The 56,360-nt window shown below is 67.8% G+C and carries 51 protein-coding genes, 5 tRNA genes and 3 rRNA genes (1 of these 59 running past the window's edge); 38 read left to right on the top strand and 21 right to left on the bottom strand.

Annotation, left to right across the window (positions count from 1 at the left end):
- Together ACSHWB_RS00295 and ACSHWB_RS00290 are read left to right on the top strand one after the other, a co-directional pair.
- On the top strand, positions 1–1,941 hold the 3' portion of the coding sequence (locus ACSHWB_RS00295; RefSeq protein ID WP_439660064.1) for a hypothetical protein. The gene continues 48 nt to the left of window position 1, outside the view; only the last 1,941 of its 1,989 coding nucleotides appear in the window; its start codon lies beyond the left edge, outside the window; the stop codon is at positions 1,939–1,941.
- A 32-nt stretch (positions 1,942–1,973) separates the two neighbouring features.
- Positions 1,974–2,222, top strand: a complete 249-nt coding sequence (locus ACSHWB_RS00290; protein WP_439660063.1) for a three-helix bundle dimerization domain-containing protein — start codon at positions 1,974–1,976, stop codon at positions 2,220–2,222.
- Here the strand turns inward: ACSHWB_RS00290 and ACSHWB_RS00285 are convergent.
- From ACSHWB_RS00285 to ACSHWB_RS00270, 4 genes are all read right to left on the bottom strand, one after another.
- Positions 2,206–2,568, bottom strand: coding sequence for a hypothetical protein (locus tag ACSHWB_RS00285; RefSeq protein WP_439660062.1), 363 nt, complete (start codon positions 2,566–2,568; stop codon positions 2,206–2,208). The two genes, ACSHWB_RS00290 and ACSHWB_RS00285, sit on opposite strands and share 17 nt — an antisense overlap.
- Entirely contained in the window at positions 2,532–3,182 is a 651-nt protein-coding gene (locus ACSHWB_RS00280; RefSeq protein WP_439664490.1) for an HD family phosphohydrolase, read from the bottom strand. Before ACSHWB_RS00280 ends, ACSHWB_RS00285 begins: the two co-directional genes overlap by 37 nt.
- 61 nt (positions 3,183–3,243) lie before the next feature.
- A complete protein-coding gene (locus ACSHWB_RS00275; protein ID WP_439664489.1) occupies positions 3,244–3,840 on the bottom strand; it encodes a hypothetical protein in 597 nt (198 codons plus the stop codon).
- Between the two features lie 57 nt (positions 3,841–3,897).
- On the bottom strand, positions 3,898–4,836 hold the full coding sequence (locus tag ACSHWB_RS00270) for a hypothetical protein (RefSeq protein WP_439664488.1): 939 nt from the start codon (positions 4,834–4,836) through the stop codon (positions 3,898–3,900).
- A gap of 396 nt (positions 4,837–5,232) precedes the next feature.
- On the opposite strand from ACSHWB_RS00270, the gene ACSHWB_RS00265 reads away from it, so the two are divergent.
- Positions 5,233–5,766: an FKBP-type peptidyl-prolyl cis-trans isomerase gene (locus tag ACSHWB_RS00265; protein WP_439660061.1), complete on the top strand. Its 534-nt coding sequence runs from the start codon at positions 5,233–5,235 to the stop codon at positions 5,764–5,766.
- 55 nt (positions 5,767–5,821) lie between these two features.
- On the opposite strand, the gene ACSHWB_RS00260 is transcribed toward ACSHWB_RS00265, so the two are convergent.
- Positions 5,822–6,763 carry a quinone oxidoreductase family protein gene (locus tag ACSHWB_RS00260; RefSeq protein WP_439660060.1) on the bottom strand — a complete coding sequence of 314 codons (942 nt, stop codon included), beginning with the start codon at positions 6,761–6,763 and terminating at the stop codon, positions 5,822–5,824.
- A 175-nt stretch (positions 6,764–6,938) separates the two neighbouring features.
- On the opposite strand from ACSHWB_RS00260, the gene ACSHWB_RS00255 reads away from it, so the two are divergent.
- On the top strand, positions 6,939–7,727 hold the full coding sequence (locus ACSHWB_RS00255; protein ID WP_439660059.1) for a glycoside hydrolase family protein: 789 nt from the start codon (positions 6,939–6,941) through the stop codon (positions 7,725–7,727).
- On the opposite strand, the gene ACSHWB_RS00250 is transcribed toward ACSHWB_RS00255, so the two are convergent.
- Entirely contained in the window at positions 7,724–9,310 is a 1,587-nt protein-coding gene (locus ACSHWB_RS00250) for a DUF885 domain-containing protein (protein ID WP_439660058.1), read from the bottom strand. The two genes, ACSHWB_RS00255 and ACSHWB_RS00250, sit on opposite strands and share 4 nt — an antisense overlap.
- A 36-nt stretch (positions 9,311–9,346) precedes the next feature.
- Here ACSHWB_RS00250 and ACSHWB_RS00245 point away from each other — a divergent pair, with 36 nt between their 5' ends.
- Genes ACSHWB_RS00245 through ACSHWB_RS00235 form a run of 3 tightly spaced genes read left to right on the top strand, consistent with a single transcriptional unit; the run spans position 9,347 to position 11,315 of the window.
- The gene (locus ACSHWB_RS00245) at positions 9,347–9,637 is read left to right on the top strand and encodes a hypothetical protein (RefSeq protein ID WP_439660057.1); all 291 of its coding nucleotides are present in this window, start codon (positions 9,347–9,349) and stop codon (positions 9,635–9,637) included.
- 34 nt (positions 9,638–9,671) lie between these two features.
- Complete coding sequence (locus ACSHWB_RS00240) at positions 9,672–10,520, top strand: hypothetical protein (RefSeq protein WP_439664487.1); 849 nt, start codon at positions 9,672–9,674, stop codon at positions 10,518–10,520.
- 9 nt (positions 10,521–10,529) lie between these two features.
- Positions 10,530–11,315 carry an alpha/beta fold hydrolase gene (locus tag ACSHWB_RS00235; protein WP_439660056.1) on the top strand — a complete coding sequence of 262 codons (786 nt, stop codon included), beginning with the start codon at positions 10,530–10,532 and terminating at the stop codon, positions 11,313–11,315.
- Here the strand turns inward: ACSHWB_RS00235 and ACSHWB_RS00230 are convergent.
- Both ACSHWB_RS00230 and ACSHWB_RS00225 read right to left on the bottom strand, forming a co-directional pair.
- Positions 11,301–12,878: a solute symporter family protein gene (locus ACSHWB_RS00230; protein ID WP_439660055.1), complete on the bottom strand. Its 1,578-nt coding sequence runs from the start codon at positions 12,876–12,878 to the stop codon at positions 11,301–11,303. The two genes, ACSHWB_RS00235 and ACSHWB_RS00230, sit on opposite strands and share 15 nt — an antisense overlap.
- Positions 12,875–13,285, bottom strand: a complete 411-nt coding sequence (locus ACSHWB_RS00225) for a DUF485 domain-containing protein (RefSeq protein ID WP_439660054.1) — start codon at positions 13,283–13,285, stop codon at positions 12,875–12,877. Before ACSHWB_RS00225 ends, ACSHWB_RS00230 begins: the two co-directional genes overlap by 4 nt.
- 333 nt (positions 13,286–13,618) lie before the next feature.
- Between ACSHWB_RS00225 and ACSHWB_RS00220 the strand changes: the two genes are divergently transcribed.
- The 7 genes from ACSHWB_RS00220 (at position 13,619) to ACSHWB_RS00190 (ending at position 20,314) form a co-directional block, all read left to right on the top strand.
- Positions 13,619–16,240 carry a nitrate- and nitrite sensing domain-containing protein gene (locus ACSHWB_RS00220; RefSeq protein ID WP_439660053.1) on the top strand — a complete coding sequence of 874 codons (2,622 nt, stop codon included), beginning with the start codon at positions 13,619–13,621 and terminating at the stop codon, positions 16,238–16,240.
- Positions 16,237–16,656 carry a roadblock/LC7 domain-containing protein gene (locus tag ACSHWB_RS00215; RefSeq protein WP_319971141.1) on the top strand — a complete coding sequence of 140 codons (420 nt, stop codon included), beginning with the start codon at positions 16,237–16,239 and terminating at the stop codon, positions 16,654–16,656. The genes ACSHWB_RS00220 and ACSHWB_RS00215 overlap by 4 nt, the downstream gene beginning before the upstream one ends.
- Positions 16,657–16,659: 3 nt before the next feature.
- Positions 16,660–17,205 carry a DUF742 domain-containing protein gene (locus ACSHWB_RS00210; RefSeq protein WP_439660052.1) on the top strand — a complete coding sequence of 182 codons (546 nt, stop codon included), beginning with the start codon at positions 16,660–16,662 and terminating at the stop codon, positions 17,203–17,205.
- A 79-nt stretch (positions 17,206–17,284) separates the two neighbouring features.
- Positions 17,285–17,803 carry an ATP-binding protein gene (locus ACSHWB_RS00205; protein WP_439660051.1) on the top strand — a complete coding sequence of 173 codons (519 nt, stop codon included), beginning with the start codon at positions 17,285–17,287 and terminating at the stop codon, positions 17,801–17,803.
- 185 nt (positions 17,804–17,988) lie between these two features.
- Positions 17,989–18,555, top strand: a complete 567-nt coding sequence (locus ACSHWB_RS00200; RefSeq protein WP_439660050.1) for a Uma2 family endonuclease — start codon at positions 17,989–17,991, stop codon at positions 18,553–18,555.
- A gap of 181 nt (positions 18,556–18,736) precedes the next feature.
- Positions 18,737–19,201, top strand: coding sequence for a GbsR/MarR family transcriptional regulator (locus tag ACSHWB_RS00195; protein ID WP_439660049.1), 465 nt, complete (start codon positions 18,737–18,739; stop codon positions 19,199–19,201).
- A 9-nt stretch (positions 19,202–19,210) separates the two neighbouring features.
- Entirely contained in the window at positions 19,211–20,314 is a 1,104-nt protein-coding gene (locus ACSHWB_RS00190; protein ID WP_439660048.1) for an ankyrin repeat domain-containing protein, read from the top strand.
- Here ACSHWB_RS00190 and ACSHWB_RS00185 read toward each other — a convergent pair.
- From ACSHWB_RS00185 to ACSHWB_RS00175, 3 genes are read right to left on the bottom strand one after another with little or no spacing between them, the layout of a single operon-like run.
- Positions 20,293–21,210 (bottom strand): COX15/CtaA family protein, encoded by a 918-nt coding sequence (locus ACSHWB_RS00185; RefSeq protein ID WP_439660047.1) that lies wholly within the window; start codon positions 21,208–21,210, stop codon positions 20,293–20,295. The two genes, ACSHWB_RS00190 and ACSHWB_RS00185, sit on opposite strands and share 22 nt — an antisense overlap.
- Positions 21,211–21,230: 20 nt before the next feature.
- Positions 21,231–21,989 carry an ABC transporter permease gene (locus ACSHWB_RS00180; protein WP_439660046.1) on the bottom strand — a complete coding sequence of 253 codons (759 nt, stop codon included), beginning with the start codon at positions 21,987–21,989 and terminating at the stop codon, positions 21,231–21,233.
- A complete protein-coding gene (locus ACSHWB_RS00175; protein ID WP_439664486.1) occupies positions 21,986–22,891 on the bottom strand; it encodes an ABC transporter ATP-binding protein in 906 nt (301 codons plus the stop codon). The genes ACSHWB_RS00180 and ACSHWB_RS00175 overlap by 4 nt, the downstream gene beginning before the upstream one ends.
- Positions 22,892–23,092: 201 nt before the next feature.
- Between ACSHWB_RS00175 and ACSHWB_RS00170 the strand changes: the two genes are divergently transcribed.
- Positions 23,093–23,668 carry a DUF998 domain-containing protein gene (locus ACSHWB_RS00170; RefSeq protein ID WP_439660045.1) on the top strand — a complete coding sequence of 192 codons (576 nt, stop codon included), beginning with the start codon at positions 23,093–23,095 and terminating at the stop codon, positions 23,666–23,668.
- Complete coding sequence (locus ACSHWB_RS00165; protein WP_439660044.1) at positions 23,665–25,650, top strand: glycosyltransferase; 1,986 nt, start codon at positions 23,665–23,667, stop codon at positions 25,648–25,650. Before ACSHWB_RS00170 ends, ACSHWB_RS00165 begins: the two co-directional genes overlap by 4 nt.
- Positions 25,651–25,709: 59 nt before the next feature.
- On the opposite strand, the gene ACSHWB_RS00160 is transcribed toward ACSHWB_RS00165, so the two are convergent.
- The 4 genes from ACSHWB_RS00160 to mptB all read right to left on the bottom strand — a co-directional run bounded on the left by ACSHWB_RS00160 (position 25,710) and on the right by mptB (position 32,447).
- Positions 25,710–26,552, bottom strand: a complete 843-nt coding sequence (locus tag ACSHWB_RS00160; protein ID WP_439660043.1) for an oxidoreductase — start codon at positions 26,550–26,552, stop codon at positions 25,710–25,712.
- 91 nt (positions 26,553–26,643) lie between these two features.
- Positions 26,644–27,171 carry a TetR/AcrR family transcriptional regulator gene (locus ACSHWB_RS00155; RefSeq protein ID WP_439660042.1) on the bottom strand — a complete coding sequence of 176 codons (528 nt, stop codon included), beginning with the start codon at positions 27,169–27,171 and terminating at the stop codon, positions 26,644–26,646.
- The gene (locus ACSHWB_RS00150) at positions 27,168–30,824 is read right to left on the bottom strand and encodes a patatin-like protein (protein WP_439660041.1); all 3,657 of its coding nucleotides are present in this window, start codon (positions 30,822–30,824) and stop codon (positions 27,168–27,170) included. Before ACSHWB_RS00150 ends, ACSHWB_RS00155 begins: the two co-directional genes overlap by 4 nt.
- A 75-nt stretch (positions 30,825–30,899) precedes the next feature.
- Positions 30,900–32,447, bottom strand: a complete 1,548-nt coding sequence (gene mptB, locus ACSHWB_RS00145) for a polyprenol phosphomannose-dependent alpha 1,6 mannosyltransferase MptB (RefSeq protein ID WP_439660040.1) — start codon at positions 32,445–32,447, stop codon at positions 30,900–30,902.
- A gap of 94 nt (positions 32,448–32,541) precedes the next feature.
- Between mptB and ACSHWB_RS00140 the strand changes: the two genes are divergently transcribed.
- From ACSHWB_RS00140 to ACSHWB_RS00105, 8 genes are read left to right on the top strand one after another with little or no spacing between them, the layout of a single operon-like run.
- Positions 32,542–33,243 (top strand): helix-turn-helix transcriptional regulator, encoded by a 702-nt coding sequence (locus tag ACSHWB_RS00140; RefSeq protein WP_439660039.1) that lies wholly within the window; start codon positions 32,542–32,544, stop codon positions 33,241–33,243.
- Positions 33,240–34,694, top strand: a complete 1,455-nt coding sequence (gene sufB / locus ACSHWB_RS00135; RefSeq protein ID WP_439660038.1) for a Fe-S cluster assembly protein SufB — start codon at positions 33,240–33,242, stop codon at positions 34,692–34,694. The genes ACSHWB_RS00140 and sufB overlap by 4 nt, the downstream gene beginning before the upstream one ends.
- Before the next feature lies 1 nt (position 34,695).
- Positions 34,696–35,853, top strand: coding sequence for a Fe-S cluster assembly protein SufD (gene sufD / locus ACSHWB_RS00130; protein WP_439660037.1), 1,158 nt, complete (start codon positions 34,696–34,698; stop codon positions 35,851–35,853).
- Positions 35,850–36,164: a non-heme iron oxygenase ferredoxin subunit gene (locus ACSHWB_RS00125; RefSeq protein ID WP_093601368.1), complete on the top strand. Its 315-nt coding sequence runs from the start codon at positions 35,850–35,852 to the stop codon at positions 36,162–36,164. Before sufD ends, ACSHWB_RS00125 begins: the two co-directional genes overlap by 4 nt.
- 33 nt (positions 36,165–36,197) lie before the next feature.
- Positions 36,198–36,971 (top strand): Fe-S cluster assembly ATPase SufC, encoded by a 774-nt coding sequence (sufC, locus tag ACSHWB_RS00120; protein WP_439660036.1) that lies wholly within the window; start codon positions 36,198–36,200, stop codon positions 36,969–36,971.
- A 26-nt stretch (positions 36,972–36,997) separates the two neighbouring features.
- On the top strand, positions 36,998–38,275 hold the full coding sequence (locus ACSHWB_RS00115; RefSeq protein ID WP_439660035.1) for a cysteine desulfurase: 1,278 nt from the start codon (positions 36,998–37,000) through the stop codon (positions 38,273–38,275).
- Complete coding sequence (sufU, locus tag ACSHWB_RS00110) at positions 38,275–38,715, top strand: Fe-S cluster assembly sulfur transfer protein SufU (RefSeq protein ID WP_439660034.1); 441 nt, start codon at positions 38,275–38,277, stop codon at positions 38,713–38,715. Before ACSHWB_RS00115 ends, sufU begins: the two co-directional genes overlap by 1 nt.
- A complete protein-coding gene (locus ACSHWB_RS00105; protein ID WP_189156015.1) occupies positions 38,712–39,098 on the top strand; it encodes a metal-sulfur cluster assembly factor in 387 nt (128 codons plus the stop codon). Before sufU ends, ACSHWB_RS00105 begins: the two co-directional genes overlap by 4 nt.
- A 52-nt stretch (positions 39,099–39,150) precedes the next feature.
- On the opposite strand, the gene ACSHWB_RS00100 is transcribed toward ACSHWB_RS00105, so the two are convergent.
- Positions 39,151–39,681 carry an NUDIX domain-containing protein gene (locus ACSHWB_RS00100; RefSeq protein WP_439660033.1) on the bottom strand — a complete coding sequence of 177 codons (531 nt, stop codon included), beginning with the start codon at positions 39,679–39,681 and terminating at the stop codon, positions 39,151–39,153.
- A 334-nt stretch (positions 39,682–40,015) separates the two neighbouring features.
- Between ACSHWB_RS00100 and ACSHWB_RS00095 the strand changes: the two genes are divergently transcribed.
- The 7 genes from ACSHWB_RS00095 (at position 40,016) to ACSHWB_RS00065 (ending at position 41,837) form a co-directional block, all read left to right on the top strand.
- Positions 40,016–40,084: transfer RNA gene (locus ACSHWB_RS00095), tRNA-Trp, on the top strand.
- A 15-nt stretch (positions 40,085–40,099) separates the two neighbouring features.
- A tRNA-Gly gene (locus ACSHWB_RS00090) sits at positions 40,100–40,172 on the top strand.
- Between the two features lie 9 nt (positions 40,173–40,181).
- Positions 40,182–40,255, top strand: a tRNA-Leu gene (locus ACSHWB_RS00085).
- A gap of 1 nt (position 40,256) precedes the next feature.
- Positions 40,257–40,329, top strand: a tRNA-Leu gene (locus ACSHWB_RS00080).
- 88 nt (positions 40,330–40,417) lie between these two features.
- Positions 40,418–40,495 (top strand) — tRNA-Ile (locus ACSHWB_RS00075).
- A 67-nt stretch (positions 40,496–40,562) separates the two neighbouring features.
- Complete coding sequence (locus ACSHWB_RS00070; protein ID WP_439664485.1) at positions 40,563–41,387, top strand: DUF72 domain-containing protein; 825 nt, start codon at positions 40,563–40,565, stop codon at positions 41,385–41,387.
- 3 nt (positions 41,388–41,390) lie between these two features.
- The gene (locus tag ACSHWB_RS00065) at positions 41,391–41,837 is read left to right on the top strand and encodes an NUDIX domain-containing protein (RefSeq protein ID WP_439660032.1); all 447 of its coding nucleotides are present in this window, start codon (positions 41,391–41,393) and stop codon (positions 41,835–41,837) included.
- On the opposite strand, the gene ACSHWB_RS00060 is transcribed toward ACSHWB_RS00065, so the two are convergent.
- Positions 41,828–42,238, bottom strand: coding sequence for a CBS domain-containing protein (locus tag ACSHWB_RS00060; RefSeq protein WP_439660031.1), 411 nt, complete (start codon positions 42,236–42,238; stop codon positions 41,828–41,830). The two genes, ACSHWB_RS00065 and ACSHWB_RS00060, sit on opposite strands and share 10 nt — an antisense overlap.
- A gap of 188 nt (positions 42,239–42,426) precedes the next feature.
- Here ACSHWB_RS00060 and ACSHWB_RS00055 point away from each other — a divergent pair, with 188 nt between their 5' ends.
- Genes ACSHWB_RS00055 through ACSHWB_RS00045 form a run of 3 tightly spaced genes read left to right on the top strand, consistent with a single transcriptional unit; the run spans position 42,427 to position 45,523 of the window.
- Positions 42,427–43,632, top strand: a complete 1,206-nt coding sequence (locus tag ACSHWB_RS00055) for a hypothetical protein (protein ID WP_439660030.1) — start codon at positions 42,427–42,429, stop codon at positions 43,630–43,632.
- Positions 43,629–44,705 (top strand): cytochrome P450, encoded by a 1,077-nt coding sequence (locus tag ACSHWB_RS00050; RefSeq protein ID WP_439660029.1) that lies wholly within the window; start codon positions 43,629–43,631, stop codon positions 44,703–44,705. Before ACSHWB_RS00055 ends, ACSHWB_RS00050 begins: the two co-directional genes overlap by 4 nt.
- Complete coding sequence (locus ACSHWB_RS00045; protein WP_439660028.1) at positions 44,693–45,523, top strand: UbiA prenyltransferase family protein; 831 nt, start codon at positions 44,693–44,695, stop codon at positions 45,521–45,523. The genes ACSHWB_RS00050 and ACSHWB_RS00045 overlap by 13 nt, the downstream gene beginning before the upstream one ends.
- Here ACSHWB_RS00045 and ACSHWB_RS00040 read toward each other — a convergent pair.
- From ACSHWB_RS00040 to ACSHWB_RS00025, 4 genes are all read right to left on the bottom strand, one after another.
- Positions 45,520–46,320: an SAM-dependent methyltransferase gene (locus tag ACSHWB_RS00040; protein WP_439660027.1), complete on the bottom strand. Its 801-nt coding sequence runs from the start codon at positions 46,318–46,320 to the stop codon at positions 45,520–45,522. The two genes, ACSHWB_RS00045 and ACSHWB_RS00040, sit on opposite strands and share 4 nt — an antisense overlap.
- Positions 46,321–46,392: 72 nt before the next feature.
- Positions 46,393–47,457 carry a carboxylate-amine ligase gene (locus ACSHWB_RS00035; RefSeq protein ID WP_439660026.1) on the bottom strand — a complete coding sequence of 355 codons (1,065 nt, stop codon included), beginning with the start codon at positions 47,455–47,457 and terminating at the stop codon, positions 46,393–46,395.
- Positions 47,458–47,611: 154 nt separating this feature from the next.
- Positions 47,612–49,288, bottom strand: coding sequence for a GGDEF domain-containing protein (locus ACSHWB_RS00030; RefSeq protein ID WP_439660025.1), 1,677 nt, complete (start codon positions 49,286–49,288; stop codon positions 47,612–47,614).
- A 123-nt stretch (positions 49,289–49,411) separates the two neighbouring features.
- Entirely contained in the window at positions 49,412–50,362 is a 951-nt protein-coding gene (locus tag ACSHWB_RS00025) for a lycopene cyclase family protein (RefSeq protein ID WP_439660024.1), read from the bottom strand.
- A gap of 19 nt (positions 50,363–50,381) precedes the next feature.
- Here ACSHWB_RS00025 and ACSHWB_RS00020 point away from each other — a divergent pair, with 19 nt between their 5' ends.
- From ACSHWB_RS00020 to rrf, 4 genes are all read left to right on the top strand, one after another.
- Entirely contained in the window at positions 50,382–50,840 is a 459-nt protein-coding gene (locus tag ACSHWB_RS00020) for a nitroreductase family deazaflavin-dependent oxidoreductase (protein WP_439660023.1), read from the top strand.
- Between the two features lie 351 nt (positions 50,841–51,191).
- Positions 51,192–52,708, top strand: a 16S ribosomal RNA gene (locus tag ACSHWB_RS00015).
- A 338-nt stretch (positions 52,709–53,046) separates the two neighbouring features.
- Positions 53,047–56,130 (top strand): 23S ribosomal RNA (locus tag ACSHWB_RS00010).
- A 113-nt stretch (positions 56,131–56,243) separates the two neighbouring features.
- Positions 56,244–56,360, top strand: a 5S ribosomal RNA gene (rrf, locus tag ACSHWB_RS00005).
- The 16S, 23S and 5S rRNA genes sit together here, the layout of an rRNA operon.

Here is a 56,360-nt window from a genome sequence, read left to right as displayed (position 1 = left end):
GACTTCGTCGCGGCCGTGACGCCCGCGTCCTCGCTGGTCGTGATCACCGATCCGGGCGGCTGGGCGCAGGTCAGCCAGGGGCTCGCAGTCGGGGCCGCCGGCTCGGCCGTGGTCACGACCGAGGTGCGGGTGCTGCGGTTCGCGGTGCTCGACCTGCGGCACTTCCCGTCGGCCTCCGCGCTGCCGTCGCTCTCGGACGTGCCCGGCGACGTGGTGGCGCTGCACGACACGCGGTCCTGGGACTCGGCGCCGGTGGTCGCGTCGCTGCGCGGGCTGGGCAGGCCGGTCGTGCTGTTCACCGCCGTGCACACGTGGGTGTCCGGTGTGGACGCTTCCTCGGTGCTGATGGGCTGGAGCGCACCGCACGTCGTGCTCGCCCAGCCGCGCGGACCCGGTGAGGCACGGGTCGAGGACGTCCTCTGGCAGTTCCGGGAGCTGGAACGGCGAGGGGCGATGACCTACACCGCCCTGCCCGCGCCGCCGGTGGTCCCCGACCGCGCGGTCACCGTGCTGGTCGCGCACCCCGGTGCGACCGAGGGCATCGCGGGGGCGTTGCGGCCCGGCGCGAACTACGAGGTGTGGGCGCGCGTCGGTGCGCACGGCACGGTGCTGCCGGCGGACCTGGAGCTGCGGGCCGTGCTGAGCATGCCGGGCCGGCCGGTGCAGGCCGAGTCGTTCGTGCTGCCCGCCGACGGGCCCAGCTCGTGGGTGAGCTTCGAGGTCACCACGCCGTACGCCGCCGTGCCGTGGACCGGCGAGCTGGTCGTCTACCACGGTGTCGTGCCGGTGCTCGTCCAGCAGGTCGTGCTGTCGGTCGGCGCGGGCGAGCCCCGGTCGGTGCCGCGCCTGAAGCTCTCCCGGACGTTCGGCGATCTCGCGCCCACGTCGTCGCGGGCGGCGTCGATCCTGGTGCTCGGCGACCGGGCGCTGGTCGCGGCGGGCGGGGTGCCGTCGTGGGTCAGCCTGGCGGGCTGCTCGGTGACGCTGCCGCGGCTGTCCGCGCTCGATCCCTGGTACGGCAAGGACTTCCCGGCCTACTGCGCGGATCTCGCGTTCCTCGCCCGGCAGGGTTGGGCGATGTACGCGCGGCTGTTCGGCGAGCTCGGGCCGGCCGACGCCGTCCGGCGGGCGGCACGGGTGACGGGTCGTCCGGCCGGTCTGATGGTGGCGGCCGCCTCGGGGGCGGGGTCCGTGCCGTGGCCGATGATCTACGACCTGCCGTTCACGGACGGGCCGCACCGGTTGTGCGCGTCGGTCGGGCAGTTCGGGCCGTTCGGTGCAGGGGGAGAGGTGCCCGCGCACTGCCCTGTCGCCGATCACAGCGGGAACGTGTTGTGCCCCTTCGGTTTCTGGGGTCTGTCGAGCGTGCTGGAGCACCCGGCCGGTCCGCTGGTGACGCGCATCTCGCCGCGCCCGTGGCCGTTCGAGGTGTCGATGGCGGTCGACGCGGGGATGGACCGGGGGCTGACCGAGCGGCACGTCACGGAACTGATGTCGCAGATCTCGCCGGAGTCCGTGACATCGGCCTATGTCACGCCGTCCGAACTGGGGCGGGTGCTGGCCGATGAGTCGATGGACGTCGTGCACCTGCACTTCCGCGAGGGGTTCCTCGACGCCGAGGAGATCGCTCGGTGGGACCGCGAGGGAGTGTGGCCGCGTCCGCATTGGCCCGTGCGCAAGCCGTTGGTCGTGGGGACATCACCGATGGCCGAGCTGGTGCACTCGTTCGTCGAGCACGGCGCGTCGGGCGTGATCAGCCCCGAGGTGGCCGTGCCGCAGGACATGGCGGGCTGGGCGACGGGCATGGTGCTCGCGCGGCTGGCCGCCGGGCTCAGTGCCGGGGACGCGCTGCGGCAGATGCGCTGGGAGATGCTCAGCCGTGGCAACGTGATGGGGCTCGCCTACGCGTTGCACGGAAGTGCGGATCTCCGGGTTCGCTGAACCGCGGACGGCGGCTGGTCGTTTACCTCGGCATGCTGAACTCGCAAGCCCAGATCCGTCAGGCCGTCGCGGAACTGACCGAGGCCTTCGGTGACCGGGTGCCGGACGAGGTGATCCGCGAGGTCGCTGCCGCCACGCACGAGGAACTGTGTCGCACCGCGACCGTGGGCACTCATCTCGCCGTGCTCACCGCACGCCGCGCGGCCCGCGAACTCGCGTTCACCGCCATCGGGGTCACGATGCCTCAGCAGCAGACCGCGGGCCTCACGCCTGCTCGTTGACCCGCAGGTAAACGGTCTCGGCGCGGCTCACGGCCGTGCGCGCAAGCCTCGACAACTCGCTGAGGTGCGCGAACGCGGCGTGGAAGTCCATGTCGACGAGAGGCGCCCACGACAGCGCGACGTCGTGCATGCGTGCCGGATCGGCTTTGACGAGCTGCGCCACGAGCGCAGCAGGGAGTGCGACAACGTTGTCATCGGGCAGAGGTGCCCACACCTCGTTGAACACCTCATGCCACACGACGACGGCTTCGCGCGGGTCGTAGTCGCCGGCAGCGACCGACTCCGTGCCGTTTTCGACGAAGAACGTGCTCAGGACGCCACCTTGGTCAGCAGGTCCTCGACGCACGGGTCGTCGAGGGACTCAACGATGCACTTCCACAGCTGGAGGTTCGTCTCGGCCCACCTGGTGTAGGTCGCGGCGGCCTCCGAGTCGTAAAAGTAGTAGCCCTCGTCGGCTTTGCCCACCTGCTCGCCCACGATCTTGTGCGCGAGCTCGCGCAACGTGATGCCGTTCTCCTGGAGGTACTTGTGCGCCAGGACGACCGGCGTGACCGGCAGCGCCTTGAACAGGGTGTCCGCGTCGGACAGCGCCTGCGCCTCCAGGGAGATGTCGCGGGAGCGGGTGCGCATCTCGGCCTCGACGACGATCCGCTCGATCCACTCGATGTCGCCCAGCGAGACACCGGCGATGAAGAGGATCTTCCGGCGCAGCGCCGCGCCGTCCGTGGGCAGCGAGTTGCGGCGGACCATGTAGTTCAGGTCGTGCACCAGTGCGGCGACCTCCACCACGTCCCGTGCGGCGCCGTTGCGTTCGGCGAAGTGCACGGACTTGTCCCGTACGAAGCTCACGTGGTGCCAGCCGTGGAACTGCAGCTTCGCGGCCAGGTCCTCGCACAGCCGCTTCACGCGCTGCTCCACGTCCGCTATGACCGACCTCGGGATCATCGTGCGCGTACGCATCATCAGCCCTCCTGACAAGGTGGGCTGATGGTAGGCGTGCCGCAGCGGCGTCGGCGGGGCTTTACAGGTGGTTCGTCAGATCCTCCAGCCGGTCCTCCACGGGCACGTGCCGGTGGCTGACCCCGGTGTCCGGGTCGTAGCTCAAGCTCCACGGGTTCACCGCACGCGACTTGACCAGGAACGTCATGGTCCCGTCCGCCGCCCGTGGGATGCGGTGGAACTCGTGCGCGAGCATCGTGCCGGTGGTGCCCTCGGGACATTGCGTGCGATTGGTGAGTTCTGTGCCGACGACCGTGCGGCCGCCGACGCCGAGCCGGGCGTCAAAACGTTCGTGCAGGTAGGCGCCGCTCAGGATCGTCGTGCAGAAGTGGTAGCGGTGGTTGTGCACGGAGTCGGCGTATCCGGCCCGCCAGTCGTTCAGCGGCTTGTACTCGTGCAACCAGAACGTGAACGGTTCGTCCGCTTCGTCCCTCAGACACCAGGCGAAATGCGTTGTCGTCTCGCGCGAATGCGCGATCACCCAGGTCGCCTCCTGGGGAGTGAGCCCGTCGATGTGGGCGCGAAGCTCTTTGCGCAGCTCGGGGCGGGCCGCCCAGTCGGTGAACCACATGCCGACATCGGCCCAGTGGTCGACCAAGGGGAATTCGGCACGCTTCATCCGGGCGGCGAGCTCCTCGAGCGCGGACAACCCGGTGAACTCGGCTAGCAAGATCGATCAGCTCCTCAACTGAGCAGATGCGGAGAATTCGCGACGGAATGCGTGGAACTTGCCTTCGAGTTCCGTGAAGCCGTCTTTGGCGAGTGTGTCGCCGGTGATCTTCTCGAACAGCGCCAGGAAGTCGTCGCGAGTAGTCGCTGGCGTGATGGCGAAGTGGTAGCCGGCCTTGGAATTGCAGATGCGCAGGAACTCCGCGCGTTCCATCGCGTAAAGGAACGAACTCTCAGTGAACCTGAGCGTGCGCGGATACTGCCTGAGCACTCCCGCTGTGTTGCTGTAGAGCGTGAGCCACGCCGAGTCGTCGAACAGCTCGAGCCGGTCGAGTGGCGGATCCGAAACGATGGTGACGTCGATCCGGGAACAGCGGCTGCGCGCGGCGAAGAGCCCGACGAGACCTATGCCGATCTGTTCCTTGAGCCGTTGCTGGATCTCGTCGTAGTCGCCGTCCGCGCCCTCGTTGCGCAGCAGGTACCGCGCGCGCCCGCTGATCGCGTTGTCGTCGCGCGGATCGGCCAGCACGGCCCTGAGCTCGCACTCCGTCTGGCTGAGCAGCACTCTTCCCGCCGCGTACCGGCCCGCGAACCCGCGGAAGCAGTATAGCCGCGTCCGTTCCAGGTCCTGCATCATGAGCTGGTTGAACACAGGGTCCGGCGTGGCCGTCGGCTCGAACACGTGGCTGGGGAAGAACTCCCGATCGAGTGCCCGGTACTCCTGGGTGAGCTCTATCAGGGCCTTGCGGCTCTCCTCGATGACCGGCGCGAGAAGCGCCTTCTGCGCCGCTTTCGACGTGATCAACGTCTGGGTGAAGCTCACCACCGCGGAAATGAGAGTGCCCGTACCCAGTGCCGTCAGCAGGTTTCTCGGTGCCCCGGAATCCATTTGACTGGAAATGGCCAGCGACGCACCCGACGTCACGACGAGTATGAGGAGGAGCAACCCGGTCCGAGTCCAGAACAACTCCTGGATCAGGTTGCTGCGGATGCCTCCGGCCTCCGCGGACACGTGTTCCACCTCCTGGGTCACCAGATCGGCCGCTACCCGAACGGACGAATGCGCTCGGTGTCCGATCAAGTGCGAGGAGTTACTGTACGCGTCGGTCAAAAGATAAGGAAGCTGCTATTCGTGCGACATTCCGGACCGGAATAAGCGCCTTTGAGCCCAGTGGCCGGACCGCATCCGTGCGCCTCGGTGACGCCCCGTCGCCGCGGACCCCGATCGGGTCGGATGAGGGTGACCGGCCCACCCACATGTACCCATGCCGGGTGGCATGGGCCAGGCGGCCGCGCGGGCTGCTACACGCCGCTCACACCTGTCCGAATACTCTCACCCACCATGCGTAACGTCCTGCTCATCGCTTCCGTGGCGCTCGCGGCGGCCACCGGCCTCGCCGGCTGCGCCGGTTCGGCCCAGCCCTCCGCCGGCGGATCGTCGTCGGCGGCGACGCCCACGAACCCCTGCAAGGTCGACGACTTCAAGGTTACCGGCGCCTTCGGTGCGGCCCCGGCGGTCGAGATCCCGAGCTGCAAGCCCACCGAGGAGCTCCTCATCAAGGACCTGGTGCCCGGCACCGGCGCCGAGGTGAAGGCGGGCTCGACGGCCACCGTCAACTACCAGCTCACGACGTTCTCCGACAAGAAGGTGCTCGACAGCTCCTTCAAGCGCGGCGAGCCGTTCGCCGTCGAGAACGTCGGCCAGGCGCAGGTCATCGACGGCTGGAACGAGGGCATCATCGGCCTCAAGGAGAACGGCCGCCGCCTGCTGATCGTGCCGCCCGCCAAGGGGTACGGCCCCGGCGGCCAGGGCATCAAGGCGAACGAGACGCTCGTGTTCGTCATCGACGGCGTGAAGGTCACCCCCGCCGCCTGATCCCGAACGCGAAAACGGCCCCTCGGCAAGCATCGAGGGGCCGTTTTCTTTGCTCTTACGGCAGGAGCAGCAGCTTGCCCGTCGTCCTGCGCGACTGCAGGTCGGTGTGCGCCTGCGCCGCCTCCTCCAGTTTGTACCGCCCGCCGATCCGGATGTTCAGCGTGCCGGACGCGATCGCCCCGAACAGGTCGGCGGCCCGCCAGTCGAGCTCCGCGCGGTCCAGCAGGTAGGCACCGGTCGACGGCCGCGTCAGGTACACGGACCCGGCCGCGTTGAGCCGCTGCGGGTCCACCGGGGGCACCGGTCCCGACGACGCCCCGAACAGCGCCAGCATCCCGCGCGGCTTCAGCGAGGCGAGCGACTGGTCGAACGTGTCGGCGCCGACCCCGTCGTACACGACGTCGACCTTCTCGATCTGCGAGGCGAAGTCCCCGTACCGCAGCACCTGCTCGGCACCGGCCTCCCGTGCCAGCGCCTCCTTCTCGTCGGTCGACACCGTGGCGATGACGGTGGCGCCCTTCGACTTCACCCACTGCGTCAGCAGCAACCCGACACCACCGGCCGCCGCGTGCACCAGCACCCGGTCGCCTTCCTTCACGACGTACGTCGAGTGGATCAGGTAGTGCGCGGTGATGCCCTGCAGCAGGCTCGCCGCGGCCAGCTCGACGTCCAGCCCGTCCGGCACCCGCACGGCCGAGGCGGCGGGCACGACGACCTCGGAGGCGTAGCTGCCCAGCACGCCCATCCACGCGACCTTGTCGCCGGCGGCGAAGTCGGGGGAGTTGCTGGTGACGACCTCGCCGGCGCCCTCGAGGCCCAGGGTGGTGGGCAGCGGCAGCGGGTACTGGCCGCTGCGCTGGTACGTGTCGATGTAGTTGACGCCCGCCGCGGCCACCTTCACCAGCAGCTCGCCGTCACCGGGCACGGGCGAGGGCACGTCCGTGTGCTCCAGCACCTCCGGTCCACCGGCCGAACGCACCACCACTGCCTTGGGCATCTGTCCTCCTTGATCGACTCAACCCGCTCAACCCCGGTCGCGACCACGATGTTCCCGGTTCCACCGAATGGGAACCACCGCGGTCCCAGCATGGCGGCATCCGATTCGTCCCGCTGGCGCTACGTTCGGTACTACCACGGTGACAGTCGGCACTCGGCCCTGATATGACCGGTCCATGCGAAAAACATCCCTGCTGCTGATCGCATTGCTGCTACTGGTGGGAGCGCTTCCATCCCACGCCGCCTCCGCCAAGAAGGGCGTGAACGCGGCCGACGACCCAGGACCGGCCGGCGCCGCCATGACCGCGCTGGACGCCCGCTGGTACTACACCTGGGCCTCTGACCGGCGCGGGATCCAGAGCAACGCCGAGTTCGTCCCGATGATCTGGGGCGCGGCCAGCGTCACCGACGCCGAGCTGAACAAGGCGAAGGCCAACGGCAAGCAGTTGCTGGGGTTCAACGAACCCGACATGGCGGGCCAGGCGAACATGACCGTCGAACGCGCGCTGGACCTGTGGCCACGCCTGCAAAGCACCGGACTGCGGCTCGGCGCCCCCGGTGTCGCCTTCGGCGGTGACGTCGCCGGCGGCTGGCTCGACAGGTTCATGGCCGGGGCGAAGGCGCGCAACCTCCGCGTCGACTTCATCCCGATCCACTGGTACGGCCAGGACTTCTCCTCCGCGGCCACAGGACACCTGGAGTCGTACCTGCGCAACGTCTACAACCGTTACCAGAAGCCGATCTGGCTGACCGAGTACGCGCTGATCGACTGGCGTTCCGGCCGCGCGGTCTACCCGAGCCAGCAACAGCAGACCGCGTTCATCACCGCGTCGACCAGGATGCTCAACGGACTGTCCTTCGTGGAGCGGTACGCGTGGTTCACGTTGTCCACCAAGACCAGTCCGACCGGACTGTCCACCGGCACCGCGCTCACCGCGGCCGGCAACGCCTACAAACCGGCCTAGTCCTCACCCAGGGCCACCCGGCGCGCGAGCCCCAGCGGCAGCGCGCCGGACCCCGCGATCCGGTCGTGGAAGTCGCGCAGCGAACCCAGTCCCGCCGTCAGGTACTCGTCGCGGATCAGGTCGATCTCCAGCGCCCCGGTCAGATAGGACGGCGCCTGCGTCGGCCACGCGCAGTACCGCTTCACCTCGCCCGCCGCGGTGCCCGGCGTCAAAGCCGTGCGCGCCACCATGAACGCCTCGGCCTCGGCCGGCGTCATGTCGCCGCAGTGCAGTGCCGTGTCGACGATCATCCGCGCCGCGCGGAACAGGCGTGCCTCGACGTGGCTCATCAGCGCGCCCTGGGTGGTGTAGTAGCCGACCGAGCGCAGCAGCTTCTCCGAGTACAGCGCCCAGCCCTCGGAGAAGTACGACGTCCGGAACACCTTCCGCAGCGGGTGCGCGGGGCCCTGCGCCGCCAGCCACGCCGAGTGCCAGTGGTGGCCGGGGTAGGCCTCGTGCACCGAGATCGTCGGCAGCTGCGAGCGCGAGTTGGTGCGCAGGCGTTGCGCGACCTGCTCGTCGGACGCCCCGTCGGGCGTGAACGGCACGAAGAAGAACCCGGTCCGCTTCGAGGTGAGCGACGGCGGCCCGAGGTAGCTCGCGACCGACATGAGCGCCCGCTGGAACGGCGGCGACTCGACCACCTGGCAGTCCTCGCCCTCGGGCATCGTCACCAGCGAGTGCTCGATCAACGCGGCGCGCGCCCGTGAGGTCTCCGCCTCGTACTCGGCGCGCATCGCCTCCATGGTCGGCGGGTGGTCGTCCTGCAGCGAGCTCATCACCGCGCGCCAGTCCGGCGACCCCGCCAGCTCGACCAGCTCCGCCTCCAGCTCCGCGTAGGCGTCCTGCCCGCGCTGGTGCAGCTCCGGCGCCCCGTAACCCAGCAGTTCCTTGTCCTGCAACACGGTCGAGTAGAGCTTCTCGCCCATCCGCCAGTCGCCCGCGGCCCGCACGGCGAGGTCCTCCAGGAACGCGGCGTGCCGGTCGAACGCGTCGGCGGCGGGACCGGCGGCCTCGGCCAGCGTCGCGCGCAGCCCCGGTGACGACACCTGCTGCGGCAGCTGGTCCAGCAGGAACGCGCGGCCCGTCCGCACCTGGCCGAGCGTGCGCAGCACGACCAGCGACGACGTCAGCGACGCGTCGAGGTTCGCCTCGGCGGCGGCGAGCACCGACGGCACCTCGCGCAGCTTGGCGACGGTCGACGTGACGAGGTCGGCCTCGGGCAGCAACCCGTGCAGGAACGGGCCCAGCAGCCCGAAGAAGATGATCCCGGTGTACTCGTGCGGGTCGCGCCGCCAGCCCGGCCACGCCTCCATCGCCGAGGCCCCGCGCAGCACCGACACGGCGAGATCGCGGTCCACCGACGTGGGCAACGCCTCCAGCCGTGCCAGCCAGGTCTCCCTCTCCCTGGCCCGCTGCTCGAACGCCGCGGCGGAGAAGTCCCCGAAGGTGGAGTAGTGCTCCAGCGAGCCGACACCGGCGGCATGGGCCGGGTGGTGGTCGAAGTACCACGAGAGGAATGACGTGAGCGTGTCGGTGGTCACCCGACCGAAGCTACTCGCTGGTTTTAGAGTGTGAGGGTGTCTGATCAAACCACGCAGAAGCGCATCGCCGAGTTCGTGAAGGCCCACGGCAAGCCGGACACGGCGGTCAGGGCGGTAGTCGAGCCGATCGGCCGGGCCGGCGCGCGGATCGTGCTGGTCGGCGCCGATGGCGCCATGGGCGACGTGATGACCGCGGACGTCGAGTCCGCCGTCAAGGCCGTCGAGGCAGCCACCGGCGTCGAGCAGGCCGAATGGGACCGCGAGACCACCGGCGCCACCAAGATCGGTTCCGCCCACCGCCGCAAGATGGCCAAGATGCAGTCATGACGGCTGTGCTCACCTCGTGCGATCGGCCGCGGTCATGAAGGTCGTGCTCGCTTCGTGCGACCGCCTGCCGTTCGGCGACGGCGACGAGGAGTCGCTGGTCGCCGCCCTCCGGCGCGACGGCGTCGACGTCGAGTGGCAGCCGTGGGGCGGTGCCGTCGAGGCCGACCTCGTGGTCCTGCGCACGACCTGGGACTACCCCGACCACCTGGCCGAGTTCCTGACCTGGTGCGAGAGCGTGCCGGGGCTCGCGAACCCGCTGCCGGTGGTGCGCTGGAACATCGACAAGTCGTACATGGCCGAGCTCGCCGCCCACGGCGTCCCCGTCGTGCCGACCACCGTGGTGCAGCCGGGGGAGGACCCCGCATTTCCGGATGGCGAGTTCGTGGTGAAGCCGGCGGTCGGCGCGGGTTCGCGCGGTGCCGGCCGGTTCACCGACCACGCCGCGGCCCGCGCACACCTCACCGCACTGGGCGTCAAGGCGCTGGTGCAGCCCTACCAGTCCACTGTGGACGAGAATGGCGAGACCGCGCTGGTGTTCTTCGCGGGCGAGTACTCCCACTCGTTCCACAAAGGACCGATGCTGGCGCAGGGCCTGGCAGAGGCGGAGTCCGGCCTCTACGTCGAGGAGCGGCTGGGCAGCATCGAGCCGTCGCCCGGTCAGGTCGCGCTCGCCGAGCAGGTGCTCGACGTGGCCGCGGAGCTGCTCTCGTTGCGGCGCAGCGACTTCCTCTACGCCCGCGTGGACGTCGTCGAGGGCGCCGACGGCGAACCGCTGCTGCTCGAACTGGAGCTGACCGAGCCGTCGCTGGGCTTCAAGCTCACGACCGACGAGGCCGCGTCCCGGTTCAGCAAGGTCATCCAGGAAGCGGCGTCCCGCGGCTAGGGTCGGATCATGACCACCGCGAACGTCAACGGCATCAACATCGGCTACGACGACGAAGGCACCGGCGACGACGTGCTGGTGCTGGTGCACGGCCATCCCTTCGACCGCACGATGTGGCGGCCGCAGGTCGAGCACTTCAGCGCCAGGGGCCACCGGGTGATCGCCGCCGACCTGCGCGGCTACGGCGAGACCACGGTCGTGCCGGGCATCACGCCCTTGGACGTCTTCGCGGCCGACATCGCGGGCCTGCTCGACCACCTCGGGATCGAGCGGTTCGTGCTCGGCGGCCTGTCGATGGGCGGGCAGATCGTCATGGAGTGCGCGCGGACGTTCCCCGAACGCCTGCGCGGACTGATCCTCGCCGACACCTTCGCGCAGGCGGAGACCGAGGAAGGTCGCCGCCACCGCAACGACATGGCCGACCGGCTGCTGCGCGAGGGCATGGGCGGCTACGCCACCGAGGTCCAGTGGAAGATGGTGGCGCCGCACAACCCCGAGGCCGGCGAGTTCGTCGCGGGCCTCATGCACAACGCCCCGCCGGAAGGTGCCGCGGCGGCGCTGAGGGGACGCGCCGAACGGCCCGACTACAGCGAGACCCTCACCACGATCACCGTGCCCACGCTGGTGATCGTGGGCAGCGACGACGAGTACACGCCGGTGAAGGACGCCGAGTACATGAGCGAGCGCGTGCCAGGTTCGACGCTGGTCGTGGTCGACGGTGCCGCCCACATGCCGAACCTGGAACGCCCCGAGGTGTTCAACCGCGCGGTGGAGGAACTGCTAGCGCAGACCTGAGCCGATCCCGGTCAGTCCGCGCACCTCCATCTCCGCCTGCTTGGCCGGGTCCGCCTTCTCGCCACCGAGGACCGTGCCGAGGAACCCGGCCAGGAACGACAGCGGGATCGACACGATGCCGGGGTTCGACAGCGGGAAGAACGCGAAGTCGGCGTCCGGAAAGACCGACGACTTCGAGCCGGAGATCGCGGGGGAGAACACGATCAGCAGCACGCACGACGTGAGACCGCCGTAGATGCTCCACAACGTGCCGCGGGTGTTGAACCTCTTCCAGAACAACGAGTACAGCAGCGTCGGCAGGTTCGCGGAGGCAGCCAGCGCGAACGCCAGCGCGACCAAGAAGGCAACGTTCTGGCCGTTCGCCGCGATGCCGCCGACGATCGCCAGCACGCCGACGCAGACCGCGGTGATGCGCGCGACCTTCACCTCGTCGCGCGGGTCGGCTTCGCCGTGCTTGATGACGTTCGCGTAGACGTCGTGCGCGAACGAGGCCGACGCCGTCAGCGTCAGGCCCGCGACCACGGCGAGGATCGTGGCGAACGCCACGGCGCACACGATGCCGAGCAGCACGGTTCCACCGACCTGGAACGCCAGCAGCGGCGCCGCGGAATTTTCGCCGCCGGGTGCGCCGGTGATCTTGTCCGTGCCCACCAGGGCCATCGCGCCGAAGCCGATGACCAGCGTGCACGAGTAGAAGATCGCCATCATCCACGTCGCCCACACCACGGACTTACGCGCCTCGCGGGCGTTCGGCACCGTGTAGAAGCGCATCAGCACGTGGGGGAGAGATGCGGTTCCCAGAACCAGGGCAAGCGCGAGAGAGATGAAGTCGATCTTGGACAGGTCCGTGGCGCCGTACTTCACGCCCGGCGACAGCACGGCCTCGCCCAGCGGCGAGCGCTGCGTCGCGCGGTCGAGCATCGAGGAGAAGTCGAAGCCGAACTTGCCGATCAGGAAGATGGTCAGCAGCGACACGGACAGAATCAGCAGCACGGCCTTGATGATCTGCACCCACGTGGTGCCCTTCATGCCGCCCACCAGCACGTACAGCACCATCACGATGCCGACGACCGCGATGATGATGGCCTGGCCGATCTTGCTGTGCACGTCCAGGAGCAGCGCCATCAGGCCGCCGGCGCCCGCCATCTGCGCGATCATGTAGAAGATCGAGATGACCAGGGTCGCGTTCGCCGCGGCCGCGCGCACGGGGCGCTGGCGCATGCGGAACGCCATCACGTCGCCCATGGTGAAACGGCCGGTGTTGCGCAGCCGTTCGGAGATGAGCATCAGGCCGATCAGCCAGGCGACCACCCACCCGATCGAGTACATGAAACCGTCGTAGCCGTTCACGGCGATCGCACCGGAGATGCCCAGGAACGACGCCGCGGACAGGAAGTCACCGGAGAGCGCGATGCCGTTCTGGGTGCCCGTGAAACTGCTGCCCGCCGCGTAGTAGTCCGACGCGCTGACGTTCCGCGAAGACGCCCGGTAGACGATGTAGAGCGTCAGCAGCACGAAGATGCCGAAGACGGACAGGTTGATCGCGGTGTTCGCCCCGGTCACGCGAGCTCCTCGTCGGTTTCCACGAGCGCGCGCACCTTGTCGACCTGAGGGTCGAGCTTCCGCTTGGAGTAACGCGCGTACGCCATTGTGATGATGATGGTGGTGACGATCTGGAGGAATCCCATCGTCAAGCCGACGTTCACTGTTCCGAACAGCGGAGTGCTCATGAAGTCGGCGGCGTAAGCAGAAAGCAATACGAACGTGACGTACCAAGCGAGGAACACCAGTGTTGCCGGGAGAATAAATCGCTTGACCCGGCGCTTCAGGTCGAGGAAATCCTCACTCGTTTGGATGGCATCGAAATCAGGCTCACCGTCACCATCGATAAGCAATGAGTGAGCAGGCTCTTCAAAGGTCGCGAAACCGGGGGTGGCCGGGCGTGACACGGAGGGCAGCGCCTTCGTCATCAACCGCTCGCATTCGTTACGGGGAGTGCCCGGCGAGGCTCCGCGCACAGAGCGCGTCCGATCCGGGGGTGGGGGGCGCAAGCGTAACCACGCGGGGCGTTGAGTCAATCCCTGGAACGCGCATGACCACCCCAAAAGGTCGGTAGTCACGGTGGGTGATCGATCGTGCACGCCCCAGGTCGTTGTCGCGTCACGCTCTCTGGCCTACTATCCGCTCACACCCGATACGGCTGACGGAGATATCGAGCTGCGGGGACATCGACTCGCGAGGATTCGCCAGGCCAGGAGGTAGCCGATAGTGGGGCACTTCGAGCGCGCCTTGGGGATCATTTCGTGAATGTCGAGTGGAGAAAGATCAGCGACTGGCGCAACTGGCGCCTGCCCGTCAAGCTCGGCGTCGTGCTCGTGGTGCCGGTGGCCGTGGCCGTCGGCGCGGGCGCACTGCAGATCTCCGGATACGTCGACCGGTCCGACAACTACGTGCAGATGCAGGGCCTGGTCCGGCTCAGGGCCGATCTCGCGCCATTGATCTCCAGCATCCAGCAGGAACGCACGCTCGCCGCGCAGAGCGCCACCAGCGGTTCCGGTGTCGGCGCCTATCAGAACCAGATCCGCGCCACCGACAACGCCGTCTCGACCGTGCGCCGCCGTCTCGAACGCACCGACGGTGTCAGCGACGTCTCACGCCAGCGCTTCGCCGAGGCCGGCGGTCAGCTGGAGACGTTGAAGAACCTGCGGGAGAAGGTCTCGCAGGGCGGCGACGGCGGCGACCCGTCCGGCGGCACCTACGGCTACTCCGCGATCGTGAAGTCGTTGCTGGACTTCGAACAGGCGCTCGTCGGCCAGTTCACCGACAACGCCATCTCCGGCACCGCGGTGGCGCTGCACAACATGGTCATCGCGCAGGAGCAGGTCTCGCTGCAGCACGCGTTCGTGCTGGCCGGGATCGGCCGCGGCAAGCTCCTCGGCCCCGAGGTCCGCGCGCTGGAGCAGTCCGACATCCGGTTGCAGGACCGCCTGAACGACTTCCAGGCCATCGGCACCACCGAACAGCGCCGCGCCTACGACCAGACCGTGACCGGTGCCGCCGTGGCGAGCCGCAACGCACTCGTCGAACGCGCGCTCACCCAGCCGGAAGGCACCCCGCCGCCCGCGACGCGCCCCGGCCAGCCCAAGCCGCCGCCGGAGTTCGGCATCGCCGTCGACGACTGGAACAAGGCGTCCGGCACCACCTCGCGGCTGATGGAACAGGTCGTCCGCGAACTGCAGGACGAGCTCGCGAACACCTCCGCCGCACTGCAGGACGACACGTCCAACAAGGCGGGCGCCGCCGCGGTCATCCTGCTCGCGATGCTGCTCATCGCCGGCACGCTCGGCTTCGTCATCGGCCGCTACCTGCTGCGCTCGCTGTCCGAGCTGCGGCGCTCCGCCCTCGACGTGGCGCACCACCACCTCCCCGAGGTCGTCGCCGCCATCCGCGCGGACCGCGCGCCGGACACCACGATCGAACCGGTGCCCGTGCACTCCGTGGAGGAGTTCGGCCAGCTGGCGCGCGCGTTCGACGCCGTGCACGAGCAGGCCATCCGGTCCGCGGTCGAGCAGTCGTCGCTGCGGTCGGGCATGAAGAACATCTTCGTCAACCTGTCACGCCGCTCGCAGGGCCTCGTCGAACGCCAGCTCAAGCTCATGGAGGAGCTGGAGCGGCACGAGGAGAACCCCGAGCAGCTCGCGAACCTCTTCAAGCTCGACCACCTCGCGACGCGCATGCGCCGCAACAACGAGAACCTGATGGTGCTGTCGGGCACCGACGTCGCCCGCCGGTTCCACCAGCCCGTGCCGCTCGCGGACGTGCTGCGCGCCGCCGCGTCGGAGATCGAGCACTACCAGCGCGTCGTGGTGAAGTCGACGCCGTCGGTCGAGATCGTCGGCTACGCGGCCAGCGACCTCGTCCGCCTCGTCGCGGAGCTGCTGGACAACGCCACCGCGTTCTCCGCGCCCGCCACCCAGGTCGTGATCGGCTCGCGGCTCGACCAGCAGGGATCCGTGCTGATCGAGGTGGCCGACCAGGGCATCGGCATGGGACCTGCCGAGCTCACCGAAGCCAACGAGCGGCTCTCGACCGGCACCGAGGAGGACGTGCCGGTCTCGCGGCAGATGGGTCTGTTCGTCGTCGGCAGGCTCGCGGGCCGCCACGGCATCACCGTCCGGCTGCGCGGGGCGGGAGAGGGCCGCGAGGGCCTGCGGGCGTTCGTGCTCGTGCCCTCGGAGCTCGTCCGCTCGCACGAGCCGGCCCCGGTGCAGTCCCAGCCGCGGCACGCCGCGCTGCCGCAGCCGAAGCCTGCCCTCCCGAAGCCGCCGCACGTCGTCGTGAAGACGCCGAACCTGGCGCCACCCCCAGCGCCCGCACCGGCCATCGACGGCCCGCGCGAGTCGGCGGAGTGGACGTCGTTCCGCGGCGCCGCGATCGACGAGTCGCTGCCCCAGCGCACGCCCCGTCCCGCGTCGGCCGCGCACAACGGCGTGCCGGCGGAGTCGCCGAGTGAGACGACGTCTTCCTGGTTCAGGGGAAGCGTGGTGTCGGGCGAACCGGTCAACGGTGACCATTCGGCGGCGGTCAACCCCGGGCCCTCGCCCGCGTCGTCACCGTCGGTAGTGGCATCCTGGTTCGGGAAGAAGCCGGGAGGCACGGTCTGGGAGCAGGCGGGCGACCCCGCGACGGACGCCGGCGAGACCGATGCCGGGTTGCCGAAACGGGCGCCGCGTAAGAACCTGCTCCCCGACCTCGCGGAGCGTCCCGAGAACGGCACACGCCCCGCGGCGGGCCCGAAGCGCGATCCGGAACGAGCACGAGGCTTTCTCGCCAGCTACCAGACGGGCCTGCGACAGGCGCCGCTCGGCAGCAACGGGAGTGGAAAAGGCCAGGGGAACGGCCAGTACAACGGGGAGAAGCCATGAGCACGCCGCAGTCGCGCCAGGTCGACCAGTTCGGCTGGTTGATCACGAACTTCACCGATCGCGTGGCCGGTGTCGCCCACGCGATCGTGATCTCGGTGGACGGCCTGCTGCTCACCAAGTCGACCGGTCTGCCACCGGACCGCGCAGAGCAGCTCGCCGCGATCTCCTCCGGCGTCACGGCACTGACGATGAGCGCTTCACGTTGCTTCGAAGGTGGCGGAGTGTTGCGCACCGTGATCGAGATGGACTACGGGATCATGCTCCTCATGTCCATTCGAGACGGGTCTTGTCTGGCGGTTCTCGCCGCGCCCGACAGCGATGTCGGCCAGGTGGCCTACGAGATGACCGTGGTCGTCGAGCAGGTCGGTCAGATCCTCACCCCCGAACTGCGAGCGCAGCTGCACAGCGTGAGGTGATCCATGAGTTCGTCCGCTGAGGGGCACCGACGACGAAAGCGGGCCGAGACGGCCGCCGAGCAGACGTTCGCCGACCTGATGAACGGGTTCTCCCTGGACTCGGGCCGAAAGCGAGCGCGCACGCCGGACCGGCCGCCCGAGCGGGAGGCGACTCCCGTCGCACCGCAGCAGGACATCAGGGCCTTCGAGTCCTCCATTCAGGAGGCTCAGGACTCCTCGATCGTTCGTGCATATGCCTGGACGGGTGGGCGCACTCGGTCCAACATCGAGCTCGAGATCGAGACACTTGTCTCCGCCAATGATCAGAGTCGGCAGTCTGCAGGTATCTTGCAGGCTGAGCACCAACGCGTTGTCGAGCTGTGCCACTCACCGCGATCCGTCGCGGAGGTGGCCGCACTGATGCGTCTCCCGCTGGGAGTCGTGAAGGTGTTGCTCGGCGACATGGCGGAACGAGGTCTGGTGGACGTGCACCAGACCGCTTCCGCAGGCGGTGACACGCCGGACCTCGGGTTGATGGAGAGAGTGCTTAGTGGACTACGTCGGCTCTAGATTTCCCGAATTCGGCCCTCCTGGGCCGCCCGGTCGGGAGCTGACCTCGGCCAAGGTTGTCGTCGCCGGTGGCTTCGGCGTGGGCAAGAGCACCTTCATCAGGTCCATCGTGGAGAACGATCTCCTGACGATGAACGCACTCCCGCCGGAACGCGCCGGTGCCGTGACGGAACTGGTGCGCATCCAGTTCGGCCGCGTGTGGCTCGACCCCGGCCTGGCGCTGCACCTCTTCGTGGCCCCGCAGTGGCAGGACCCGCGCGCGGGCTGGGGCGACGTGGTGCGCGGCGCCGTGGGTGCCGTGGTGCTCTTCGACGTGATGCGTCCCGCGGACTCCGTGGACGCGATGCGGTACTTCGAGGACCACAACATCCCGTACGTGCTGGCGCTGAACAACGTGCACGCGTCCGTCCGGTCGGACGTGAAGGCGATCATCCGCGGCATGGGCATCTCGCCCGACGTGCCGGTCGTGAACTGCGACCCGCGCGTGCGGATGTCCGTGCGCGAGACGCTGATCTCGCTGACCGAGCACGCGAAGCTGGACCGGTGGCGCCGGCGGCCTGGGCCTGACGAGACGACCCCGCTCCCGTCCGTCTGCTGACTTGGGGCTTTTCCAAGCGCTCGCTCTTTCTGGTTGTTCGATCCCAGGCAACTGGCGTTGGAAGGCTTCTGCCTTCTAGCGTCAGTTCTCGTGGGTCTCGTCGTTGCCGTGGCAATGGCGGACGCACGTGCCACACTGAAACTGTGGGTCGACCGGAGTCAGAGAGCCAGTCAAGGGGTGAGGCAATGACCACCGCGCGGCGTCTGGACGGCTACACCCTGGACGACTGGGAGAGTCTTGACCCCCAAGAGGGCCGTCGCATCGAGTTGGTCGACGGGCGGTTCGTCGTGAACGCCGCGCCTGCGATGAGGCACCAGCGGGTAGCTGACCGGCTCCAGACCCTTCTCGACGCGGCTGTCGCGCGCGAGGGCATGGAAGCGTTGACCGCGATCGCGGTCCGCCTGAACAGAACTCTCGGCTACATCCCTGATGTGGTCGTGACGTCGGAATTCATCGACGCGGGCTCGGTCGATGTCCGGGACGTGACGCTGGTCGTCGAGGTGGTCAGTCCGTCCACGAAGAAGAACGACAGGCTGGAGAAGCCCGCGGCGTTCGCGGCTGCAGGCGTGGAACGCTACTGGCGCGTGGAGATGGTCGGTGTCGTCGATCCGACCATCTACTGCTACGAGCTGGACGAGGGCGCCTACTCGTTGGTGGCGACGCTGACTTCCGGTGCGGCAGGAACAGTGGCGATCACCAGCACGGTGTCGGTGACGTTCGACCCGGCTGATCTGACTCGGGGCCGTCGTTGAACTGATCGGCCTCCTGGATCCCTTTCTGAGCTGAAACGAAAGCTGGAAGGCACTCGCCTTCCAGCTTTTTCGCATGCCCCTGACAACCAATCCGACGCCTCCCGGCCGCCAGCGTTGACAAGATCGCTACGATGACTTCAGTGTTGACCGAAAGCAGTGTGTTCGCCTGGGAGGGCCACAGATGAGCGTCGGACGCGAGACCCGCCTGTCCGCCTGGATCGAGCGGTTCGCGGCCCACTTCGCCGAGGAGGGCATCCCGCTGATCGGCGGCCGCATCCTCGGTTACCTGCTGGTGTGCCAGCCGGTCGAGCGCACCGCGGCCGAGCTCTCGCAGGAGCTCGAGGCCAGCAGCGGGTCGATCAGCACGAACCTGAAGTACCTGGTCAACGTCGGCCTGGTGACCAAGCGGACCCGGCGTGGCCGGCAGGCAGCCGAGTACCGGATCAACGAGAAGGCCTGGACGGACTTCATCCAGCGCAAGTTCGACGCGATCGCCAGCGTCCAGGTCCTCACCGACGACGGCATGCGGTTGCTCAGCGGTGATCCGGAGCGGTCGATGCGGCTGCGGACCGTCGACAACCTCTACGGTTGGCTCTCGGAGGAACTCCCGGCATTGTGGGAGCGCAGGCCCGCCTCGCCGAAGTAGCGTGGTGCCATGTGGCACCCGTTTCGCGACGACATCGAGTACTACGAGGAGCGGGCCAGGGGACTGCTGGCCTCCGCGTGGGACGGCGTGCCGGGTGCGCTGGCGGTCTTCGACGACGTGCCGCTGACGGACGAGGGTGCGCACAGCGTGCTCGCGCAGGCCCACGGGTGTCAGGACTGGAAGGCGCTCAAGGCCAACATCCGCAAGCCCCGGCCGTTCGCGCGTGCCTACCAGGCCATCGAGATGCAGAACCCCGGTGAGCTCAAGGCGATCATCACGCGCGACCCGTGGCTCGTGAAGGCCAGCGGTACCAACGGCAACGACCTGCTCGGGCTCGCCACGGCCAAGTGCGACGAACGTCTGGTCGAGGTGCTGCTCAACGACGGCGCGGACATCGACCACCAGAACGTCCACGGCTGGACGGCGTTGCACCAGGCGGCCTACGCGAACCTGCCTGACCTCGCGGAACTGCTGCTCGCCAAGGGTGCCCGCACGGATCTGGACGCACGGGGCGAGGGCGGCACGCCGCTCACGGTCGCGTTGTTCTGGGGGAACAGGGAGACCGCCGAACTCCTGGCACGGCACGGGGTCCACCCGCCGAACCTGCGCACGGCGGCGGGCCTCGGAAACCTCGATCTCGCCACCGAACCCGAGGCGAGAAGAGGCTATTACCGGCCCCACAGCGGTTTCCCGCGCTGGTGGCCGACGAACGACCCGCAGGAGGTCCTCGACGAGGCCTTGTCGTGGGCCGCCCGCAACGACCGCACCGAGATCCTCGGCGACCTGCTCAAGCGCGGTGCCAGGATCGACGCGGACGTCTACCGCGGCACGGCGCTCGCGTGGGCGGCGTGGTGCGGGCTGGAGAACACCACCCGCACGTTGCTCGACCTGGGCGCGAACCCCAACCAGCGCACGGGTTTCGGCGGGCCGATGCACGGCGAGGGCGTCACGGCGCTGCACCTGGCGGCTGAACGCGGCCACCTGAAGGTCATCCGGATCCTGCTCGACGCGGGAGCCGACAGGACCATCACCGACGTGAACTTCGAGGCGACACCGGCGAACTGGGCCGGCCACAACGACCAGGGAGAGGCTCAGGCCTTGCTGAGCGCCTGATCCTCGGAGGCCGGAAGCTCGACCTCGTGCGTGCGTTCGCGTGACGACGTCCACAGCATCGCCGTGGCGACGACGACCGCGCCGGCACCCAGCACGTGCAGCGACACGAGCACCTCGGGCACCCCGGTGAAGTACTGGACCATGCCCAGCGCACCCTGGGCGACGACAACGCCGATCAGAACCCAGTAGGGCTTCGTGCGCACGAAGAAGCCCATCGCGATCAGCATGCCCAGGAACAGGAACAGCAGGTCGGCGTGGATCTGGGCCAGCGTCGGCACCGGCACGTCCAGGCGTGGGGTCTTCGAGTCGCCCGCGTGCGGGCCGGCGGCGGTGACGAACGTGCCCGCGATCAGCAGCGCGTACATGACGACCGCCATGACGATCTGCAGCCCGCGCGCCCCGGCCGGCACGAGCCAACGGGCGGGGCCGTCGCCCTCGCTCAGCGAACGCAGGAGCAGCACGGCGAACCACACCAGCACCATCGAGACCATGAAGTGGACCGACACGCTCCACCACACCAGTCCGAGGCGGACGGTCGCGCCGCCGATAACGGCCTGCGCGAGCACACCGGCGACCTGGGCGGCGGCGAGCCAGACGACGCGCTTGCGGCGCGGCTTGTTCAGCCATGCGGCGACCAGGCACAGGCCGGTGATGATGCCGATGACGCCGAAGAGCGTCCGGTTGCCGAACTCGACCCACTGGTGCAGCGCGGCGACGTCCGGGTGCTCGACCGGGATGATGCTGCCCGGCACGCACTCGGGCCACGTCGGGCAGCCGAGCCCGGAGCCGGTGACGCGCACGATGGACCCGGTGACCGCGATGCCGCCCTGCGCGATGATGGCGGCAATCGCAAGGGCGCGTTGCAAAGGAACGAGGAAAGCGGTCAATCGAGACACGCCGACGATGGTAGGCCGCGTCAGGTGAGGCGAGTCGTCCGGGTAGCCAGAGCGCCCGCGACAACGCCCCAGGCCACGAGCACTGCGACCGGGCCCACACCCGGAGCGGTGCCGTGCACCACAGAAGTTTCCAGCGCCTGGGCCAAAGCGGCGGACGGCAGCAGGTGCACGAACCCGACCGGTACTGACAGGGCCACGCCGCCGACCATCAGCAGCACGAACCAGATGATGTTCGCCAGCGCCAGCACGATCTCGGCCCGCAGCGCACCGCCCAGCAGCACACCCAGCGCGCCGAACGTCAGCGTGCCCAGCACGATCAGCAGCACCACCCACGGCAGCCCGGCCAGCGGGAAGCGCCAGCCCAGGAACAACGCCGTGACCGCGAGCAGCAGGATCTGCAGGGCCACCACGACCAGCGCGCCGCAGATCCGTCCGGCGACGAGCAGCCACCGGGGCAGCGCCGAGGCCGAAAGCCGCTTCAGCACGCCATAACGCCGGTCGAACCCGAGTGCGATCGCCTGTCCGGTGAACGCCGACGAGATGATCGCCAGCGCGAAGATCCGCGCCGTGGCCGAACCGACGCGCGGCTCGGGCATCGGGATCACCGACATCAGGCTGAGAGCCACCAGCAACGCCAGCGGGATGATCACGGTCAGCAGGATCTGCTCGCCGTTGCGCAACGTCAGCGTCGCCTCGGTGCGCGCGTGCACGAAGAGCATGCGCGGCAACGAACCGCGGCCGGGTGCGGGCTTGAACGTGCCGGGAGCGAAGGTGGTCACGAGCGCAGCTCCCTGCCGGTCAGCTCCAGGAAAACGTCTTCGAGGCTGCGCTTGGCCACGGTCAGCTCCTCGGCCAGCACGCCCTGCTGCGCGCACCACGACGTGACGGTGGAGACGACCTGCGGGTCGATCATGCCCTCCACGACGTACGCGCCCTTGGTCGCCTCGCGCACCTTCAGGCCCTCGGGCAGTGCGGCGGACAGCAACGTGAGGTCGAGACCGGGCCGGGCGCGGAAGCGCAGCTGCTGGTCGTCCGGCCGGTTCGCGGTCAGCTCCGCGGGCGTGCCCTGCGCGACCACGCGGCCCTCGTCGATGATCACGACGTCGTCGGCCAGCGCCTCGGCCTCGTCCATGAGGTGTGTCGTGAGCAGCACGCTCACGCCGTCTTCGCGTAGAGCCCGCACGAGGTCCCACACCAGACGGCGGGCCTGCGGGTCCATGCCCGCGGTCGGCTCGTCCAGGAACACGAGCTCAGGGCGTCCGATCAACGCGCACGCGAGGGACAACCGCTGCTGCTGGCCGCCGGACAGTCGCTTGTAGGGGGTGCGGACCGCGCCACCGAGCCCCAGAACCTCGATCAGCCACTTCGGATCGAGCGGATCGGCGGCGCACGCGGCCACGAGGTTCAGCATCTCCTCGGCGCGGATGCCGGGATAACCGCCACCGCCCTGGGGCATCACGCCGATGCGGGGCCGCAGCGCCTCGGAACCGGCGGCGAGCCCGAGCACGCGCACCGAACCGTCGTCGGCCGTGCGGAATCCCTCGCAGATCTCGACGGTCGTCGTCTTGCCCGCGCCGTTGGGCCCGAGCAGGGCGAGAACGGTGCCGGGCTGCTGAACGAGGTCGAGGCCGTCGACGGCGGTCTTCGAGCCGTATCTCTTGACCAGCCCCGACACTTCCACCGCAGGCTGGGGATTCGGGCTCACGAGCACGCAGCCTAGGCGGTCGGGCCGATCCTCACGCAGCTGGGTCATTCGGCCCATTCCTGAAGCGGGGCTGAAAAAGGTGGGGCTAGCCCTACCCCTGCGACTCAGGGACACCTCAGGGTCCCCTCGGGGGAGTTCCCCATTGGTTGATCACCCCGTTCGCCAGAGACTTTTCTCGTGATCGAAGCGGGGGAGAAAAGACGGGGCCTGGTGGTCGGGGGACTGGTGTTCTCACTGGTTCCGATTTTCTACCTGCACGTCGTGTCGGCGGGTCAGCTGAACCCCGTCTCGGACGTGATCAGCGACTACGTGTTCGTGGACAACGGCACGGGCTGGCTCGCGGCGACTTCTCTTAGCCTCGCGGCCGTCTCGGCGTTGCTCGCCGTAAACCTGCGGGGTGTAGGCAGGTCAGCGCAGTGGCTGATCGGCATCTGGTCGGCGGGTCTGACCGTGTCGACGATCTTCCCGACCGATCCGACGGGAGCGCCGACGTCGTTGTCCGGCTACGTCCACCGGTACGCCGGCGCGGTCATGTTCCTGGCTCTGCCCGCGGCGGGAGTGCTCATCGCCCGCAAATTTCCTGCTCTGCTCGGTGTCGCAATAACGGCGAGCGTGTCGAGTGCGGCGTTTTTGGTCAGCCACGTTTCCTTCGCCGGTTTCGAGGCGCGCGGACTTACGGAACGCGTTTTGTTCGCATCCCTTTACGGACTCCTTTTCGCCATCGCGGCACTACAGGTGAGGCGCACCTCATGACCATGATCGCCATCACGCTCGCCGTGTTCGGTGCCGTGTGCTTCGCCCTCGCGGCCCGCCTGCAACACGACGCGATCGCCGAGACCGGCGCCAGGGCGAGCGTCCTGCGGCAGCCTCGGTGGCTCGCCGGGTTCGCGCTGCTCGTCGGCGGTGCCGGGGTGCACGCGGCCGCGCTCGGCATGGCGCCGCTGACCGTCGTGCAGCCGATCGGAGTGCTCGCGATCGGCATGACCGCGTTGATGGACCGCCGTTTCCGCGAGATGCCGGCGATCCTGCTCACGACCGTGGGCGTGGGTGTGTTCGTGTTGCTCGCCTCGGGCAGCGCGACCGCGACCAAGGTCGTGCCGGACGCCGAACTCACGGCCGGACTTGTGACCCTCGGCCTGATCGCAGTGCCGGGCGTGATCGCTGCCGTCACGACGAACGCGCGCGTTCGTGCCGTGGCCTTCGCATCTGCTGGTGGCGTCGCGTACGGATACGTGTCCGTGCTGATGCGCGCTGTCTCGCAGTCAGTGCAGCAAGGCGGTTTCGGGCTCTCGCACCTCGCGTCGGTGCTCGGCATCGCCCTCTCACTCGCCGTCGGAGGCTGGCTGGTTCAGCACGCCTACGCCGGCGGACCTCCTCATCTCGCCGTCGCCTGCCTGACCGTGGTGGACCCGCTGGTCGCGGTCGGCCTCGGCGCCTTCCTGCTCGGCGAGGCAGCGCATTTGTCTCCTTTGACCGGTGTCGCGCTGTTCGCCTGCGCTCTCGCCGCCGTTAGCGGCGTGTTCGCACTTGCTCGTCAACCTCGTGAAAACATCCGAACGGAGCCACTCGTGAACACCTCCAGCGCGCTTCGCGTCGTCATCGCCGCGGACACGTTCCCGCCGGACGTCAACGGTGCCGCGCGCTTCGCGCAGCGTCTGGCGGTCGGTCTCGCCGAGAACGGCCACGACGTCCACGTCATCGCCCCGGACTCGCCCAGGGCCGCGGAGATCCCCGGTGTGACGGTGCACCGGCTGCGCTCGCACCGGCTCCCGTTCTACCCGGACTTCCGCTTCTGCCTGCCGTGGCAGGCCTCCAAGGAGGCCGACGCGCTGGTGAAGTCGCTCAACCCGGACGTCGTGCACGTCCAGGCGCACTTCGTGGTCGGCCGGTTCGTCCTGAACTCCGCCGTCGCCCAGGGCATCCCGACGCTCGCCACGAACCACTTCATGCCGGAGAACCTCTTCAGCCACGCCCACGTGCCCGCGTTCCTGCAGGGCTGGGCCCGCAAGCTCGCCTACCGCGACCTGGCCCGCGTCTTCGACCGCGCCGACGTCGTGACCGCGCCGACCCCGCGCGCCGTGCAGCTGTTGCACGACAGCGGTTTCCCCGAACGCGCGGTGCCCGTCTCGTGCGGCATCGACATCGCCCGCTACCAGCGCGAGGTCACCCACAACGACCGGCCGACCGCGCTGTTCGTGGGACGCCTGGACGAGGAGAAGCGCGTCGACGAGTTCCTGCGCGCCCTGGCCCGTGTGCCCGGCGCGTTCGGCGAGATCGTCGGCGACGGCACCTGCAAGGCCGAGTGGGAGCTGCTGGCCCGCGACCTGGAAATCACCGACCGCGTCCGCTTCCACGGCTTCGTCTCCGAGGACGACCTGCTCGACGCCTACGCCCGCGCCGACCTGTTCGTCATGCCCGGCGTCGCCGAACTGCAGAGCCTCGCGACGATGGAGGCGATGGCCGCGGGCAAGCCGGTGATCGCCGCGAACGCCATGGCGCTGCCGCACCTCGTGCACCACGGCCGCAACGGCTGGCTGTTCGAGCCCGGCGACGTGAACCAGCTGGCCCAGCGCCTGCACACGCTCGTGCACGACGAGCCGATGCGGGCCAGGATGGGCGCGGCCAGCAGCGAGATCATCTCGCACCACGCGCTGGCCACGACGCTGGAGCGGTTCGAGGCGCTGTACGCGCGGGCGATGGGGCAGACGGTTCCGGTCATCGCGCTGGCTGCCTGAGGTTCAGGTGGGGAGGGGCGCTGCCTGACGGGGGAATCGTCGGGCCGCCAGTGCCGGGGTCAGCGGTCGTCCGCGGGGAAGTCCGCGGACGCGCTGACCTCGGCCCACTTCCGCGTCTCCGCACTCCTCCCGGCCTCCGCCGCCAGCACCGTCTCGACCGCGGCAGCACCCAGCACCAGGCGCCGCGGCGGCTCCGGCGAGGCGACGACGTCGAGGATCACCTCGGCCCCGCGGGCGGGATCCCCTGGCTGCACCCCGTCGGTCTCGTCGCGGAACCGGTTGATCGCCCCGACGGTCTCCTCGTAGTCCTCGCCGACCGAGTGGCGGACCATCGAGGAACCCTGCCAGTCGGTCCGGAACGCGCCCGGCTCGACGATCACGACCCGCACTCCGAACGGCGCCACCTCGTTCGCCAGCACCTCGGAGAAGCCCTCCACCGCGAACTTCGCCGTCTGATAGGCGCCCATGCCCGGCGTGCCTCCCGCGCGGCCACCGACGGACGAGAACTGCACGAAGGTGCCGGAACGCTGCCGCCGCAACACGGGCAGCGCCGCACGGGTCACGTTCACCACGCCGAACAGGTTCGCCTCGATCTGGGCCCGGAAGTCGGCCTCGGCCATCTCCTCGATCGGCGCGCTGTTGGCGTACCCGGCGTTGTTGACGACCACGTCGAGCGTGCCGAACGCCTCGACGGCCTGGGAGACGGCACCACGGGCCGCCTCCGGGTCGGTGACGTCCAGCGCGACCGCCCGCACCCGGTCCCCGAACCGTTCCACCAGGTCCGAGAGCTGTTCCGGTCGCCGCGCCGTCGCGACGACACGATCACCCGCAGAGGAAGCCGCCTCGACCAGCCTGCGCCCGAACCCCCGGGACGCCCCGGTGATGAGCCACGTCTTCGACATCGTCCGCTCCTTAAGTGTCACTTTCTGTGACACTTAAGACGCTGAAGGCAGTCCGAAAATGCCCGGAGCAGAAATGGCCTCGGTCACATGGTCAGGCGCCGACGCCGTGCAGGAACGTCTCGATCACGAGCGCGGCGGCCGGACCGGGCTCCAGGGCGGGCATCTCCTGCGCGACCGTGTGCAGCTGGGTCTGCAGCACCCGCAACGCCCAGCCAGGGGGCAGACCGGGCGCGATCACGCCCGTGCGGCCCAGGAAGTCGTCCATCCGCGCGTCCAGCTCCGCGCGGCGCCGCTGGATCTCCTGGTCGGTCACCGCGCGGATGTCGACGGGCCAGTCGCGGCTGAGCCGGATGCCGCCCTCGGCGAACGTCAGCAGCGCGTCGCGCACCGCGAGGTCGCCGGAGAAGCTCACGTCGATCAGCTCGGAGAGCCGGTCCAGCCGTGCGCGGTAGACCGCCAGCAGCAGGTCCTCACGGGAGTCGAAGCGCCGGTAGACGGTCCGCTTGTCGACGCCGGCCGCGATGGCGACGTCGCTGATCCGCGCCAGGGGGTCCGCGGAGAACACCCGCGCGGCCGCCCGCAGCACCGCTTCGACGTTGCGCGTCGCGTCAGCCCTCATCCGCGTGTCCCGAGCTTCTCCCCGATCCGTTGTGCGACGTGCAGTCCGGTCTGGGTCAGGGTGAGCTCCGCGGGGTGTTCGCCCTCGCCCTGGACCATGAACCGGTACAGCGAGGCGTGCCCCTCCAGGCGTTCGCGCAGGGTCGCCGCGACGTCGGAGCCGTCCGGGTAGATGGCAGGGATCGCCTCGTCGACGAGCTGCTCGCGGATCCGGCGGCGCTCGATCCGCGGCACGTACCAGGACGTGATCAGCAGCAACGTCAGGCCGAACGCCAGCGCCGTGCCGATCACCGCCTGCCAGCCCCACCCGCGCGGCCCGATGACCAGCAGCACGTCGGCGAGCACGAGGTAACCGACGCCGTAGACCACGGCCCAGCCCGCGGTCGCCGCGGCGGGAGGCTCCGCGCGTTCCGTGCCCCACACGCCCTCGACCCGGCGCCAGCGCTGCAGCGACTTGCCGCCGGACAGTGCCATGTAGATCCCGAACGCTCCACAGAGGACCGACGCGGGGATCACCAGCCACGGCTTGGTGTGCAGCGCGAACCGCCACACCGACCAGACCATCGCCGAGACCACCAGCACGACCGCCGCCTGCTTCCAGCGGCGTTCGATGATCTGCAAAGGACGGAAGTCGGCCAGCACCGCGAGAGGCGTGCGGATCGGGGCGGGCAGCGAGCCGAGGACGAGCAGCGCCGCGACGACGAACGCGACGCCGGCCACGGTGATCGTGCCGGTGGTGAGCTCCGCGCTGTCGTCCGGCATCCGTTCGACGGCTATGGCCACCAACGGGATCACGGGTGAGAGCAGCACCAGTCCGTGCAGCATCGTGCCGCTTCTCAGTGCCGCGTAACCGAAAGCGGCGAGCAGGCTGGCCGCACCGATCGCGGCGCCCGGACCCGCCGCCCACGGGGGCAGCATGCCGAACAAGGCCATCACGACCAGTGCGCCACCGACCGCGAGACCGAGAAGTCCCAGGAACTGCGCCAGTTTCCCGCCACGGGTCAGGCCGGTGATCGTCCAGTAGGGCAGCAGCGCGGCACCGCGCACCACCCGCGTCACCGGACGCACGGCGGCGAGGCCGGACTGTTCGGAGTCGGCGACCGTGACGGCCACGGCCGCGGCGGTGGCGGCCGTGCGGATCATCTGGTCCGACGCAGCCTCCTGTGTGAGGGGCTCTCGGCCGATGCCCGCGCGGTCGAAGGCGTTCAACGCGCTCATGCCGAGCGTGACCGTGTGGCCCTCGGGATATTCCAGGCGCCGCAACAGGTCCGCGTGCTCCTCGAGGAACAGCTCACCGCGCGACCGCTTGTCCGCGCCGTCACCGCGGTCGGCGATGATCGCGGCCCGCAGCCGGGGGAGCTCCTCGCAGATGATCCGCCAGTGCAGGCCCCACGCGGCCAGCTCGGCGAGCTTCATCGACGACGGCGACAGCTCGTTGTCGGTCTCGTAGATGCCGCAGAGCTCCTTCTTGGCCTCCTCGGCGCACACGGCGACCTGCATCGGCAGCTCCAGCCCGAACATCGCCTCGACGACCTGGTCGACGACGGCCTGGGCGCGTTCCTCCGCCGTGCGCTGGTCACCCTCGGGCCGTCCGAGCGTGTCCATCCGCCGCAACCGCCGCGGGTCGAACAGCACCCGGCACAGCATCGTGGCGCCGTCCAGCCTGCCCCAGATCCAGTCGTTGACCCGCCACGACCGCTTGAGGAACCCGGAGAACCGCGACAGCGAGGCACCGCCGGCCTTGTCGTCGGCGGTGATCGACTGCTGTGCGAACGCATTGCGCGTCTGCAGCGACACCTGCACCAGCTCGACCGCCGTGTCCAGCCCGGTCGAGGCGTCGTCGGACAGGCACGTGCCTGCGACCTCCAGTGCCAGCAGGCGGCTCAGCCACCGTTCGCCGTCGTCGAGCCCGGCCTCCGCCGTGGTGGCCGCCGGGTCGAGCAGGGCGTGCCAGCAGACCAGCCCGCCGAGCTTCAGCCGGTGCTCGTCCAGCGCGCCCAGCACCTGCCGTGCCGCGCCGACGATCCGGCCGATCTCGGCCACCTGCGCCTTGACCTCCAGGCCGAGATGCCCGTCGATCATGTGCTCGTGGTAGCTCGCGAGCCTGCCGGTCCAGTAGGTCTCGCCGAGCGAGTCGGACGGCTTCCAGTCGAACAGCTCGGTGCGCAGCCTGCGCAGCTCCGCGCGGACCTGGTGGAGCTCGCGGCGGACCGTGGCGATGTCCTCGGCCTGCCGTTCGTCCACGACCCACACGAGCCGCTTGAGCAGGTCGAGTGCCGACGCGCCAAGGCGTTCGGCCATCGTGATGCCCCACTCCCAGCCCGTGTCCTCACGGCACACGACGCTCGGCAGCCTCACGCCCGGCACGTACGGCAGCACGCCGTGCAGCTTCTTCCACTTGCGCTGCGCGGTCTCCGCGGCCCGGCGCGCCCGTTCGAACGACCAGTTCGCCGGGTTTCCCTTGGGCAGTGAGAACTGCTGCGCCGTCACCTGGCGCGCGGCCAGCCGGATCTCGATGTCCTCGTAGTGGCCGAAGAGCTTGTCCGCCAGCGAGTACACCTCGCCGACCACGTCCTCGCCGCCCGCGTGCAGGCGTTCCAGCAACGACATCCGGCCGCCCCTGCTGCTCGCGGCGCGCCGGTTGTGCTCCTCGATCTTCTCGACGTAGGTCCTGTTGGCCTGGCTGGACATCGCACCCAGCAGCTTGCCGCCGGACCCGACCGTCGTCAGGCTCCTGTCGATCATGTCGGCCACCGGCTCTGACCCCAGCGGCTCCGCGTGCGGGAAGACCAGCAGCATCACGCGGCGCACCGGCCCGTCCGCGGGCATCCGGTCGATGGCCTCCAGCGCTTCCTTCGTCGGCGTGTTCACGAGAACGCCGCCGTCGACCGCGAACCTGCTGCGGTCGTCGCCGTTGGCCCAGCTCGCGACGTCCCCCATGTCCGGGCGGCCCGGCGTGGCCTGGCCGCCGACCGGGATGAAGCTCGGCTCGAACGCGAACGGGAAGCTGGCACTCGACCTGGCCGCCAGCGCGAGCTGCAGCACCCGGTCGTCGAGGGTGGCGGGGGTGAAGTCGTCGCGGGTGTCCTCGGAGACCCACGCGTAGGGGTCGCGGCGGAACGAGAACGAGCCCTGGTGCACCGACTGGGTCAGCGGCTGGCCCAGGTCGTCGTAGGAGATCTCCGGGACGCCGCCGAGCAGCGTCGTGGTGATCCGCAGGTCGATCGGCCGTTCGTCGCGCTCGGTCGGCTCGAAGTCCACGGTGAGCCTGGCCAGCGCCTCCTGCAGCCGGGGGAGGAAGAACTCGTCACCCTTGAGCAGCGAGCCCGGCTGGCCGCGGAACGGCGTGCGCAGCAGCTGTTCCATCCGCCCCTGCTCCGCCCAGAGGTCCCGCAGCCTCGTCAGGTCGGCCTTCTTGTTGACCTGCGACAAGGCCAGCGCGGCGCCGTTGATGCCGCCCGCCGACGTGCCCGCGATGACATCCGCTCTCGCCGTGCAGCCGACGAGGTCGAGCAGGGGCTGGTAGACCGACCCAGGCCTGGTCAGCCGGTCGAGCTCCAGCACGACGCCGCCCATCCAGACGGCCAGGCTCACACCGCCGTTGAGCACGACGGCGAACCGGACCTCTTCGCGCGACATGGGTTGCTCGGTCATGCGCACCACCCCCTCCGGCGTGGATCTTCCTCTGAAGGGAGGTCGTCCGCCGGAGGATCGGGGTTACCGGTCCGGTCAGACCTGTCCGCCGCCGGCGGGATCGGACCTCAGGAACGGCCCGACCCGCTTGCGCGCGATCAGCACGCAGACCGCGAACGTGATCACCGCGCCCGCGACCGCCTGCGGCACCGTGTAGGCGCGCCCGTCGAACGCGGACCCGGTCGGCGGCAGGATGATCGCGATGATCGCCGACGTCACCATGGCGAACATCCGGAACTTCGGCCCGACCACCGCGGTGGCCAGCGGGATCGCGGCCCACAGCACGTACCAGGGCTGCAGCACCGGCCCGAGCACCAGGATCGCGCCGAGAGCGGCGCCCAGGCCGTTCATCGCCTTGATCCGGCCCTTGAAGCTGTACCAGAGCAGCACGATCGTGATCACCACGTACAGGCCCTGCCCGAGCAGCCTGGTCAGCGAGATCATCGCCTCGGTGTGGTTGCCGAGGCCGAGCAGGATGCCGGTGCCGGCCCCCAGGAAGCCCAGGGCCGTCGGCGGCGACATCCACGACTTCACGGTCGACGCGACGTTCAGCGTCTCGACCCAGCCGAACCCGAACCCGGTGCCGAGGCAGATCGCCACGACCCCGACCCCGGCTATCGCCGCCATGATCCCGGCCACCAGTGCCAGGTGCTTGAACTGCCCGCCGAGCTTGCGCGCCACCATCACGCCGAGGAACCCCAGCGCGGCCATCGCGGGGATCTTCACCATCGCCCCGCACACGATGACCCCGGCGCCCAAGGTGATCCACGACCACTTCAACGGTTCCAGCCCGCGCATCGCGAGCTCCAGGCCGACCAGCATCAGGCCGAGCGCCAGGCCGTCGTTGTGCACGCCGATGACGATGTGGAACAGCACCAGCGGGTTCAGCGCACCCAGCCACAACGCGCCGACCGGCGGCACCCCGAACCGGGCCGCGAGCCGCGGCAGCGCCCACACGATCATCGCCAGGCCGCACAGCACCAGCAGCCGGTGCACGAACACGCCGGACACCACGTGGTCGCCGGTCAGCATCGCGGTCAGCCGGCCGAACGCGAGGAACAGCGGCCCGTACGGCGCCGGCGTCTCCCGCCAGATGTTCGGCACACCGCGGGTCAGCACGTGGTCGACGCCCAGCGCGTTGGCGGGCCCCAGCTCGTACGGGTCCAGCCCGCGCGCCGCGATCTCGCTCTGCGCCAGGTACGAGTACACGTCGCGGGAGAACATCGGCACGCAGAAGACCAGAGGAACGGTCCACATCAGCAGCGTGCGGTCCATCTGACCGCGCGAGATCAGCCGCGGCCGCCCCGGCTTCACGAACCGGCCCAGCGCGAGCCAGGCCGACACGATCATGAAGATGCCGGTCCAGACGACCCCCATCGCGACACTGGGCATCCTCGAGAAGAGCCCGAGGACCGGCACGCCGTAGAGCGGTGAGTAGATGGGCGCGGCCCCGCCGCCCAGGGATCCGACGGTCAGCAGCAACGCGCCGATGGTGCCCCAGCGACGGACGATGTCCAGCTGGCGACGCTCCCGACCGTTCAAGAGGTCGCTCTCCGGAGTGATGGCTCCGCCGTTCGTGGACATGTCAGGAGAGTATCGAGCCACGTTCAGCCGTGAGTCAGGTCACCCTGTGACCGCGATCTTTGCTACCTCCGGCTAAATACGCAACACTGGTGTTGTGAAAAACGCCGAGACCCATCTTGACGCCGTGCCGCAGCACGACGGCAGGACTCGGCGTGCCGTCGCCAGGCTCCTCCTGGAGCAGGGCCCGGTCACCGCGGCGAGCATTGCCGAGGAACTGGGCATCAGCCCCACGGCAGTGCGCCGTCACATCGACGCGATGCTGACGGACGGCGAGGCGACGACCAGGGACGCACCGCGGCAGACCCAACGTGGTCGTGGCCGTCCCGCGAAGTTCTTCCTGCTGACAGACGCCGGACGCGCCCGGTTCGGCCACGCCTACGACGACCTCGCGGTCGCCGCCCTCAGGTTCCTCGCCCAGACGGGTGGGGAAGAGGCAGTGCGCGCCTTCGCGCAAAGTCGTGTCGACGCACTCGTGGACGGTCACCGTTCGACGATCGTGGCCCAGGTCACGCCCGCCGAACGGGCGAAGGCCCTTGCGACCGCGTTGACCAGGGAGGGCTACGCTGCGGCGGCGCGAAATGTGGGTACGGGCGAGCAGTTGTGCCAGCACCACTGCCCGGTCGCCCACGTTGCCGCCGAGTTCCCCCAGCTGTGCGAGACCGAGACGGAGACGTTCGCGAACCTCCTCGGTACCCACGTGCAGCGCCTCGCGACGATCGCCCGCGGCCACGCCGTGTGCACGACGCACATCCCGAACATTTCACGGATCCCAGATGATGGAGGGGAGCCCGCATGACTGCCGCTGCCGAGCAGCGCACGCCCACCACGGTGCAGTCTCCGCTCACGCAGGAAGAGACGATTGCGTCTCTGGGCAACTACGAGTTCGGCTGGGCCGACTCCGACGTTGCCGGCGCGAGCGCCCGCCGAGGAATCAACGAGGACGTCGTCCGCGACATCTCGGCGAAGAAGGACGAGCCCGAGTGGATGCTCGAGTACCGGTTGAAGGCGCTCAAGCTCTTCGACCTCAAGCCGATGCCGAGCTGGGGCGCTGACCTCTCTGGGATCGACTTCGACTCGATCAAGTACTTCGTGCGATCGACCGAGAAGCAGGCCACCAGCTGGGAGGACCTGCCCGAGGACATCAAGAACACCTACGACCGCCTGGGCATCCCGGAGGCCGAGAAGCAGCGCCTCGTCGCGGGTGTCGCCGCCCAGTACGAGTCCGAGGTCGTCTACCACCAGATCCGCGAGGACCTGGAGGAGAAGGGTGTCCTCTTCCTGGACACCGACACGGCCCTGAAGGAGCAGCCGGAGCTCTTCAAGGAGTACTTCGGCTCGGTCATCCCCGCGGGTGACAACAAGTTCTCGGCGCTCAACGCCGCGACGTGGTCCGGCGGCTCGTTCATCTACGTGCCGAAGGGTGTCCACGTGGACATCCCGCTGCAGGCCTACTTCCGGATCAACACCGAGAACATGGGCCAGTTCGAGCGCACGCTGATCATCGTCGACGAGGGTGCCTACGTGCACTACGTCGAGGGCTGCACGGCGCCGATCTACTCCTCGGACTCGCTGCACTCGGCCGTGGTCGAGATCATCGTGAAGAAGGGCGGCCGCTGCCGCTACACGACGATCCAGAACTGGTCGAACAACGTCTACAACCTGGTCACCAAGCGCGCCAAGGCCGAAGAGGGCGCGACCATGGAGTGGGTCGACGGCAACATCGGCTCCAAGGTGACCATGAAGTACCCGGCCGTCTTCCTGATGGGCGAGCACGCCAAGGGCGAGGTCCTCTCGATCGCGTTCGCGGGCGAGGGCCAGCACCAGGACGCCGGCGCCAAGATGGTCCACATGGCACCGCACACCTCTTCGACGATCATCTCGAAGTCGGTGGCGCGGGGCGGTGGCCGCACGTCGTACCGCGGCCTGGTCCAGGTCAACAAGCGGGCGCACCACTCGAAGTCCACGGTGAAGTGCGACGCGCTGCTGGTCGACACCATCAGCCGCTCGGACACCTACCCGTACGTCGACGTCCGCGAGGACGACGTGCAGATGGGTCACGAGGCAACGGTCTCGAAGGTCTCCGAGGACCAGCTGTTCTACCTGATGTCGCGCGGCCTCAACGAGGACGAGGCCATGGCGATGATCGTGCGCGGGTTCGTCGAGCCCATCGCGCGCGAGCTCCCCATGGAGTACGCCCTCGAGCTGAACCGCCTGATCGAACTGCAGATGGAAGGGGCCGTCGGCTGACATGGCCGCCCTGTCTACGAAACCTCACTCCCACGGAGCTGTCGTCCCGGTCTCCTCGCGCGCGGAGCACTTCACGTCCTACGACGTGAACGCGTTCGAGGTCCCGGGCGGCCGTGAGGAGATCTGGCGCTTCACGCCTCTCAAGCGTCTTGCCGGTCTGCACTCCGGCGCTGCGGCAACGGGTTCCGCTGCCGTCGAGGTGAGCGCCGCCGAAGGCGTCACGGTCGAGACCGTCGGTCGCGACGACGAGCGCCTCGGCAAGGCCGGCGTCCCCGGTGACCGCGTCGCGGCGCAGGCGTACTCGTCCTTCGAGAACGCCACGATCGTGACGCTGCCCGGTGACGTGAAGTCCGAGCCGACCACCGTCACGGTGACCGGCGCGGGCGTCGGCGCTGTCGCCTACGGCCACATCCAGGTCAAGGCCTCGCAGTTCGCCGAGGGCACCGTGATCCTGGACTTCCGCGGCTCCGGCGCGTACGCGGACAACGTCGAGTTCCTCGTCGCGGACGGCGCTCACCTCACGGTGATCACCATCCACGACTGGGCCGACGACGCCGTGCACGTCTCGCAGCACCACGTGAAGCTCGGTCGCGACGCGACCATCAAGCACACCGTGGTCACGCTCGGCGGCGACGTCGTGCGCGTGACGCCGGTCGTGCAGTACGCGGGTCGCGGTGGCGACGCGGAGCTGTTCGGTCTGTACTTCGCGGACGCGGGTCAGCACCAGGAGCACCGGCCGTTCATCGACCACGCGCAGGCCAAGTGCCGCAGCAACGTCGTCTACAAGGGCGCGCTGCAGGGCGAGGGCGCGCACGCGGTGTGGATCGGTGACGTGCTCATCCGTGTCGCTGCCGAGGGCACCGAGACGTTCGAGCTGAACCGGAACCTGATCCTGACCGACGGTGCGCGTGCCGACTCGGTGCCGAACCTGGAGATCGAGACCGGCGAGATCGAGGGTGCGGGCCACGCCAGCGCCACCGGCCGGTTCGACGACGAGCAGCTGTTCTACCTGCAGGCGCGCGGCATCCCGGAGGACCAGGCACGACGTCTCGTCGTGCGCGGCTTCTTCCAGGAGCTGATCGCGAAGATCACGGTCCCCGAGGTGCGCGAGCGCCTCGAGGCCGCCATCGAGGCAGAGCTCGAGGCGGTCGGCACGTGATCAAGGTGTGTGCACTGTCCTCACTGGACGACCGCAAGCCGTTCGCCGCCAGCGTCGACGACGTCGATCTGGTGCTGGTGCGCGACGGCGAGCGGGTGCACGCACTCGCGGATCTGTGCTCGCACGCCGCGGTGTCGTTGAGCGAGGGCGAGGTCTCCCGCAAGGGGATCGAGTGCTGGTTGCACGGGTCGTGCTTCGACCTGGAGACCGGCAAGCCCTCCTCGCCGCCCGCCAGCGAACCGGTCGACGTCTACGCCGTCGACATCCGTGACGGCGACGTCTTCGTCGACGTCACCGTCACCACGAACTGACTTCTAGCTACACCACCAGGAGAACGGCAAGTCATGGCCACCCTTGAGATCAAGGACCTGCACGTCTCGGTCGTCAGCGAGGACGCTCCCAAGGAGATCCTCAAGGGCGTCGACCTGACGATCAAGGCCGGCGAGACGCACGCCATCATGGGCCCCAACGGCTCCGGCAAGTCCACGCTGTCCTACGCGATCGCCGGGCACCCGAAGTACACGATCACCTCGGGCACCGTCACGCTCGACGGTGAGGACGTCCTCGAGATGTCCGTCGACGAGCGCGCCCGCGCGGGCCTCTTCCTCGCCATGCAGTACCCGGTCGAGGTCCCCGGCGTCTCGATGTCGAACTTCCTGCGCACCGCCGCCACCGCCGTCCGCGGCGAGGCCCCTGCCCTTCGCCACTGGGTGAAGGAGGTCAAGGGCGCGATGGCGGACCTCGACATCGACCCGGCGTTCGCCGAGCGTTCGGTGAACGAGGGCTTCTCCGGTGGTGAGAAGAAGCGCCACGAGATCCTGCAGCTGGGCCTGCTCCAGCCGAAGATCGCGATCCTCGACGAGACCGACTCCGGTCTGGACGTCGACGCCCTGCGCGTCGTGTCCGAGGGCGTCAACCGCTACAAGGCCTCCGGTGAGGTCGGCGTCATGCTGATCACGCACTACACCCGGATCCTCAAGTACATCCAGCCGGACTTCGTGCACGTCTTCGCGAACGGCCGGATCGTCGAGTCCGGTGGCCGCGAGCTGGCCGACGTGCTCGAGTCCGAGGGTTACGTGAAGTACACCGGAAAGACGGAAGCTGCCGCAATTTCCTAACGTTGCAGGTGTTGAGAGGAGGCGCTGTGACCACCACCGCAGCACCACTGGACGTAGCCGCCCTCAGGGCGGACTTCCCGATCCTGTCTCGCACCGTTCGTGACGGGAAGCGCCTGGTCTACCTGGACTCCGGCGCCACCTCGCAACGCCCGACGCAGGTTCTGGACGCTGAGAAAGCGTTTTTGCAGCAGCACAACGCCGCTGTGCACCGCGGTGCACACCAGCTGGCAGAGGAAGCGACCGACGCGTACGAGGGTGCGCGTCAGCGCATCGCGGACTTCGTCGGCGCCGACTTCGGCGAGCTGGTGTTCACCAAGAACGCCACCGAGGGCTTCAACCTCGTGGCGTACGCGATGGGCAACGCCGCGACCTCGGGTCCCGAGGCCGCGCGCTTCGTCGTGGGTCCCGGCGACGAGATCGTCGTGACCGAGATGGAGCACCACGCGAACCTCGTTCCGTGGCAGCAGCTCGCGTCCCGCACCGGCGCGACGCTGAAGTGGTTCAAGCTGACCCCGGACGGCCGTCTCGACCTGTCCGATGTGGACAGCGTGATCACCCCGCGCACCAAGGTCGTGGCGTTCACGCACCAGTCGAACGTGACCGGCGTGATCAACCCGGTCTCGGTGCTCGTCGCGGCCGCGCAGAAGGTCGGCGCGCTGACGGTGCTGGACGCGTGCCAGTCCGTTCCGCACAGCCCGGTGAACTTCCGGAAGCTGGGCGTGGACTTCGCGTCGTTCTCGGGCCACAAGATGCTCGGCCCGTCCGGCATCGGTGTCCTCTACGGACGTCGCGAGCTGCTGGAGGCGTTGCCCCCCTTCATCACCGGCGGCTCGATGATCGAGCTGGTGAAGATGGAGGGCTCGACGTTCGCCCCGCCGCCGCAGCGCTTCGAGGCCGGTTCGCCGATGACGTCCCAGGCCGTCGGCCTGGGTGCCGCGGTGGACTACCTGAGCGTCGTCGGCATGGAGCGGATCAACGCCCACGAGCACGCGCTGACCGTGGCCGCGCTCGAGGGGCTCTCGGGCGTCAAGGGCGTCCGCCTGATCGGCCCGCAGGACGCGGTCGACCGTGGCGGCGCCGTGCCGTTCGAGATCGAGGGCGTCCACCCGCACGACGCCGGCCAGGTGCTCGACAGCCTGGGCATCGCCGTCCGCGTGGGCCACCACTGCGCGTGGCCGCTGCACCGCTGCCTGAACGCCCAGTCGTCGGTGCGCGCGACGTTCTACCTGTACAACACGATGGACGAGGTCGACGCACTGGTCGACGGGGTCCGCGAGGCGCAGAAGTTCTTCGGGGTGGCCTGATGCAGCTCCAGCAGATGTACCAGGAGATCATCCTGGACCACTACAAGAACCCGCACGGCCGAGGCCTGCGCGACCCGTACGACGCGGAGTCGTTCCAGGTCAACCCGACCTGCGGCGACGAGGTGACGCTCAGGGTCCACCTCGTCGACGACGTGGTGAAGGACGTCTCCTACGACGGCCAGGGCTGCTCGATCAGCCAGGCCTCGACGTCGGTGCTGACCGACCTCGTCGTGGGCAAGCCGGTGGGCGAGGCGTTCAAGAAGATGGACGCGTTCGTCGAGCTGATGCAGAGCCGCGGCCAGATCGAGCCCGACGAGGACGTCCTGGAAGACGGCATCGCCTTCGCCGGAGTCTCGAAGTACCCGGCGCGCGTGAAGTGCGCGCTGCTGGGCTGGATGGCCTTCAAAGACGCAGTAGCACGAAGCCAGGGAGCAGCATGAGCACCGAAGAAGTCGTCCGGGGAGCCGAAGGCATGCCGGTCTTCGAGCCCAAAGCTGACGTCGCCGCGCTCGACGACCTCGAAGAGGCGATGCGCGACGTCGTGGACCCGGAGCTCGGCATCAACGTCGTCGACCTCGGGCTCGTCTACGACATCCACGTCGACGAGAAGAACGTCGCCACCATCGACATGACGCTCACGTCCGCGGCCTGCCCGCTGACCGACGTCATCGAGGACCAGACCCGCGCCGCCCTCACCGGTGGCACGGGCGGCGGCCTCGTGTCGGACTTCCGCATCAACTGGGTGTGGATGCCGCCGTGGGGCCCGGAGAAGATCACCGACGACGGCCGCGAGCAGCTGCGCGCGCTCGGCTTCACCGTCTGATCCCAGTTCGCTCGAACGGCGCGCGTCCTGCGGGGTGCGCGCCGTTCGTCGTTCAGAGCAGGTCGAGGAACGCCGCCGCCAGCGGGCCGTTCATGGACGTCCTGCGTGCCTCGGCGACGCTCACGAGCGAGGAACGCAGCTCGTGTCCGTCGGTGTCGGTCCAGTCGGACCCGCCGGCGCGTTCGGTCGCGGTGCCCTGGAAGACGACCTGGAGGAAGTCCGGATAGGGGTAGAGGTAGTCAGGACGCCTCGGGGCGAGGTGTTCGAAGTGCAGCCACCCCAGCGGACGCAGGCTTTCGCGGTCGAGCAGCCACCCGGTCTCCTCGTGCACCTCGCGCGTCGCGGTGTCCTCGTGCGTCTCGCCGGGTTCCCGTTGGCCACCGGGCAGGACGTGGCCGCCGTCGACGTTCTCGCAGAAGACGACCAGTTCGCCGACCCGCACCACGCACCGGATCGACGTGACCAGCTCGTCGGGCAGGTCGGCCGGACCGGCATGGGCGCCGGCCAGCAACGGCATCGCGCCGTCCAGCCAGACCACCTCGTCGGTGGCGGCAGGTGTGTGCACGGCCAACAACCTCGCCATGTCCGGATGACGCACCCCGAATCCAGGCCTGGTACCCCTCATGAACACCATCGAAACAGAAACCCAGCATCTGGAACACCGCGAGAAGTTCGAATAAATGCGTTGCGGGCGCTCTCGGCGTTCGCTTAGCTTGGTCCCATCACGAACGACAGAGATCAACCGGAGGAAGACATGCTTGCCAACGCACAGCTCGCGGGATGGCGAATTCTCGCCCTCATCGCCGGCGGTCTGCTGGCGGTGGCGTGGGGCTCCACGCCATGACCTGATCCCCAGGTCATGACCTCGGAGCCGCCCACGGGAAACCTGGGCGGTTTTCTTTTTGTCCTGCCCCGATACCGATGAGCTTGGGAAGCGGAACGGATTCCAAACCCGTTGCCCGAGGGTTCGACTCCTTCCATCGGTGCTGCTCGAAAACAATGCGGTCGTGGTGAACTCGGCGGACACGTCGGTCTTCCAAACCGAAGAAGAGGGTTCGATGCCCTCCGACCGCTCGTTCCACTGCGGATCTGGTCCAACTGGCAGAGGCACATGGTTGAGGGCCATGACAGTCGGGGTTCGACTCCCCGGATCCGCACGCCCCGGTAGCCCAACGGAAGAGGCAACGCGCTCAGAACGCGTCCAGTGCAGGTTCGAATCCTGCCCGCGGCACCGCACAACCGAATAGGGGGGACGCGCCGGCGCGCAGGTGATCCTTGCAAGATCGCCCTGGAGGGTTCGACACCCTCGTCTTCCACTCCGTCCCGTAGCTCAGTCCGGTGAGAGCGTCCGTCTGATACGCGGTAGGTCCCAGGTTCAAATCCTGGCGGGACGACCACACGATAAATTGGACCCACGACCGACGGGAGTGGGTAGGGGTGGCACGTCTTCACGTCGGCTGCGCGATGTGGAACCACAAAGCGTGGCCAGGACGGTTCCTGCCACAACCCTTGCCACCTAAGGAACGTCTGCGGGCATACGCGGGCTGGTGCAACGCGGTCGAGGGCAACACCACCTTCTACGCGACCCCTGCCAGGACCACCGTGGAAACGTGGGCGCAGCAGACCGATCCCGGTTTCCGGTTCGTGGTGAAACTGCCGAAGGTCGTCACGCACGAGCGCAGGTTCGCCGGGGTCGAGGTGGAGATGCGGGCGTTCCTGGACGCGATCGAACCCCTCGGCGAACGGGCCGTGCTGTGGACGCAGCTGCCCGCGTCGTTCGGCCCGCAGGACGTCGAGGCGCTCGGCCGGTTCCTGCGCAGGCTGCCCGCCACGCTCCGGCGCACGGTGGAGGTGCGTCACCTCGACTTCTTCACCGACGCTCGTTCAGCCGAAATGCTCGAAGCAACGCTCGACGACGCGCGCGCCGAGTGGATGACGTTCGACACCGAGGTCCTCTTCCAGAGCCCGCCGACCAGCGAAGGCGAGGCGGAGGCGTGGGCCAAGAAGCCGAGGATGCCGCGGCGGACGCGTGCGCTGACCGATCGGCCGGTCGTCCGCTACCTGGGCCGGGACTCCGTCGAGGAGACGGTCGAGGGATGGCAGCCGTGGGCCGAGGTGGTCGCGAACTGGCTCGGCGAGGGCCTCTCGCCGAGCTTCTTCGTGCACACCCCCAACAACGACGACGCACCCGAGCTGGCCCGCCGCTTCCACGACGACGTGCGCGCGCTCGTTCCCGGACTCGATCCGCTGCCCGAGCCGGAGCCCGTCGAGCCCGCGACCCTGTTCTGAACCGTGGACCACGCCAGCAGGGCGATCTCCGCGGCGGGCGCTCTCTTCTTCGACGACGCCGGACGCCTTCTGCTCGTCGAGCCGACCTACAAGCCGCACTGGGAGATCCCGGGCGGGGTGATCGAGCACGGCGAGACCCCGAGCGAGGCCTGTCGCCGTGAGATCGAGGAGGAACTGGGCCTGGTCAAGGAACCCGGCAGGCTGCTCGTGGTCGACTGGGCACCGCAGGGCGACCAGGACCGCGTCCTGTTCGTGTTCGAGGGCGGCCTGCTCACCACCGCCGACGAGATCCGCCTGCAGGCCGAGGAACTGAGGTCCTACGAGTTCGTGCCCCCGGACGAGGCAGGCAGGCGCCTGATCCCCAGGCTCGCCCGCAGGGTCGCGGAAGCGTTGCGAGCAAGGGAATCAGGCGAGACCCGCTACCTGGAGCACGGCAGGCCTCAGGCGTAGACCCGTTCCACGAACGACGCCAGCTGGTCCTCCGGCAGGTGCCGGGCCAGGTCCGCCTCCGACACCATCCCGACCAGCCGGTGCTCCTCGATCACCGGCACCCGCCGGATCTGGTTGTCCTCCATGGTCCGCAGCACCTGCGCCACCGAGTCCGAGGCGTCGACCCAGTGGACGTGGCACCCGAACTCGCTGACCTTGGTCGCGGCCAGGTCCAGGCCGCCGGCCACGGCCCTGATCACGATGTCGCGGTCGGTGATGATGCCGTGCAGCCGGTCGTCCTTGCCGCAGATGGGCAGGGATCCGACGTCGAGGTCCCGCATCATGCGGGCGGCCTCGACGAGGTTCGCGTCCTCGTCCACGCACTGCACTCCGGGGTGCATGATGTCGCGCGCTGTCGTCACAACCTCCTCCTTCCGGCCTTTTCCACCAGCATCCGCGCGTCCGGACCACCCTGCCGAGTACTCCGCTGAACGGCCCAAGCGGTGCTACTCTCCGTATGCCTAGGGTTACGCAGTTGCTATCTCCGGGGGCCGCGATGGGGCTGTTAGCGCAACTGACCGACGATCCCTGGGGTGGCCTTTCACCGTCCGTGTACGAGACGGGCAGGCTCGTCGCACTGGCCCCGTGGCTGCGGGGCCACGACGCCAGGGTCCGCTACCTCCTCGGCAGCCAGCACGCCGACGGCACGTGGGGCGGTCCTGGCGAGTACGCGCTGGTCCCGACGCTGAGCGCGGTCGACGCATTGGGTACGCACCCGGCGGCCCGCAGAGGTCTCGACGCGCTGCGCAAGCTGCTCAGCCGTCCGCTGAAGCTGCCCGACACGGTCGCCGTCGAGCTCATCGTGCCCGCGCTCGCCGAACGACTCGGCCTGCGCACGCCGTTCGACCCCCGCCCGTTGCACGCGCTGCGCCGGAGCCCGTTGCCGGACAAGCTCTGGCACACCCTGGAGATCTTCGGCCCCCGTCCCGAGGTCGTCGCGGCCGGCGGCATCGTCGCCGCGAGCCCGGCAGCGACTGCCGTTCAGGGCACGGGCCTCGACTACCTGGAGGCCGTCCAGCAACGGTATGGCGGCCCCGTTCCCGCCGGCGTCCCCGTCCCGTTGTTCGAACGGTCCTGGATCATCGTCGCCCTCGGCTCCGCCGGGCTGGACGTCCCCGATGCGCGGCCCTCCCTGATCAGGGCGGCGTTCTCGCATGAGGGAGCGGCAGGCGGGCCAGGGCTCCCGGCCGATGCCGACGACACGGCGACCGCGCTGAACGCCCTCGCGTTGTGCGACGGCCCCGGTCCGATCAGCACCCTCGACCGTTACCGGGAAGCCCGCCACTTCGCCTGCTTCCCTGGCGAGCGCACGCCGTCGACCAGCACGAACGCCCACGCGCTGCAGGCCCTCGGCCACGACCGGGAGCTGGAGGAGTGGTTGCGGGACATGCAGGAACCGGCAGGCAACTGGCTCGACAAGTGGCACGCCTCGCCCTACTACGCCACCGCGTGCGCCGTGAACGCCTTGCGGGGCAACGAAAAGGCCGTCGACTGGGTGCTCGGCACACAGCACGCGGACGGTTCGTGGGGCCGTTGGGAAGGCACCTACGAGGAGACCGCCTACGCCATCCGCGTCCTGTCTTGGACAACACGCGATGTCACGACGGCTGTGAGGCGTGGTGTGAAGTTCCTGCAGGAGTGGGGAGACCGTGCGCACCCGCCGCTCTGGCACGACAAAGACCTTTACACCCCAACGAGAATCGTGCAGGCGGAAGGCATGGCGGCGCTGCACCTCGCCTGCGCGGTGTGCCGATGAACCGGACGGAGCTGCGGTTCGCACTGCGGATGATCCCGTTCCTCGACTCGGTGGAGGACTTCGAGGACGGCATGGTGCGCTTGCGGGACCGGCGCTGGCTGGTCTGGCACCCGGACGTCATGGCGGCGCTGTTCCGCAACGACCGCGACCTGCGCCATCCGCCGAGCCGCACGCTGAGCCCGTTGCTGGGCAATCGTTCCGTGCTGTGGCTCGACGGCGCCGAGCACACCGCGTACCGCCGCACGCTCGCCCCGATGCTGCGCGGCGCCCGGTACCGGACGCTGATCGAGGAGATGGTCGACCGCTCGATCGCGGAACTACCGGCCGGCCCGACCAGCGTCCTGATGTGGACCAGGAGGCTCACCCTCAGGATCATCGGCCGGGTCGTCTTCGGCGTGGACGACGACGAGCTGCTGACCGCGTTCACCCGCTGGCTCGACCGCCGCCTCGGCAGCCGCGTCCGCACCCTCGCGCACCGCTACCTCACCCCCGGCGCCACCAGGTCGGATCCGCAGCTCGACGCGATGTTGTTGCACCGCGCGCGAACCGCCGAACCTCCGGCGCTCGCCGCGCACCTGCCACCGGAGGACCTCCGCGACCAGGTCGTCTCACTCCTGTTCGCGGGCCACGAGACCACCGCGAGCGCCACCGCCTGGACGTTGTACTGGATCAGCCGGACGCCGGAACCGACCGCCGACCTCGACGCCACGATCATGGAGTCGCTCCGGCTGTCCCCGCCCGCCACGCTGGCCGGCAACCGGATGAGCGACGAGGGCATGGTGATCACCCCGAGCATCTACCTCGCGCACCGCCGGGCAGCGACCTACGAGAACCCGCACGCGTTCGACCCGGCACGCGGGCAACCACCGCCCGGCGCGTTCTTCCCGTTCGGCGGGGGAGTGCGGCACTGCCCAGGCAAGGACCTGGCCCTGCTGGAGATCCGCCTGATCGTCACGGCGCTGCTGCGGCACAAGCACGTCCGGCTCAGCTCGCCATCCTGCACACCCCAGCTGCGGGGCGCCGCGATGGCGCCGCCGCCGAGCCTCGCGATGGTGGCCGCTTGCCGGCGTTGACCTACCTCCACCGCCTGGAACACCCCTTCGGCACGCACTACGCGTGCGCCGCGGCCTGGGGTGCCTGCTACGCGACGAGATTCGACCTCGCCGTGGTGATCGCGGTGCTCGCGAACTTCGTCGCGATCATCTCCGGCAACCCGCTCAACGCCTACGCCGACGTCCGCAACGACATCCACACCGCGGACAAACGTCATCTGGCCCAGGCGGTGCAGGAGATCGGCGCGCGGAAGGTCCTCGCGCTGGCGATCTTCGAGATGATCTTCGCGCTCGCGCTGGCGATCGCCGTCTCGTGGCAGGTGGCGGCCGGCGTCGGGCTGATCCTCGTGCTGTACCTGGCGTACAACCTCGAACCGATCAGGTTGAAACGGCGCGGTTATTCCGGTCCGGTGGTGCTCGCGATCGCCGCCGGGCTGCTGCCGAGCGTGACGGCCTACTCGGCGGCCGGGGGACAGGCGGACCCCGCGGTGTGGCTGGTGTTCTCCGGTGCCGCGGCGCTGGCGACGGGCCGGGCGCTGTGGTGGGCCGTCCCCGATCGCACCGGCGACGCCCGCGTCGGGTCGCGCACCCCGGCCGTCCTGTACGGCACCCGGCACGCCGTCAACGCGACCACGCAGCTGACCGTGGGCGGGTTGCTGCTGGTCGGCGGCGGGCTGTGGTTCCGGTTCGGGCCGTTCTGGGCGGCCGTCGGTGTGGTCGCGTGCTCGCTGTTCCTGCTCGCACGGGATCTGCCGTCAGCGCGCCAGCAGTTGCGGTACGGCATGACGCTGGCCGTCGTGTCGACGGTGGTGCTGGCCGCGATCCCGTTGCTGGCCTAGAGCTTGCGCGCGAGTCCGCCGCATCCCTGGAAGTTCTCCGGGTTGCGGTCCTGGACGTCCGCGAGATCCGGTTCCCACAACGGGATCGGCACCACACCGGGTTCCAGGACCTCCATGCCGTCGAAGAACTGCACGACCTGCTCCGGGTACCGGAACGCGAACACCGGCAGCGGCTGATCCCCGTACATGGCACCGAAGAGCTGCACCGCGGCCAGCATGAACGGGTCGCGGCACGTGTGCGAGAGCCCGAGATAACTGCCGGGCGCCAGCGCGTTCAGGTACTTGGCCAGGACCTTGTGCGGTTCGGCGTCGTCCGTGACGAAGTGCAGCACGTCGAGCGCCAGCACCGCGACCGGCTGCGACAGGTCCAGCGTCGAGCGGACCTCCCGCGACTCCAGCACCTTCTCCGGTTCGCAGAGGTCCGCGCACAGGTATTCCACCCGCGGCTGATCCGCGACGATCGCCCTGCCCTCGGCCGCCACCGCCGGGTCGATCTCCACGTACACCACGTTCGCGTCCGGGGCGACGAGGTGCACGTTGTCCGCGGTGGGCAGGCCGGAGCCGAGGTCGAGGAACTGCCGCACGCCGAGCGCGGTCAGCCGCCGGACGACCCTGCCCAGGAACGAGCGGTGCGTGCGGCACAGGTACGGCAGGTGCGGTGCCGCGGACACGAGATGCGCCGCCAGTTCCTGGTCGGCCTCGGTGTTGCAGGTGCCGCCGAGCCAGTAGTCCCTGACCCGCGCGGTGTTGGGCAGCTCCGGACCGTTCACTCCCGGTGCCCAGATGGGGGTGGCCACGGGGATTAAGTACCGGATCGCGGCTTGGAGGCGCGCCAAGCAGACCCGAGATTTACCCGATCGTGTGAACGATCAGATCGGCGAAGTCTGGGCGACCAGGAATCCCACCACGTCGTCCAGCCTGCCGCGGCGCGCGAACGCCCTGCGCTGCCGCACCGCACCCGTGCCGTCGAGCAGCAACCGGTCGATCCCGGTGGCCACCATCTCGTAGTCGCCGCTGAGCTCCAGCGCCGGCCGGATCCACCGCAGCAACGACGCGACGATCGACGACGCGGGCGTGGGCGTGCCGGTCACCGGGTCGATGCCGAAGCCCTCCAGACCGTCGCGCGCGGCACGCCACATCGCGACCTTCAGCAGATGCGGCGGCAGCTTCACCGGCGCCGCACCGGAACTCAGTGCGGTGGCGGCGATCCCGCGCACCAGGGCGGCCATCAGCACCGCCTCCTCCACCGTCGGCGCGACGTCGGAGACCCGCAGCTCGAGCGTGGGGTGGTGGGCGGAGAGCCGGATGTCCCAGTAGAGCATCCCCGCGTCCATCGCCGCGCCGCTCGCGACGATCTCGTCCCGTGCCGTGAAGTACTCGGGCGCGGAGTCGAAGTGCGGCGGCGCACCCGAAGTGGGCCAACGGTTCCAGACCACGTACCGCCAGCTCGCGTACCCCGTGTCGCTGTCGAGCCAGTACGGCGAGTTCGCGCCCAGCGCCAGGATCGTCGGCAGCCACGGCCGCAGGTGGTTGCTCACGAAGATCTTCGACTCGTCGTCCGGCAGGCCGATGTGCACGTGACAGCCGCAGATCGCGAGATCGTTGGTGAGCGCTCCCATCTCCTGCGCCATCCGGTGATAACGCGGGGAGTTCGTCAGCGGCGTCGGCATCGTGAGGCCCAGCACCGGTGTCCCGGTCGCCGCCAGCCTCGCGTCGTGCCGCGCGGCCCGTTCGATCAACGCCCGCCGTGCCACGGCCAGCTGCTCGCGCAGCACACCCATGTCCGTGCAGATGCCGCTGGCCGATTCCACCTGGTACTGCGCGATTTCCGGCTGCAGATCCACCTCGAACCGGTCGGCGCCGGCGAGGACTTCCTTGGCACGGTTGGCCAAATGGCCGGTGGAGGCTTCGACGAGAACGAACTCTTCTTCCACCCCAACGGTGAGGATGCCGTCCGGGCTCGTGCGCTGCGCTGGTACCGATTGAGTTCTGCTGCCGACGTGCACGCCGAACCTCCAGTGCGCTGAGTAGCACTCTCGATGCTATGAGTGATCAGAGCGCCGCACAGGAGGCGTTTGGTTGTACTTGTTAACTCACCGCGCGTTGCGCGACACCACGCAGCACGTCACGTCGTTCGGTCCCCGGCCGGCCCATGACCCAGCTGGACCCGGCGAGCGACTTCGCGTGCTCCTTCACTGGCGCCAGCAACCGCGACACCTCGCGATACGACCCCACCGATCCGGGGGCACAGATAAGGGTCGCAAGAGAGAGGGTCACGTGTCGTCCCTCTGCCGTGTATGGCTTGTCGAGCAAACGCGCACTCAGCGGCACCGTCTCGTCGAGCCCGGCGAGGAGGAGGAAGTCGTCGCCACCGACGTGCCCGACCTGCACGCCGGGGAACGTGTGCGCGAGGTCCGCCAGGTCGTGCCCGATCTCGCGGATCAGGTCGTCGCCCGCCGCGAAGCCGACCGTGTCGTTGACCAGCTTGAAGCTGTCGACGTCCAGCCAGGAGATCGCGAAGATCTCACCGGCCTCGATGCGCCGGTCCACTTCCCTCGCCACCGCGTCACTGCCGGGGAGTCGCGTCAACGGGCTCAGCGCCGCCGCCTGTTCCACCTTGAGCTCGGCGACACCGCGCACGACGTCGGCCACGCGCACGACACCCATGCACCGCTCGTTGTGGTCCACGACGATGAGGTCGTCGTTGGTGCGCTCACGGTTCGCACCCGCCACCACGTCCAGCAGTTCGAGCGCCGACGACTCGGTGCCGATGACGTGCGGCTTGTCCGCGAGCCGTGCGGCCTCACGCTTGGCGTGCAGGGCGTGCCCGTACGGACCGGTGACCGCGAGCAGGAACCGGTTGCGGTCCACCGACCACTTCGGGCGCCCCTCCTCGTCCACGAGGACGACACCCGTGACCGAAGGCTGTGAGGCGAGAACCTCACGCACCTCCTCGCTGGTCGCGTTCTCGGGCAGCGTCGTCGCCGGGTGCAGGAAAGCCGTGATCCGGGGACCTGTGTTGCTGCGCCGGATCTCGCCGGTCTCCGTGACCGCCTCGGGCGCGATGCGGGCGTTCACCGCAGGTCTTCGCTGCGGGGGAGCGAGGAAACGACCCTGCGCGTACCCCACCCCCAGCTTGCGCAGGTACGTGAGTTCCGCCTCGGTCTCCACACCCTCGGCCACGACCTGGCCGCCCGTGTACTCGCCGAGGTGCACCAACGATTTCACCAGCGCACCCCGCGCGGCGTCGTCGGGCAGCGTGCGGACGATCTCGCGGTCGAGCTTGATGTAGTCAGGAGAGGCACTGGTCAGCAGGCCGAGCGGCACGTCGCCCTCGCCCACGCAGTCGAGCGCGATGCGGAAACCGTTGTTCCGCAGCGTTTGCATGCCACGGGCGAGGCGCGCGCGATTGGCGCGTGAGTACGGTTCGCCGATCTCGATGACGATGCTGTCCGGTGCACGTCCCGCGTCCCGCAGAGCGCCGTATAGAGGGCTCATGACCTCGGGCTTGTCCGCGACCGTGATCGCGAGCAGGTTCACGTGCAGGGGCAGCATCAGGTCGAAGTCGGCCGCGGAACGAACGGCGCGGCAGGCGAGTCCGACGTCGGCGTTGGTCAGCAGGCCGGCCTGGAAGGCGGCCTGGAGCAGATCCTGCACGCTGCCGTCGTGCGGCCGGGCCAGAGCCTCGATCGCGACGACGCCCCCGGTGTTCAGGTTGAACAGCGGCTGGAAGGCGAACCTGACGTCATCCAGCAAGGCGGGCACGCCTTCGATCGTGCCGGTGCGAACGACGCGCACCAAGTGGGTTCACCAGCTGTTCATGAGGTTGGCGACGATTTGCCACGCCGGGGATGCGCACGGTGACACGGCGTTCACGCTGGGAGTTTGCTAGCGGAGTTTCCACCTGAGGTGGGCTGGCGCGGCCCGGAACAGGGCGGCCATGGCCCGCACTGTTCCGCTGACGTCCTCGCGGCCGGACAGGTAGGCGCGCTGCAGTTCCGGGTCGAGCTGGAAGAACAGCTCGAAGAAGTCCCGGGTCTCCTCGCCGTCGAGGCGGAGGAGGGCTTTGAGGCCGTGGTTGCGCATGGCGTGCACGACGCGGGCCTTGGTGGGCCAGATGACGTGCTTCGGGTCCTCGTTCGCCTTGATCGCTTGCGCGACCTGCGGGGCGAGGTGCAGTGAGGTGGCGACGCTGTAGCCCGTCGCCGGGTGGGTGAAGCCGGCCGCCGCTCCGAACGCTTGTGCGGCCCTGGGGGCGTCGAGGGGGAAGCGGACGCGTTCTTCTTCCTCGCTCGGGCTGAGGCGGGCGTGCAAGCGTTCGCGGAGTTCGTCGAGCGGCATACCGGGGCTGCGCGCCAGACAGGTCTCTTCGACGAGGACGCGGTTGTTGCCCAGAGGGACCGTGTAGAGGAACGTGTCGCCGTTGCCACGCCAGTCCATCAACGTCGTCTCGGTGCTGTCCGACTCGATGACCGTGCCTACGGCCGTTTGTTCGGCACGGCCCTTGCGTGCACCTGTGGCGTTGAACGTGTGGCGCGCTGGTTCTGGCCGTCGGAGGACTTCGACGGTGTCCGGCAGTTCGTGGAGCTTGGCGTTGTCCAGAACGACGTAGGTGCGCTGGATCAGGTGCTCCTCGCGCGCGTAGGCGCGAACAGTCGTGCTCGTGGCGCTGGTCGGGGTGTTCGGCGGGAGCTCGTCGGCCCACGCGCCGTACGTCGCCGTCCAGGGGCGGTGCGGGTGTCGGTCGACGATCGCCGTGTGGAGACCTTCCTGTGCGCACGCGCGAGCGAGCGCACGGCCGGCCGGACCTCCACCAATCACCACCACGTCGAACGTCACGAGGTCCATGATTGACCCTGTGGCCAAGACCTACCGACAACACCTCGTACGTCGTGTCGGCAACATCGTCATCAGTCGCGCTGTCTCTCTCGGCATCGCGCCCTCCTACTACGTGCTGCTGACCATTCGTGGCCGGCGCAGCGGTGCGGAGCGGACGATTCCCATTCGCCTGATGGAGCACGACGGCCAGGAGTGGCTCGTCGCGCCGTACGGCGTGCGCGACTGGGTGCACAACGCACGGGCAGCCGGTTCGGCGGTCCTGCGAAGGGGACGTAGGTCACGTCAAGTCGTTTTGAACGAGGTTTCCGCGGCCGTCGCGGCACCCGTGCTGGCCGCTTATGTGCGCAAGGAGCCCGTGACTAGGCCTTTCTTCGACGCACGGGTCGGGGACCCCGTCTCGGCGTTCGAGGCGGAGGCTGCCGCGCATCCGGTGTTCGCGGTGACGAACGCGCAGGTCAACGGCGGTTCGAGCGCTTAGGTGACCCCCCGATTTGGAGATCGAAAGTGCCCCGTGTAATGTTCTCCAAGTCAGAGCGACACGGGCCGGGAAACAAGCCGGAACGGGCCTGACAAAAAGCCGGAAGACAAAAGCCTCTGAGAGGCCGATTTGACACCGGCTCGCAACACCAAATAAGCTTCAAACACAGCCCCGGAAGTAAGTCAGCGAAAAGCTGATGTGACTGCGGTGAGCGCGTGTTCTTTGAGAACTCAACAGCGTGCCGAAACACAGCCAGTAATATATGAATTACCTCCTCGTCGAGGTAGTTCCTTTGAGGCAAGACTAGATTGATGCCAGACATATTCCGTCTGGAGCGATCAAACACAATCCTTATTGGAGAGTTTGATCCTGGCTCAGGACGAACGCTGGCGGCGTGCTTAACACATGCAAGTCGAGCGGTAAGGCCCTTCGGGGTACACGAGCGGCGAACGGGTGAGTAACACGTGGGTAACCTGCCCTGTACTCTGGGATAAGCCTTGGAAACGAGGTCTAATACCGGATACGACCACTGATCGCATGATCGGTGGTGGAAAGTTCCGGCGGTATGGGATGGACCCGCGGCCTATCAGCTTGTTGGTGGGGTAATGGCCTACCAAGGCGACGACGGGTAGCCGGCCTGAGAGGGTGACCGGCCACACTGGGACTGAGACACGGCCCAGACTCCTACGGGAGGCAGCAGTGGGGAATATTGCACAATGGGCGAAAGCCTGATGCAGCGACGCCGCGTGAGGGATGACGGCCTTCGGGTTGTAAACCTCTTTCAGCAGGGACGAAGCGCAAGTGACGGTACCTGCAGAAGAAGCACCGGCTAACTACGTGCCAGCAGCCGCGGTAATACGTAGGGTGCGAGCGTTGTCCGGAATTATTGGGCGTAAAGAGCTCGTAGGCGGTTTGTCGCGTCGGCCGTGAAAACTTGGGGCTTAACTCCAAGCTTGCGGTCGATACGGGCAGACTTGAGTTCGGCAGGGGAGACTGGAATTCCTGGTGTAGCGGTGAAATGCGCAGATATCAGGAGGAACACCGGTGGCGAAGGCGGGTCTCTGGGCCGACACTGACGCTGAGGAGCGAAAGCGTGGGGAGCGAACAGGATTAGATACCCTGGTAGTCCACGCCGTAAACGGTGGGTGCTAGGTGTGGGGGGCTTCCACGCCCTCTGTGCCGCAGCTAACGCATTAAGCACCCCGCCTGGGGAGTACGGCCGCAAGGCTAAAACTCAAAGGAATTGACGGGGGCCCGCACAAGCGGCGGAGCATGTGGATTAATTCGATGCAACGCGAAGAACCTTACCTGGGCTTGACATGGACTAGAAAGCTCTAGAGATAGAGCCTCCCTTGTGGCTGGTTCACAGGTGGTGCATGGCTGTCGTCAGCTCGTGTCGTGAGATGTTGGGTTAAGTCCCGCAACGAGCGCAACCCTCGTTCCATGTTGCCAGCACGTAATGGTGGGGACTCATGGGAGACTGCCGGGGTCAACTCGGAGGAAGGTGGGGATGACGTCAAGTCATCATGCCCCTTATGTCCAGGGCTTCACACATGCTACAATGGCCGGTACAAAGGGCTGCTAAGCCGTGAGGTGGAGCGAATCCCATAAAGCCGGTCTCAGTTCGGATCGGGGTCTGCAACTCGACCCCGTGAAGTCGGAGTCGCTAGTAATCGCAGATCAGCAACGCTGCGGTGAATACGTTCCCGGGCCTTGTACACACCGCCCGTCACGTCACGAAAGTCGGTAACACCCGAAGCCCGTGGCTCAACCCGCAAGGGGGAGAGCGGTCGAAGGTGGGACTGGCGATTGGGACGAAGTCGTAACAAGGTAGCCGTACCGGAAGGTGCGGCTGGATCACCTCCTTTCTAAGGAGCATCTACTGCCGATCTTGGGCAAACGTTCCGAGCGGTAGTCAGAACTCGCACCCGTTCAGCGGGGCGAGGCTCATTAGTGGATGCTGGCTGGCTAGACGTTCGGTTGTCACGACAGTGAGTACTGCTCTTCGGAGCGTGGAAAGGTGTCGCGAGGGCTGGATGAACAGATCGGTACGCTGTTGGGTCCTGAGAGAACACGCTTTGTGTCTTTCAGTGATCGGCCATCAGACGCGGATGAACCACCTGGCATTGGTCAGGCCGGCGTTCGCAGTAGAGCTGGTGGGTCTGATTGTTCTTTGAGAACTGCACAGTGGATGCGAGCATCTTTGTAGCAAGTTAGTAAGGGCATACGGTGGATGTCTTGGCACCAGGAGCCGATGAAGGACGTAGGAGACTGCGAAAAGTCTAGGGGAGCTGTCAACCGAGCTGAGATCCTAGAATTTCCGAATGGGGAAACCCGGACCCAGTCATGTGGGTTCACCCATACCTGAACACATAGGGTATGTGGAGGGAACGCGGGGAAGTGAAACATCTCAGTACCCGCAGGAAGAGAAAACAACCGTGATTCCGTGAGTAGTGGCGAGCGAAAGCGGAAGAGGCTAAACCGCGTCTGTGTGATACCCGGCAGGGGTTGCATTCGCGGGGTCGTGGGACCTCTTGGCTAGTTCTGCCGAGCTAGCGAACAGTCAGAAAACATTGTGGTTAGAGGAACGTGTCTGGAAAGCACGAGCGTAGAGGGTGAAACTCCCGTACTCGAAAACTCGATGTCTGTTTAGAGTGTTCCCAAGTAGCAGCGTACTCGTGAAATTCGCTGTGAATCTGGCGGGACCACCCGCTAAGCCTAAATACTCCCTGGTGACCGATAGCGGACTAGTACCGTGAGGGAAAGATGAAAAGTACCCCGGGAGGGGAGTGAAATAGTACCTGAAACCGTGTGCCTACAATCCGTCGGAGCCTTTAGGGGTGACGGCGTGCCTTTTGAAGAATGAGCCTGCGAGTTAGTGCTACGTGGCGAGGTTAACCCGTGTGGGGTAGCCGTAGCGAAAGCGAGTCTGAATAGGGCGCTTGAGTCGCGTGGTCTAGACCCGAAGCGGTGTGATCTAGCCATGGCCAGGGTGAAGCGCGGGTAAGACCGCGTGGAGGCCCGAACCCACCAGGGTTGAAAACCTGGGGGATGAGCTGTGGTTAGGGGTGAAAGGCCAATCAAACACCGTGATAGCTGGTTCTCCCCGAAATGCATTTAGGTGCAGCGTCGTGTGTTTCACCTCGGGGGTAGAGCACTGGATGGTCTAGGGGGCCCACAAGCTTACCGAAATCAACCAAACTCCGAATACCGAGGTGTGAGAGCGCGGCAGTGAGACTGCGGGGGATAAGCTTCGTAGTCGAGAGGGAAACAGCCCAGAACGCCAGCTAAGGTCCCTAAGTGTGTGCTAAGTGGGAAAGGATGTGGGGTCGCACAGACAGCCAGGAGGTTGGCTTAGAAGCAGCCACCCTTTAAAGAGTGCGTAATAGCTCACTGGTCAAGTGGTCCTGCGCCGACAATGTAGCGGGGCTTAAGCACACCACCGAAGCTGTGTCATTTCGAGTTTACTCGGGATGGGTAGGGGAGCGTCGTGTAGCGGTTGAAGCGGCGGAGTAATCCAGCCGTGGACGCTATGCGAGTGAGAATGCAGGCATGAGTAGCGAAAGACGAGTGAGAAACTCGTCCGCCGGATGACCAAGGGTTCCTGGGCCAGGCTAATCCGCCCAGGGTAAGTCGGGACCTAAGGCGAGGCCGACAGGCGTAGTCGATGGACAACGGGTTGATATTCCCGTACCCGTGTGAACGCGCCCATGATGAACCTTGTGATACTAACCGCCCAAAGCACCTGCGAAACTCCTTCGGGAGTTAGCGGAATGTGGAGCGCGGGACCTGAACTTGTAGTAGTCAAGCGATGGGGTGACGCAGGAGGGTAGCTCCGCCAGTGAGTGGTAGTACTGGTGCAAGCGTGTAGGCCGAACTGTAGGCAAATCCGCAGTTCATATAGGCTGAGACGTGATGCGTAGCCGATTGAGGCGAAGTAGAGTGATCCCATGCTGCCGAGAAAAGCCTCTAGCGAGCTTTCACGCGGCCCGTACCCCAAACCGACACAGGTGGTCAGGTAGAGAATACCAAGGCGATCGGGCGAACTGTGGTTAAGGAACTCGGCAAAATGCCCCCGTAACTTCGGGAGAAGGGGGGCCGTAGCGCTTGAAGCCTCTTGCAGGCTAGGGCGAGACGGCCGCAGAGACCAGCGAGAAGCGACTGTTTACTAAAAACACAGGTCCATGCGAAGTCGCAAGACGATGTATATGGACTGACGCCTGCCCGGTGCTGGAACGTTAAGGGGACCGGTTAGTCCGCAAGGGCGAAGCTGAGAACTTAAGCGCCAGTAAACGGCGGTGGTAACTATAACCATCCTAAGGTAGCGAAATTCCTTGTCGGGTAAGTTCCGACCTGCACGAATGGCGTAACGACTTCTCGACTGTCTCAACCGCAGGCCCGGCGAAATTGCATTACGAGTAAAGATGCTCGTTACGCGCGGCAGGACGGAAAGACCCCGGGACCTTTACTATAGCTTGGTATTGGTGTTCGATTCGGCTTGTGTAGGATAGGTGGGAGACTGTGAAGCGGCCACGCCAGTGGTTGTGGAGTCATCGTTGAAATACCACTCTGGTCGTATTGGATGTCTAACCTCGGTCCGTGATCCGGATCAGGGACAGTGCCTGGTGGGTAGTTTAACTGGGGCGGTTGCCTCCCAAAGAGTAACGGAGGCGCTCAAAGGTTCCCTCAGCCTGGTTGGCAATCAGGTGTTGAGTGCAAGTGCACAAGGGAGCTTGACTGTGAGACTGACGGGTCGAGCAGGGACGAAAGTCGGAACTAGTGATCCGGCCATGGCTTGTGGAAGCGTGGTCGCTCAACGGATAAAAGGTACCCCGGGGATAACAGGCTGATCTTCCCCAAGAGTCCATATCGACGGGATGGTTTGGCACCTCGATGTCGGCTCGTCGCATCCTGGGGCTGGAGTAGGTCCCAAGGGTTGGGCTGTTCGCCCATTAAAGCGGTACGCGAGCTGGGTTTAGAACGTCGTGAGACAGTTCGGTCCCTATCCGCCGCGCGCGTAGGATACTTGAGGAAGGCTGTCCCTAGTACGAGAGGACCGGGACGGACGGACCGCTGGTGTGCCAGTTGTTCTGCCAAGAGCATTGCTGGTTGGCTACGTTCGGAAGGGATAACCGCTGAAGGCATCTAAGCGGGAAGCTCGTTCCAAGATGAGGTATCCCACTCTTCGTGAGTTAAGGCCCCCAGCTAGACCACTGGGTTGATAGGCCAGAGGTGGAAGACCGGTAACGGTTGGAGCTGACTGGTACTAATAGGCCGAGGACTTGTTACAAAGACGCTACGCATCCACTGTGCGGTTCTGGAAGAACAACCAGAACCGATCGAAGCCCCCGGCAGGGTCACATCCTGTTGGTTCGGGGTTTCTGGTTGATATCTCCATAGTGTTTCGGTGGTCATAGCGTTGGGGAAACACCCGGTCCCATTCCGAACCCGGTAGTTAAGCCCTTCTGCGCCGATGGTACTGCACTGGTTACGGTGTGGGAGAGTAGGTCGCCGCCGAAC

Origin of the sequence: Lentzea sp. HUAS TT2, from assembly GCF_051853195.1 — a bacterium.
In the GTDB taxonomy this organism is placed as follows: domain Bacteria; phylum Actinomycetota; class Actinomycetes; order Mycobacteriales; family Pseudonocardiaceae; genus Lentzea.
Note: the sequence above shows the minus strand (reverse complement) of the source record. Positions and strands in the feature narration are given on the sequence as shown.

Excerpts from the sequence above, each read along its gene's own strand:
- ACSHWB_RS00290 (WP_439660063.1), top strand. The coding sequence starts at position 1,974 with ATGCTGAACTCGCAAGCCCAGATCCGTCAGGCCGTCGCGGAACTGACC.
- ACSHWB_RS00280 (WP_439664490.1), bottom strand. The coding sequence starts at position 3,182 with ATGCGTACGCGCACGATGATCCCGAGGTCGGTCATAGCGGACGTGGAG.
- ACSHWB_RS00275 (WP_439664489.1), bottom strand. The coding sequence starts at position 3,840 with ATGAAGCGTGCCGAATTCCCCTTGGTCGACCACTGGGCCGATGTCGGC.
- ACSHWB_RS00265 (WP_439660061.1), top strand. The coding sequence starts at position 5,233 with ATGCGTAACGTCCTGCTCATCGCTTCCGTGGCGCTCGCGGCGGCCACC.
- ACSHWB_RS00260 (WP_439660060.1), bottom strand. The coding sequence starts at position 6,763 with ATGCCCAAGGCAGTGGTGGTGCGTTCGGCCGGTGGACCGGAGGTGCTG.
- ACSHWB_RS00255 (WP_439660059.1), top strand. The coding sequence starts at position 6,939 with ATGCGAAAAACATCCCTGCTGCTGATCGCATTGCTGCTACTGGTGGGA.
- ACSHWB_RS00240 (WP_439664487.1), top strand. The coding sequence starts at position 9,672 with ATGAAGGTCGTGCTCGCTTCGTGCGACCGCCTGCCGTTCGGCGACGGC.
- ACSHWB_RS00235 (WP_439660056.1), top strand. The coding sequence starts at position 10,530 with ATGACCACCGCGAACGTCAACGGCATCAACATCGGCTACGACGACGAA.
- ACSHWB_RS00225 (WP_439660054.1), bottom strand. The coding sequence starts at position 13,285 with ATGACGAAGGCGCTGCCCTCCGTGTCACGCCCGGCCACCCCCGGTTTC.
- ACSHWB_RS00215 (WP_319971141.1), top strand. The coding sequence starts at position 16,237 with ATGAGCACGCCGCAGTCGCGCCAGGTCGACCAGTTCGGCTGGTTGATC.
- ACSHWB_RS00210 (WP_439660052.1), top strand. The coding sequence starts at position 16,660 with ATGAGTTCGTCCGCTGAGGGGCACCGACGACGAAAGCGGGCCGAGACG.
- ACSHWB_RS00200 (WP_439660050.1), top strand. The coding sequence starts at position 17,989 with ATGACCACCGCGCGGCGTCTGGACGGCTACACCCTGGACGACTGGGAG.
- ACSHWB_RS00195 (WP_439660049.1), top strand. The coding sequence starts at position 18,737 with ATGAGCGTCGGACGCGAGACCCGCCTGTCCGCCTGGATCGAGCGGTTC.
- ACSHWB_RS00190 (WP_439660048.1), top strand. The coding sequence starts at position 19,211 with ATGTGGCACCCGTTTCGCGACGACATCGAGTACTACGAGGAGCGGGCC.
- ACSHWB_RS00165 (WP_439660044.1), top strand. The coding sequence starts at position 23,665 with ATGACCATGATCGCCATCACGCTCGCCGTGTTCGGTGCCGTGTGCTTC.
- ACSHWB_RS00160 (WP_439660043.1), bottom strand. The coding sequence starts at position 26,552 with ATGTCGAAGACGTGGCTCATCACCGGGGCGTCCCGGGGGTTCGGGCGC.
- ACSHWB_RS00155 (WP_439660042.1), bottom strand. The coding sequence starts at position 27,171 with ATGAGGGCTGACGCGACGCGCAACGTCGAAGCGGTGCTGCGGGCGGCC.
- ACSHWB_RS00150 (WP_439660041.1), bottom strand. The coding sequence starts at position 30,824 with ATGACCGAGCAACCCATGTCGCGCGAAGAGGTCCGGTTCGCCGTCGTG.
- mptB (WP_439660040.1), bottom strand. The coding sequence starts at position 32,447 with ATGTCCACGAACGGCGGAGCCATCACTCCGGAGAGCGACCTCTTGAAC.
- sufB (WP_439660038.1), top strand. The coding sequence starts at position 33,240 with ATGACTGCCGCTGCCGAGCAGCGCACGCCCACCACGGTGCAGTCTCCG.
- sufD (WP_439660037.1), top strand. The coding sequence starts at position 34,696 with ATGGCCGCCCTGTCTACGAAACCTCACTCCCACGGAGCTGTCGTCCCG.
- sufC (WP_439660036.1), top strand. The coding sequence starts at position 36,198 with ATGGCCACCCTTGAGATCAAGGACCTGCACGTCTCGGTCGTCAGCGAG.
- sufU (WP_439660034.1), top strand. The coding sequence starts at position 38,275 with ATGCAGCTCCAGCAGATGTACCAGGAGATCATCCTGGACCACTACAAG.
- ACSHWB_RS00105 (WP_189156015.1), top strand. The coding sequence starts at position 38,712 with ATGAGCACCGAAGAAGTCGTCCGGGGAGCCGAAGGCATGCCGGTCTTC.
- ACSHWB_RS00100 (WP_439660033.1), bottom strand. The coding sequence starts at position 39,681 with ATGGCGAGGTTGTTGGCCGTGCACACACCTGCCGCCACCGACGAGGTG.
- ACSHWB_RS00070 (WP_439664485.1), top strand. The coding sequence starts at position 40,563 with ATGTGGAACCACAAAGCGTGGCCAGGACGGTTCCTGCCACAACCCTTG.
- ACSHWB_RS00050 (WP_439660029.1), top strand. The coding sequence starts at position 43,629 with ATGAACCGGACGGAGCTGCGGTTCGCACTGCGGATGATCCCGTTCCTC.